43 protein-coding genes, 1 pseudogene and 1 riboswitch (1 of these 45 running past the window's edge) are annotated in these 57671 nt (G+C 46.8%); of the genes and pseudogenes, 6 read left to right on the top strand and 38 right to left on the bottom strand.

Annotated elements, in window-relative coordinates:
* From ABH899_RS26665 to ABH899_RS26650, 4 genes are all read right to left on the bottom strand, one after another.
* A protein-coding gene (locus ABH899_RS26665) for an amino acid permease (RefSeq protein WP_370001807.1) crosses the window boundary here: on the bottom strand, positions 1–369 show its 5' portion. It extends 1011 nt beyond the left edge of the window; 369 of the gene's 1380 nt are visible here — the first part of the coding sequence; the start codon lies at positions 367–369; its stop codon lies beyond the left edge, outside the window.
* Between the two features lie 445 nt (positions 370–814).
* Positions 815–1765 (bottom strand): iron-hydroxamate ABC transporter substrate-binding protein, encoded by a 951-nt coding sequence (locus ABH899_RS26660; RefSeq protein WP_370001805.1) that lies wholly within the window; start codon positions 1763–1765, stop codon positions 815–817.
* A gap of 401 nt (positions 1766–2166) precedes the next feature.
* Positions 2167–3672, bottom strand: coding sequence for a TROVE domain-containing protein (locus ABH899_RS26655; protein ID WP_370001804.1), 1506 nt, complete (start codon positions 3670–3672; stop codon positions 2167–2169).
* Positions 3620–3997, bottom strand: a complete 378-nt coding sequence (locus tag ABH899_RS26650; protein ID WP_370001803.1) for a hypothetical protein — start codon at positions 3995–3997, stop codon at positions 3620–3622. Before ABH899_RS26650 ends, ABH899_RS26655 begins: the two co-directional genes overlap by 53 nt.
* 263 nt (positions 3998–4260) lie before the next feature.
* Here ABH899_RS26650 and ABH899_RS26645 point away from each other — a divergent pair, with 263 nt between their 5' ends.
* On the top strand, positions 4261–4509 hold the full coding sequence (locus ABH899_RS26645) for a macro domain-containing protein (protein ID WP_370001801.1): 249 nt from the start codon (positions 4261–4263) through the stop codon (positions 4507–4509).
* A gap of 96 nt (positions 4510–4605) precedes the next feature.
* Here the strand turns inward: ABH899_RS26645 and ABH899_RS26640 are convergent, their stop codons facing one another.
* The 4 genes from ABH899_RS26640 to ABH899_RS26625 all read right to left on the bottom strand — a co-directional run bounded on the left by ABH899_RS26640 (position 4606) and on the right by ABH899_RS26625 (position 6635).
* Positions 4606–5169, bottom strand: a complete 564-nt coding sequence (locus tag ABH899_RS26640) for a hypothetical protein (RefSeq protein WP_370001799.1) — start codon at positions 5167–5169, stop codon at positions 4606–4608.
* Between the two features lie 118 nt (positions 5170–5287).
* Entirely contained in the window at positions 5288–6001 is a 714-nt protein-coding gene (locus ABH899_RS26635) for a DUF7832 domain-containing protein (RefSeq protein ID WP_370001797.1), read from the bottom strand.
* A gap of 77 nt (positions 6002–6078) precedes the next feature.
* The gene (locus ABH899_RS26630; protein ID WP_370001795.1) at positions 6079–6390 is read right to left on the bottom strand and encodes an MBL fold metallo-hydrolase; all 312 of its coding nucleotides are present in this window, start codon (positions 6388–6390) and stop codon (positions 6079–6081) included.
* Positions 6391–6464: 74 nt separating this feature from the next.
* Positions 6465–6635 (bottom strand): hypothetical protein, encoded by a 171-nt coding sequence (locus ABH899_RS26625; RefSeq protein ID WP_370001793.1) that lies wholly within the window; start codon positions 6633–6635, stop codon positions 6465–6467.
* Between the two features lie 171 nt (positions 6636–6806).
* Here ABH899_RS26625 and ABH899_RS26620 point away from each other — a divergent pair, with 171 nt between their 5' ends.
* On the top strand, positions 6807–7094 hold the full coding sequence (locus tag ABH899_RS26620; protein ID WP_042234796.1) for a hypothetical protein: 288 nt from the start codon (positions 6807–6809) through the stop codon (positions 7092–7094).
* Between the two features lie 13 nt (positions 7095–7107).
* On the opposite strand, the gene ABH899_RS26615 is transcribed toward ABH899_RS26620, so the two are convergent.
* The 7 genes from ABH899_RS26615 to ABH899_RS26585 all read right to left on the bottom strand — a co-directional run bounded on the left by ABH899_RS26615 (position 7108) and on the right by ABH899_RS26585 (position 19517).
* Complete coding sequence (locus ABH899_RS26615; RefSeq protein WP_370001790.1) at positions 7108–7968, bottom strand: hypothetical protein; 861 nt, start codon at positions 7966–7968, stop codon at positions 7108–7110.
* A 644-nt stretch (positions 7969–8612) separates the two neighbouring features.
* Positions 8613–9092, bottom strand: coding sequence for a barstar family protein (locus ABH899_RS26610; RefSeq protein WP_370001788.1), 480 nt, complete (start codon positions 9090–9092; stop codon positions 8613–8615).
* A gap of 466 nt (positions 9093–9558) precedes the next feature.
* Complete coding sequence (locus ABH899_RS26605) at positions 9559–11976, bottom strand: DUF2357 domain-containing protein (protein WP_370001786.1); 2418 nt, start codon at positions 11974–11976, stop codon at positions 9559–9561.
* Entirely contained in the window at positions 11942–13900 is a 1959-nt protein-coding gene (locus ABH899_RS26600; RefSeq protein WP_370001784.1) for an McrB family protein, read from the bottom strand. Before ABH899_RS26600 ends, ABH899_RS26605 begins: the two co-directional genes overlap by 35 nt.
* A 68-nt stretch (positions 13901–13968) precedes the next feature.
* Positions 13969–14382, bottom strand: coding sequence for a very short patch repair endonuclease (locus ABH899_RS26595; protein ID WP_370001782.1), 414 nt, complete (start codon positions 14380–14382; stop codon positions 13969–13971).
* A gap of 9 nt (positions 14383–14391) precedes the next feature.
* Positions 14392–16395, bottom strand: coding sequence for a hypothetical protein (locus ABH899_RS26590; protein ID WP_370001781.1), 2004 nt, complete (start codon positions 16393–16395; stop codon positions 14392–14394).
* The gene (locus tag ABH899_RS26585) at positions 16392–19517 is read right to left on the bottom strand and encodes an ATP-binding protein (protein ID WP_370001779.1); all 3126 of its coding nucleotides are present in this window, start codon (positions 19515–19517) and stop codon (positions 16392–16394) included. Before ABH899_RS26585 ends, ABH899_RS26590 begins: the two co-directional genes overlap by 4 nt.
* Positions 19518–19649: 132 nt before the next feature.
* On the opposite strand from ABH899_RS26585, the gene ABH899_RS26580 reads away from it, so the two are divergent.
* Positions 19650–20855 (top strand): DNA cytosine methyltransferase, encoded by a 1206-nt coding sequence (locus tag ABH899_RS26580; RefSeq protein ID WP_370001777.1) that lies wholly within the window; start codon positions 19650–19652, stop codon positions 20853–20855.
* A gap of 305 nt (positions 20856–21160) precedes the next feature.
* On the opposite strand, the gene drmB is transcribed toward ABH899_RS26580, so the two are convergent.
* From drmB to ABH899_RS26530, 10 genes and pseudogenes are all read right to left on the bottom strand, one after another.
* Complete coding sequence (gene drmB / locus ABH899_RS26575; protein ID WP_370001775.1) at positions 21161–23053, bottom strand: DrmB family protein; 1893 nt, start codon at positions 23051–23053, stop codon at positions 21161–21163.
* A gap of 5 nt (positions 23054–23058) precedes the next feature.
* A complete protein-coding gene (locus ABH899_RS26570) occupies positions 23059–26673 on the bottom strand; it encodes a helicase-related protein (protein WP_370001773.1) in 3615 nt (1204 codons plus the stop codon).
* 16 nt (positions 26674–26689) lie between these two features.
* Positions 26690–29296, bottom strand: coding sequence for a DrmE family protein (locus tag ABH899_RS26565; RefSeq protein ID WP_370001770.1), 2607 nt, complete (start codon positions 29294–29296; stop codon positions 26690–26692).
* An 855-nt stretch (positions 29297–30151) separates the two neighbouring features.
* A complete protein-coding gene (locus tag ABH899_RS26560; protein ID WP_370001768.1) occupies positions 30152–31423 on the bottom strand; it encodes a helicase-related protein in 1272 nt (423 codons plus the stop codon).
* Positions 31424–31434: 11 nt separating this feature from the next.
* A pseudogene (locus tag ABH899_RS26555) lies at positions 31435–32119 on the bottom strand (SAM-dependent methyltransferase); the annotation flags it as partial.
* A gap of 162 nt (positions 32120–32281) precedes the next feature.
* A complete protein-coding gene (locus ABH899_RS26550; RefSeq protein ID WP_370001766.1) occupies positions 32282–33355 on the bottom strand; it encodes a hypothetical protein in 1074 nt (357 codons plus the stop codon).
* A gap of 713 nt (positions 33356–34068) precedes the next feature.
* On the bottom strand, positions 34069–36483 hold the full coding sequence (gene rlmD, locus ABH899_RS26545; RefSeq protein ID WP_370001764.1) for a 23S rRNA (uracil(1939)-C(5))-methyltransferase RlmD: 2415 nt from the start codon (positions 36481–36483) through the stop codon (positions 34069–34071).
* Between the two features lie 5 nt (positions 36484–36488).
* The gene (locus ABH899_RS26540; RefSeq protein WP_009675265.1) at positions 36489–37418 is read right to left on the bottom strand and encodes a diacylglycerol kinase; all 930 of its coding nucleotides are present in this window, start codon (positions 37416–37418) and stop codon (positions 36489–36491) included.
* 9 nt (positions 37419–37427) lie between these two features.
* Complete coding sequence (locus ABH899_RS26535; protein ID WP_016423611.1) at positions 37428–38216, bottom strand: sirohydrochlorin chelatase; 789 nt, start codon at positions 38214–38216, stop codon at positions 37428–37430.
* 488 nt (positions 38217–38704) lie between these two features.
* Complete coding sequence (locus tag ABH899_RS26530; protein ID WP_009675256.1) at positions 38705–38995, bottom strand: YerC/YecD family TrpR-related protein; 291 nt, start codon at positions 38993–38995, stop codon at positions 38705–38707.
* A 627-nt stretch (positions 38996–39622) separates the two neighbouring features.
* On the opposite strand from ABH899_RS26530, the gene ABH899_RS26525 reads away from it, so the two are divergent.
* On the top strand, positions 39623–39892 hold the full coding sequence (locus ABH899_RS26525) for a hypothetical protein (RefSeq protein ID WP_370001761.1): 270 nt from the start codon (positions 39623–39625) through the stop codon (positions 39890–39892).
* 499 nt (positions 39893–40391) lie between these two features.
* Complete coding sequence (locus tag ABH899_RS26520) at positions 40392–40820, top strand: thiol-disulfide oxidoreductase DCC family protein (protein ID WP_370001759.1); 429 nt, start codon at positions 40392–40394, stop codon at positions 40818–40820.
* A gap of 71 nt (positions 40821–40891) precedes the next feature.
* On the opposite strand, the gene ABH899_RS26515 is transcribed toward ABH899_RS26520, so the two are convergent.
* Positions 40892–42118: a stalk domain-containing protein gene (locus ABH899_RS26515; RefSeq protein WP_370001757.1), complete on the bottom strand. Its 1227-nt coding sequence runs from the start codon at positions 42116–42118 to the stop codon at positions 40892–40894.
* A gap of 309 nt (positions 42119–42427) precedes the next feature.
* Here ABH899_RS26515 and ABH899_RS26510 point away from each other — a divergent pair, with 309 nt between their 5' ends.
* Complete coding sequence (locus ABH899_RS26510; RefSeq protein WP_370001756.1) at positions 42428–42580, top strand: hypothetical protein; 153 nt, start codon at positions 42428–42430, stop codon at positions 42578–42580.
* A gap of 390 nt (positions 42581–42970) precedes the next feature.
* On the opposite strand, the gene purD is transcribed toward ABH899_RS26510, so the two are convergent.
* From purD to purE, 12 genes are all read right to left on the bottom strand, one after another.
* Positions 42971–44239, bottom strand: coding sequence for a phosphoribosylamine--glycine ligase (gene purD / locus ABH899_RS26505; RefSeq protein WP_370001754.1), 1269 nt, complete (start codon positions 44237–44239; stop codon positions 42971–42973).
* A 19-nt stretch (positions 44240–44258) separates the two neighbouring features.
* Positions 44259–45803 (bottom strand): bifunctional phosphoribosylaminoimidazolecarboxamide formyltransferase/IMP cyclohydrolase, encoded by a 1545-nt coding sequence (gene purH, locus ABH899_RS26500; protein ID WP_370001752.1) that lies wholly within the window; start codon positions 45801–45803, stop codon positions 44259–44261.
* A gap of 88 nt (positions 45804–45891) precedes the next feature.
* Positions 45892–46530: a phosphoribosylglycinamide formyltransferase gene (gene purN / locus ABH899_RS26495; RefSeq protein WP_370001750.1), complete on the bottom strand. Its 639-nt coding sequence runs from the start codon at positions 46528–46530 to the stop codon at positions 45892–45894.
* Position 46531: 1 nt separating this feature from the next.
* Positions 46532–47572 (bottom strand): phosphoribosylformylglycinamidine cyclo-ligase, encoded by a 1041-nt coding sequence (purM, locus tag ABH899_RS26490; protein ID WP_009675259.1) that lies wholly within the window; start codon positions 47570–47572, stop codon positions 46532–46534.
* Positions 47573–47695: 123 nt separating this feature from the next.
* Positions 47696–49177: an amidophosphoribosyltransferase gene (gene purF / locus ABH899_RS26485; RefSeq protein ID WP_016423613.1), complete on the bottom strand. Its 1482-nt coding sequence runs from the start codon at positions 49175–49177 to the stop codon at positions 47696–47698.
* Positions 49162–51405 carry a phosphoribosylformylglycinamidine synthase subunit PurL gene (gene purL / locus ABH899_RS26480; RefSeq protein ID WP_370001747.1) on the bottom strand — a complete coding sequence of 748 codons (2244 nt, stop codon included), beginning with the start codon at positions 51403–51405 and terminating at the stop codon, positions 49162–49164. Before purL ends, purF begins: the two co-directional genes overlap by 16 nt.
* Entirely contained in the window at positions 51383–52078 is a 696-nt protein-coding gene (gene purQ / locus ABH899_RS26475) for a phosphoribosylformylglycinamidine synthase subunit PurQ (RefSeq protein ID WP_009675266.1), read from the bottom strand. The genes purL and purQ overlap by 23 nt, the downstream gene beginning before the upstream one ends.
* Before the next feature lie 20 nt (positions 52079–52098).
* Complete coding sequence (gene purS, locus ABH899_RS26470; RefSeq protein ID WP_009675257.1) at positions 52099–52338, bottom strand: phosphoribosylformylglycinamidine synthase subunit PurS; 240 nt, start codon at positions 52336–52338, stop codon at positions 52099–52101.
* A 351-nt stretch (positions 52339–52689) separates the two neighbouring features.
* The gene (locus ABH899_RS26465; RefSeq protein ID WP_009675271.1) at positions 52690–53583 is read right to left on the bottom strand and encodes a phosphoribosylaminoimidazolesuccinocarboxamide synthase; all 894 of its coding nucleotides are present in this window, start codon (positions 53581–53583) and stop codon (positions 52690–52692) included.
* Positions 53584–53613: 30 nt separating this feature from the next.
* The gene (gene purB / locus ABH899_RS26460) at positions 53614–54909 is read right to left on the bottom strand and encodes an adenylosuccinate lyase (protein ID WP_009675278.1); all 1296 of its coding nucleotides are present in this window, start codon (positions 54907–54909) and stop codon (positions 53614–53616) included.
* A 96-nt stretch (positions 54910–55005) separates the two neighbouring features.
* A complete protein-coding gene (gene purK, locus ABH899_RS26455) occupies positions 55006–56169 on the bottom strand; it encodes a 5-(carboxyamino)imidazole ribonucleotide synthase (RefSeq protein ID WP_370001829.1) in 1164 nt (387 codons plus the stop codon).
* Between the two features lie 236 nt (positions 56170–56405).
* Positions 56406–56891, bottom strand: coding sequence for a 5-(carboxyamino)imidazole ribonucleotide mutase (purE, locus tag ABH899_RS26450; protein WP_217561916.1), 486 nt, complete (start codon positions 56889–56891; stop codon positions 56406–56408).
* 160 nt (positions 56892–57051) lie between these two features.
* A riboswitch (purine riboswitch) is annotated at positions 57052–57154 on the bottom strand.
* Positions 57155–57671 lie beyond the last annotated feature (517 nt).

The following is a 57671-nucleotide window of genomic DNA, read 5'->3' as shown; positions in this document are numbered from 1 at the left end:
CCACTGGGGAATGTCAGGAAACCAGTAGCCCACGTAAATCCCGATTGCGGTCACTTCCGCCATGCCGACCGTCACCCACAGGAACCAATAGCTCCAGGCGGTCACGTAACCGGCGAGCGGGCCGATATATCTGTGGGCAAACGTGGCGAACGAGCCCGTCACCGGTTCGAGCAGCAGCATTTCCCCCATGATCCGCATGACAAAAAACATAATGATGCCGGCCAAAAGATAAGCCAGCAGAACAGAAGGGCCGGCCCATTTGATCGTACTGGCCGATCCCATAAACAGCCCGACGCCGATCGTGCCCCCGAGCGCGATCAGCTCAATGTGCCGCGGCTTCAGTCCTCTGGTTAATTGTTTGGCTTCCAAAAGAACGCTCCCCTTCGTTTGTGTACGTTATCTGCTTTTCACGCCTTCCCAACCATTACTAGTTCGTAACACCGTTCCCCCCAACTTAGTGTGATGCAATCCGGATGAAGCGGCAGCACTGCGTTTTCTCCGTGACGGCCCCTCCGCGTTACAAAAAATTGTATGACAGAATATTGGCAAATACAACTGCGGGCATGCAGGCATTTACTGGAATGCGGGGGGCGAAAGAACGGATGAGTAAGCATTACAGGTTCGGCCGATCTATCAGGATTCACTCCTCATTCTTCCTTATGCTTGGATGAACATTTTCGTATGAGGACAACCGTGCTGGGACTCCAATTTCTTTCCATTAAAAAAAACAGCCAAGGACTTGCGTCCCTGGCCGTTTTTCTTCTCGCATGCACCCGATTGACAAAAGCGATACGACACATCCCGTGAGATGCGCTTATTTACCGAGAAAGTGTTGCATGAAAAATTTCAATTGATATTCCATGCTCAGCGGATCGTTAAAATAGAACGCCTTCGCGTCGGCTTCATAGACCCGATTGTTTTGGACTGCGGGAATGTTCTTGTAGGTTTCGGTTTTCTGGAAGGAGTTGTCTTCCTCCGCGTTCTTGCTGAATATGACATAGTCGCCCATGTAATCCTTTAACACTTCCGTGGACAGGGCAAAGTAGCCTTCTTTCTTTGTCACTTCTTTGACTTTATCCGGCATGCGCAGCCCGAACGCCTGGTAGAGGATTTCGGTGCCGCGTCCAAAGTTATCCCCGTAGACATAGAGCTGCTTATTGAACGTTTCGATAACGGATACCGTCGCATCCGCGCCGATCTTCGCCTTAATCTCATCTCCGGCTTTTTGGGTCCGCGCTTTGAAATCATCGACCCAGGCCTGCGCTTCTTTCTCTTTGTTCAACAGTTTGCCGACTTCCAGCTGCTGCTTTAAGTAATCGACTTTGCCGTAAGTATAAGTGACCGTCGGAGCGATTTTCTTGAATTTATCGATGTTCTTGATGTCGGAAAGCCCGATAATGAGATCCGGCTTCAGCTCGATGATCTTCTCAAGGCTTTCGTCCGAAACCGCCTCGATATTTTTCAGCTTCTCTTCAAAATTCGGGTTTTCCTTGGACATCTCGTCCACACCGACTAGAGGCACCCCCAGTGCCATCACATTTCCCGTTAAAAATCGCGTAAGCACAACGACACGCTGCGGATTCGAGGGAACCTCAACCGGCCCGTTCTCGGATTGATAGGTAAACGTGCCGGATTTCGAAGCTGCCGACGCGGTCCCGGAACTATCCGAGGACGCATTGTTCCCACTCTTGGTGCCTGCTTCGTTGCCGCCGCAAGCGCTCAGAAGAAGGACAAGGAACAGGGATAACGGAATTAATTTTTTCATAAGACGATTCTCTCCCTCATCAGTTTGCTATGTATCTATGAATAATCCAATCGCGAGTGAGTTGAGAGGACATCCACTTTAGCGATAATGATAATCATTATCAACATGTTAACCATTTTATAGGCAGGTCGGTCTGCTGTCAATACCTAAATAGGATGGAGCTGCTCTATCAACATTCTTCTGTGTCTTGATGCTATAACAAATCGAAAAAACTATCGTCATCGGCCAGGCTTATCTCTACCAGGAACGCAACGCGCCGAACGGCAAAGTCCCCGCGTGTATAAAAAAATACAGCGTGCAGGCCTCTTCCCGCCATTTGGCAAGAAAAGAAACGCACGCTGAATCGTAAGAGGATTGTTCGCCGTTCGGCTGCCTCTGCCCGTTTTTCGGTTACCGCCGGCTTAATGCAATTGATCCAAATCCAGCTCGGCTACCTGTTCGGTCAAGCTGGAATACCCTTGCACGGACTGGGCGATGTAGGACAGCACCGTGTCGCTCCAGCCGTAAATGTAGTAGGTGTGCGGGTCCTGAACGGGAACCATCGCATGGCGGTAGGGCGCAAGGTCGATGATGAACGCCTTCACGTCGCGGTTCACTTTGGAACGGTACCGTTTCAGTTCCTTATAAAACGCGCTGCCGCTGTTCTGCTGCTCATCCGTGATCATCACGATCTGGTCCACCATCTTCCGCTCCCGGATAAGCTTCCGGATGGGCGCCCCCGTATCCGTTCCGCCTCGGGCACGTATCTGCGCCGCCTGGGTCAAAATGCTGTCTTTGCGGGAAGGCTTCGCATCCATGACCTCCGTATCGAACAGCCAGAACAGGGAGTTCCCCCGAGTCTTTTTATACAGCGCGAGGGCAAAAACGCCGCCGATCTCCAGGTACTGCCCATTCATCGAGCCCGAGATATCGAGGAAAATCGCCGTTTGATCTCCGAGCTCCGGCAGGTTGTCGAACGTAAGCTCCGCCGCTTCCCGCAAAGCGTCCCTCAGCTCCGGATGCTCCACCTGCCGGAAAGCCGTCGCCAGCCGGAACGGCAGGATCTTCGCTTTGCTCAGCGCCTGCGGATCGGTCAACCGCTGCACGATGTACTCCACGTGCCGCGCATCTTCGAGCACACCCACCCGCTGCATCGCGTTCAAATGACGGAGCAGCGCAAACGTCGGCATCTGGTACAGCAGCGCCTCCCAGACCGCTTTCGACGGCTTGATCGCTCCCGTCACCGTTTCGTAAGGCAGCTTGCCGCGCTCGATCCAGCCGATCTGCTCTTCCTCGGTTGCGGCCAGCTTCAAGCTCTCCAGCGCCTCGACCTGAGGCAGCAGTGCCAGGTTGGCCTCCATCCCGCGCAAATAGCGGAACAACGCCTGCTGCTGTAGATCCTGCGGCTTCGGATGCGCCGTCGCAATGGCGTCGCCCAGGCTGTATCCACGCCCGCGACCGTTGTACTTCATCGCCCAGTACTCGGACACTTCGGACAGGAATCGGTTCACCTGCCGTTTCACGGCGCGACCGCCCTCGCCCCGCCCCAGACCGTTCAAGATGGTCAGAAAATCGGACAAATCCGAAGGAATCCGCACCACCTGCCGGAAAATCTTCGCAAACAGATCCGGACGATACATGGAAAGAATCGCGAGCCCGAACAAAGGCTGCAGCCGCATAAAACCGGCATTTCGGGCAAACACAATCGCCCGGGCCATAAAATTCGGATTCGCATCGGCCATCTCGTAATGAAGCTGAGCCGCATCGCCGAGCAGTTCATGCTGATCCGCGTAGTACGTGTTCCCCATCGTATTCGTCATCAGCGTCTGCATGTACTGCTCTTCCACAGATCGCGTGTAAGCGGGATAGTTGTCTTTATTGTAGGCATCCGGTCTCAGAGAGCCGAACAGCTTTTTCGCCATACTCATGATTCACACACTCCTTTTTTAAAAAAACTCCGGCGAAGAAAAAGCGGAACAGGTCTGCTGCAGGAGTCGAACCTGCCATACTGCCCGGGGTATTGCCATTTGGTCGATAAGCTCGAAGGAACCCGTCCCTGCGCCTCGCCGGATATTCATTTTTTAAATAAAAGCCGAGCGAGGAAAGTGGTTGAAAAGGTTCGCAGCGTCCGTCGGACACCGTCATACTTAACCCTAATAAGTCGAAGAAACCCTTTCCGGCGCCTCGCTCCGCATATCTTTTTGTAGGAATCACCGAGGAAATAGGTCGGACAGGTACATGCTGCTCTACCATCTGAGCTATTCCTCCCCATGGAGGAAGTTGGACTCGAACCAACGACCAGCCGATTAAAAGTCGAAGTAACCCGTCCAGGCGCCTCGGTGATTTTTATTGGGCCGGCCGTTTAACGTGCCTGCCTTCTGTACCTATCTTCGCTCATTTTCAGCTCGGCGAACATGGCGAAAGTATTACGACTGGAGAAAAGTTTACCTTTTTTGTGTGAAAAGAGTTTTCGCTTACGCGGAAGCGTCCGGGATTTATTGTGGGGAATACGTTCGATGGCGTCTCATCAAGGCTGCTATCGGAATTCGCTGGCGCTGGCCGCCTGGCATCATGCGAGAAGCATCGCATTTCCGAACATCTCCACAGGCATTTACCGGTTTCCGAAACCTCTCACGGCTGACATAGCCATAGAGACGGTAAAGGCTTATTTAATGGCTGGACATCAGGGTATCGAGCGAGTTTATTTTGTATGTTTCGATGAGGAAAATTACGGGATTTACAAGGAACGGTTGGCGGGAAGGTAATGTGTGGAGAGCATAGCTCGCAACAAAAAAAAGGCTTGGAGACAAAACTCCACGCCTTTTCAGCGATCAGGTTTCGTAATTGGAACCCTTACACGCTTATTGCTTCTTATTCAAAGCCCGTACATCATCACTAAAAGCACTGCTGTACTGCTGGAATAATCCCGTATCGAACTTATAGCTCTTGTCGTTGGCCTTCGGTGTATTTTCCTTAAGCTGCTTATACAGGCTGTCGGTTTCTTTCGAAAGCTTGGTCCATACTTGCTTCACGTTATCATACTTAGCGTCCAGTCCCTGAATGTACGTATCATATTCGGCCTTTTTCTCCATCGCTTTGCCCAGGCGCTCCATTGTGAAATCCATATCCAGTGTCTGGCCTGTGCTGCCCGTACCCCTGCTTGTGTAAAAACCGACGTTTACAAATCCATCGTTCCAGATGGACGAAGTCATAAAGTTGCTGATCTCACTTAGTTTAGACTCGGGTGCCGGCTCTTTCGGCTTAGCTGAAGCATTCGCCGGATTGACAGTGCTTGCAGGCGAACTTTTAGCCGTCTCCGTCGGCTTTACATCTGCGGTCTTTTCCTTGCTTCCGCACCCCGACATAACAAACAACAGGACAACGGCCATTCCGATCAAAAAACTCATTTTGCTGCGTTTAGACATCCCAGTACTCTCCTTTTTTTACAAGTGCTCCTTTTATATCGGTTTTGCGGCATAGGTTTTGAAAGATTTGGCTGAGAAAAAGTAACACGGTAAAAGTAAATTACACAATCGTCCCCCTTCAAGCAAGGCTTCCCTGACGGGACTTCCAATCCCGGTAACGCTCCGAAATAATCGGCTCGATGATCCGGTAGTTCTCAAGCGAGTCCTCCACGTGGTAGATCGTCGGCAAGCCCACCGCCAACACATTCGTGAAATCGACGGCCGTATAAACATCATTGCGGATATCGAGGTATTCGCGGGCAAACGCCTCCGCTTCCTCCGACAATTCTTTCGAGCTGAGCACACCGTCCCAGTTGGTACGATAAAACTCCGCGCCGGTCATCTCATCCCGTTTGACAAGCTCGATCTCCGACGCGTCTTCCTTGCGGCTTCGTTTGCTGGCGAGATCGTTTTTAATGACCCAGGCAATGAACATCCCCGTCGGCACGTAGGCTTGGATGACATCCAGCTCGGACGGAAAATCCCCTTCATAGTGCCATTTCGCTTTATCGAACACGACGATTTGTTTTTCCGGTATTTGAAATAAAACGTCCCTCGGTTCCTCGACGAACCCTTTGCTTTTCAGTTCATCGGTCAGTTCCTCCGTCCGCTTGATCGCTTCACCCTTAGTGGGATAGGGCTCGTAGACGGGATTCATCGTTTTCTTGTCGACATATAACCGGCCCTTAACGATATTAACGATACAAACCTGAGTACCTTCCGTAAGCATCAGATGGTAATAGGTTTTAAAGGTTTTTCCCTGTTTGGTGAGTACGGTTTCGATCTTGTCCATTTTGTCACCTCGGTGTATCGTTGGGAATTGAAAAGTTTACAGGATGCGAGTTAAGATGCGCTCCCCTTTAAACGTTATTAACGTTCCAGAAGAGAATGCATGACGGCAACAATTTTTTGTTTACTTACCGGTTCGGCATGTCCGACTACACACGTATCAAAATCATATCCTTCAATCGCTGTAAGTAAAGAACGCAATTTATCTTTATCCAAGTAGCAATCCTTATAATAATCCACTCCAACCGCATCGCCGATAAATAGTACTCGTTCTTGGGGCACCAATATGCAGACGGAATCGTCACTATACGGAGAGGTTACATGATGTAATTGTGCCGTAATGGCTCCCAGATCGATTTCCATCGTTCCGTTGAAAGAGATATCAGAGGTCACCACTCTTATCTCCGATAGCGAAGGGTACTCATTCCGAATGCAAGTATCCGCAAATTCAATCTCAACCCCTGCCGCTATCCTTCCTTACGTACAGCTTCATTAAATAATGCCACATGGTATTCAGAGTTGCCCGAATCAACCATTAAAGAACGCGTTTGCCCATGAATATAACCGAGAACCGGCCTATCGGACTCTTTGCTGAACATCGTGTAGAAAACACGATCCGTTAGTCGTCTTAATTCCATATAATAAACCCTCCTAATTATATACGTATTTATTATACCTTTTCCTTTATAAGTAACTTTTTCTGTATGGATTCCGTTTATATCTACGGATTGAATAACTCAAACGCCGGGGTGAACTATGAAAATAGTAGACGGTCTCTAGCTTCCCATAAGGAGGGGTTAGAGAACCAAATGAGCAGAAGTGTAAAAAAGTCGCCGGTATTTAAAGACCAACAGCACCTAAGTACCGGCTGGACCAAAAGGCAGGCCGGCAAAGCGGTACGCCGCTTCAAAGGCGACGTTCAAAACGGGAAATGGTACCGGAAATTGTACTGCCCCTGGAATATTTGCGACTATCGCTTTTACAAAACAAAGCAGCAGGCGGTACATGAATGGAAAACATTCCAGTGGCTGAGAGAACAATTATTGACTCACGCAGAAGTTATAAACGATTGGGAAAAGTTCTATAGAAGAAAATAAGCGCAGGCGTCGGCTAGGGAAGCCCGGCGCTCGCGCTTTTCATCCAAAGTTCACGAATATCGCGATTGCAATCATATCGGATTTCATCCCGCAAAGAGGCAGGCAGAATATGATTGGCTATCATAATTTCTACAGCTCGCCGTCTGCAAGGGGAACAGAGCCCTTTTTGGTATAGTTCAATCATGATCTTTTGGCACGATGCTGTAGCCTGGTTCTCAAATATGTTGACCATATCCAACTCCATGTTATGAAACGAGTGCTTGTTATGCTTCTTAAAAGCAACACGTTCCAATAGCGGCAGATCATTCTCCTCATAATTAAAAGTGAATAGTTCCAGTGCCTCTACCTCTGTCTCCCGTTGACAGATCAGTTGGACTGCTAGCCGATGGATACGCTCGTCCTTCAAATTGCGAAGCGCATGAATGGCCGCTGAACGCAGACGTTTATTTTGGGATTGTGCCAGCTCTATAATTTTTTGCGGATCAAGCGGAAAAGACGGTTTAACGAATATAGACAAATAAGCTTCCAGCTTCTTCGGATTCTCTTCTTTCAATAAGTCATCGGCAGCTTTGACCAAGTCTTCCTTAGACGCACGCATGCCCCAAACGATGTAAGGGTACCGGGCTTTTTCATCCGCTTTCATGGAAGATTTAAATTCCTCATAGGAAAGAGCCTTTCGGCCGTTTAATAGAGAGTAATCATCCTCGTTCCCGAGCACGGATTGATAAAAAGCCTGAATCTTTTCGTCCTTCGTGCTTTCTTTCAGGAGAGCCGCTGCCTTTTCCTCGCCTAGAAATTCCTTGGCAGATTCCCAGACGAACGTATCCCCTTCATAGCCGGAAGACAATATCCGCTTGCCGATCTCCTGTGCCACAAACAAAAAACCGTTTGCTCCCGCGGCCTCAATAATCTCTTCCCCGCCTATGAAACAATTCCATTCTTCATCGTAACGGAATCCTCTTTTCATGGCATCTACCGCTGCCGCATTACCGTGAGAAGCAAAGATTTTCGCCAATCGGTACACTTGCAGAAGGTCCCACCCGTTCACTGTGCCTCCCAAAGCATCGAGAATTCGTTCCTGCAAAATAGGGGAAGCCTTGGAGAGCTGAATGACCTCCCATAGATAAGCTTCCCTGCTCCCATCACACTGGGGATCGTACGCGGTGTTCCGAATACAAGCATCCGCTATAGCATCAAGATGCCGATAAGTAAGCGCGGGGGTCTCCTTTAGATAGAGAATAATGCTTCCTAACCCGCGGGTTAATTCGTAGCGAAACTTTTGAATGTGCATTTATCTCCTCCCGCAACACTTACTTCCATCCTGGAATCACCTATGGGCTCCGGCTATCACAATTATAATCAGTGTAATGGATCAAATGTTAGAGAATGTTTAGTTATAATAGGAGATGCACATCTAAACCTGTGACTATTTGCAAAACAATTCAATATCATCTAAAGCCGAATATGCATGCCCTCTAACAAACGTACTTTCATCGATTGATTCGCTTTAATCTTTAGCTAACCCCCTCTACTCCTATTAAGCCATTCTTCATTGTTCCAACGTACGGGCAGTGCGCCTACGGGCTGTATATGTAACTGCGGGTCGTTAGAATGCAAAAAAGCCATCAGCACTTTTTGACTTTCGACAAGCAATCTCCAAGAATTATTTTGGATGATGTCTAGCATACTGTGTGCAGTATCGTTATCACTTTCATTGAATTTGTCAAAATTCTTAAAAACCAATACGATGCCCTCATTTCTAGGGACAATATCGGAAAGGCAATCATTAAAAGCATCTAAGTTTTTTCCGTAGTAATCTGGGAACTCAAGAGTATTACCTAATTCCAAAAGACAATCCGAAGACTCGCAATCAATAAGATATATGGAAAATCCTTCTTCCCTTATTTTTTCGATATATTTTTCTAGAATTTCTTGTCTCCAGAACATAACGATAGAACCGTTCATCATCAACGACTTCCATAAAACTTGCTGTTCCACCTATCTTACCCCCAAACAATTCATCAGCACAATGAAGCAAACCCATTGTACCATATGTTGGTATTTCACTTTTGTATCATCCGATTCATAAGTCTAGTTGTTAAATAGATGTGTACCACTCGATCCTATTAACAGAGGGCTTCTTTTAGACGTAAATGACCACCAAGCGTCCTATGGCATCCGGTTACCTTATGAAGATAAAAAATGCCTTCTCGATGTAGAGAGGGCAGACTCACATTAACTTCTTATATCATTTTTTCCGTTTTTAACTAACATTAAAAAACTTCCACATGCACCGTATGCGGGAACATGTGGGGGTTGTTTGGATTCTGTGTTAGTTGGTTAAAACCCTTGATTTCTAAGGGTTTTGACCAACGCGTATTGTTCGTTTTGTTTGAGTTTTTTTACTTGTTGACATAGTTCGTCAACAAGTCGTCAACATAAACACTTGGTGTCCACTTCCCTTTTATTGCCCCTTTAAGCTAACGCTCATTACCTTTTTTGCATAGTCAAGATGCTCATGATCTAACTTCACTTCCACGCGACCTCTTCGGCGCGCCTCGCGCCACAGAAGCAGCTCTTCCTCATTCTCCAGCTTCAATTCCGCTATTTCCTGTGCGCGGTCGAATATATACTTTGACGTAAAAGCAATGCTCCGAACCCCATGACCACCAGGGAGAATGATTTCTTTCCTCGTTTCCCACTCCTCAATCTCGAACACCACATAAAGCTTATCAGGAGGATTGTGCTTTGAGGGAATTACCGTAATTTCGCCGCGTTTCACAATCTTCCAGTCCTTTATTTTTCCATAGTACTTCACGCCCACAATTTCGTTAGACTTACCGAAGAACTTCTTCGATTGATAGAGCGCAACAAACTCCAATTGTGTCAGCAGTTTGTGATTTGTGATATTTTCAAGTGGTGTATGGTAAAATTTATTCCGTAGCACAATCTCCAACTGTTCCTCGCGACTCATGCAGCCAACCAATACATTCTTACCGCTGTACTTGTTATCGTAATATTCCTTCGATCCTTTTGGCCGGACAGCCCGCTCGTATGCATTCTCCGGACTATCCAGAATGATCTCATCCAGGAACTCTTCCAACAATTTAGTAGACCCCGGCAAAAATGGAAAAGCCCCAACATTAACGGACTTAATGCTTTTGTAAAAACGATGCTCCTTATACTTCTCTTCATCCGGGTAAGGGAATAACACATAAGCCCCAAACATCGTCCGCTCAAATTGCTCCGTGTCCTTCTCCGCATGAACGATGGCGTCTCGGTAACGATGCATTGTGTTGATGTCGCCCTCCTCCGGTCCCGGAAGTCCGTCATAGGTCGTATAATAAGCAGTCCCCGGCTCCGCAGGGTTCAAGCGGTACTTCGCGTCGAACACATACTTATACTCGGTAGAAGTTTCTACTTTTCTAAGAGTAAGGACATTATCTGGTTTTTGTGTAAGTGTCGGTCCTCGAAGTGTCTGGTTGTAATACAATTTAAAAATTTCCCCGTTAATAGGATTTCGGTAGTTTACTGTTGACGCGGCGGATTTCTTTAATTTAACGAAGATACCACTATAATCTAACTTAATAATGTCCTGTCTTACCAACTCATACTTCTTACTTAGCAACTGATGTATCTTAAGAAAACACCAATACTCATACAATGTGGCTAAATCCTTTAATGACAGCTGGAACAAGTCATCCTGAATGGCAAGACCTTTAAGCAGCATGAGGTATGACTTATACACTTCACGATACCCCGGAGCCATCTGCATGACTAGGGAAACCGACATTTGCTTCATAAATCCCACTTGCAGAAAGTCGAACTGAAGCACCCTTCGCACTTCCTTCAGCATGCGAGTTATCGTCTGTGCCAACATGGGATCCTCTAGACGCCTCTGGTCCTTCATCAATTTCCATAAGTCTTTCAGCTTCCGCTCGATGCGGACAAACACCCAACGAACGAATCGGTTTTCATGGGTGTCATAATTAATAATTCTCCTAGTGTCCAACACATGCGTAGGAAGAAATCGTTCGCCTCTAACCTGAATCATTCCATTCGCCTGGTCTTTGACCAGCAGTTGTGGATGTTTACTCAAATATTGTAAAGTTTTGTAGTTAATCTTCTTCGCTTTCTCGGTCGGAACAATGCGTTGGTCTTGATGCATTTTTTTATGAGGGGAACCTTCGATCATTTGAACAGCATGTATTAATTGGTCAAAAAGATAGCGTAATATCGTGAAATATTCCGTCAAACTCTGCTGGTTCGTCTCTTTAAGCCCGGTTAATTGGTACGTTTTGCGCAGAAAGTCAAACGTTAGGTTATGCAGCTGTTGATTAATATCTTGAAGAATTGTATGATAATCCCGCTTGTAATCCATCTTAACAGGGAAAACTTCCAGCCTAAGCTTTAATAGAGACGAACTGTATGAACGAAGTTCCAGCTCGGTAAATCCGATTTCATTCTGGAAATTTAAATACCCAGATAAGATATGCTTTCCTTTAGGCATAATCGCTTCGCGCAAAGCATAATTCTCATGAAAAAAAGTTAAATCTATATCCGCCTTCTTCTCGACCAATAAACCATAGGATTGCGTCTCGTAGAAGATAGGAAAGCTAGCTTGGTTGTTCTGCCAAGGCTCTAGCTCCCTTGTTTTTGGATTAAAAACGGCAATTGATAGAACCTGCAACGCTTCGTAATTAGAAGACACATGAAGATTCGCCTGCTCCCATTCCTTCTCCTCTGTTCGATGCAGCTGCAGCATATCTACCGTTGGGTGATACGGCTTTCCTTCCAAGTAAAGATCAAAAAGATTCGTTTCAATGTGCAGAAGAATCACACTCTTCTTAAGAGACCCAGAATGAAGTGAATCCGTCATCATCGAGCCTCCGTAGCATGTAGATGAGCTTTCTAGCCGTTTGGGGGTATTTCACGTTATTGTCGTTTACATGCTTTGCCCATACCTGCTCAATATCTCTTTCTCCATCCATGTATTCTTTACTGCTAGAGGTGGATCCGTTAAGTGCAAACAACAAAAGCTCAATGATTACCTTTTTAACTACGGAATTATTCCCCTGTATTCGGGGAAGGATCTTCTGCATAATCTGCATATCCATAGCATCATCGGCCGTCATTAAAGAAAAACGTTCATTGTATATCAAGTAAAAACAGATCGAATCCCTGACACGAAAACCAACATGAGCATGGATATTTTCTAAGATCGCATTGATCTTTACCAACTGACTAACCGTGCTTTGGATGATATCTTTATACTCTGCGTATGCGTCCTTTAGTTGCAGGTAGTTACTTGTTAAGAAGCGCGCTGTCGGGTACACAGACTCCAACTCCTCTTCAAAAGAAGCAGTAGCTTCTTCTAAGTCTTTGAAATTGTCGAGTTGGATATGATTGAATTCGATCGTATTGGCTCGATCCAGTACCTTCTTGCTAAAAGGATACGTGGTTTCGTCCATATTGACCGTGCCAATGAAGAATACATTATCGGGAATGCCAATATTGCGGCCTACTTGATCCTCGGCCACGACCGTATCTGTTACAATGCGACCTTCTTGCCAACGCTGCGTTTCTAGGATACTAAGTAAATCACTTAAATAGTGCTCTACTCTCGCTAGGTTCATCTCATCTAAACAAACAAAATAGGGTTTCTGCCAGTTCTCCGGCTCAGATGCCGCTTCCAGCACGTAAGTTAACTTTCCTCGGCGAAATATCCCACCCAGATCCTTGTACCCGATTAGATCAGACGGGTCATTCCAATCCGGTCTTACCGGAATAAGCGTAAACCGCCCATTCGCTTCTGTTGCCCCAAGTGCTTCCGCGAATTTTTGGATTAGCTTCGTTTTCCCGGTGCCGGAAATACCGGCTAGAATAATGTAAGGCTTTGTTTTTAAAGAAAGGTAGAAATTCTCAATCAGTTTATCGGGGTATTGGAAGCCTTGATGATTAATGTATTTTTTTATTTTTTGTAAAACTCCAAAAATTTGATCGTCATCTTCTTTGTAATACAATGTTTCCTCTTCAATATACTCACTAATTGTGTTCGTTTCTTCATCGTATATGTGTAACTGTTCCCAGATTGGACGAAACAAATGAAAGTAGTGATATATCTTGGCTTCCAGATCAAACCCTTCATTTAGAAGCTCATCCGGTTTAAAGAACTTAGTTATTCCAGTCTTTGAACCGGTTTTCGTCTGAATAAAAGACACGTAGCTTTCAATGTCCTGTATTTTTTCTCCTGAATTTAACCATTCTGAGGTAATAACAAACCCCTCTTCTATTAATAACCGTAAGATTATCTCTTTATATCTGTCATCCATTAGAATGTTAACGAACCGTTGTTCAAGTGCTCTCATCTGTGCTTCTTTTTTTTCTTTACGAGAAGCGTCAATTCTTCCCGATGAAGAACCTCCTGAACCAAAGCAAAATGTAACTTCTAGAATGTCTTTCTGAAATACCCATGAATATTGAAAACTAAAGGACTTATCTGCATGTATGGAGATTCCCGACCAAAGATAATCCTTTGGTTGGTTACCGTAGGGTGTAGGGCTACCGATTCTGGCTTCAATGATATGGTCATCATTTAATTGATTCTTATTTATAAATGAACGAGCAAACTCTGCAGCCATATCGTTATAATTTTTTAAGACAGCTTCATTTTTTTTTCGCAATTCCGTCATTAAAATTTTCTTTTCATCCAATGTTTTATCTTCTTTTTGAATTGTCTTAATTGCGTTAGAAATTTTATTGTAAGTTTCAAACAACTCTGAACCAATTATTGTGTTTATACTCATTCTCAAGTTACCACCTTACACATATTGGAGAATCCTTTAAGGGATCGCGGGTTAATAAGAATTGAATATTACTTTTTTAGGAAGGCGTCTAACAACATCTCTAAGTTCTCTATACCCCTTTTCTTTGTTTGACAATCCCAAATAGTAAGAACCCCCCAGCCCATTTCAATAAGTTTTTTGATATTTTCTGCATCACGATTTATATTTCTACTTATTTTATCTTGCCAAAACTTCTTATTTGATTCGGGCAGTTGCGATTTCTTGCAATTACTATGACCGTGCCAGAAACAACCGTTTACAAATATCACCTTCTTAAACCTTGGTAATACGATATCAGGTTTACCAGGCAGGTCGGTTCTGTGCAATCTGAATCGATATCCCATTTTATGCAAAAGACGCCGGACAATTAGTTCCGGCGTTGTATTTTTAGACTTTATCTTACTCATTATTTGGCTTCTTTTTTCTTTACTAAAGGAATCCATAAAATTACCTCAGTATTGTAGAAAGTTTTTAAAGTTATTTGTATAACTTGATTCTTTAAAAAACAGTTCATCGACCCCTGCCCTAGATTGGTATGCAATGTATCGATTCAAAACATTTTGAATATACTCTTTACGCAAATAAAGCAACTTATTCAGTTTATCCGATTTTACATCTTGTTCGTGGATGGTGGTAACTTCGTAAAAATTCCATTTTATAATTTTCACTTTTTTTTCTTCTGTAAAAGGAACGGCCATATAAAAACAGTTAGGAGTATCAGAATTTTTGAGAGTTTCCTCTGTTGGATTTGGCTCAATTCTTCCTATCAAAAATTTTATGTATGAATCAACCTTTGTTGTATTAAAGGTATCACAATACGGTGTAATACATAATAGATATGTATCGTTTGCCGCTTGGTAATAAATTGCGCCGGTTTCTATTCGGTCGTCCGTGTTCTCGCCAAATTTCATCAACTTAGTAAAATTATATATTTGTGTTTTATATGAATTGCTGAACTCGGATTCATCCCCAAAAAAGGCTGGCCATAAAATAAGTAGATTAATTAGTTTTTCTTTCTCATCATCAAAACTATTTATCGTACTTATAAGTTCAGTTTTAAAGTCTTCAAATGCCCCCTCTTCATATTTTGTAAGCAACTCTAATATCAACGTACTAATATTTTTTTCCCAAACAAATTTTCTAAACTGACCACTTAGTTTAAGGTCAAAGTAGTTACTTATTTCTTTAAGATTATCTTCATTAAAAGGATGTGGCCGTAGAGATGCCAATATATCACATTGTAATGACTTACCGCATTTTTCTTTTAAAAACTCATCCCATAGCATTATGATTAGGAAGAAATCTTTATTTAAATTATCATTGTTTATTAACCCGTAAATCTCTTCTTCTAAAACTTGCAGTCCTTGCTGATGGTCTTGAATCTTTTTAACTAATTGTGAAACAAATTCTGTATCTCTAAATTTTTTAATTAGAGCCTTTTTTGTTCCATCGGATCCAATTTCTAATATCAACTTAACGATTTTATCTAAAGGAAATCCTGTAACAGTGGCCTTTTTTAAACTTGTTAATTTATTTTCAACAATAAAGTTATATTGATATTTATTGTCCTTATTTTCCATTACGATGCCCAAAAATTTATCAGTTAGAAATCTAGGTATATCATTTTCCGGGATTTTAGCAGTAAGAATTTGAGAAAAAATCACCTTTTCAAATGGAGCACTAAACTCTAGCATTGCTTTGCTTATGTTATTATTGATTCTTGCGGCTGTATCCATAAAGTGAAGTACCAGGCTTTTATCGGCCAGTAGTTTCTGCGAAATTATCGGAATGATTTGTTTTGCCTTAAAATGGTTTTTAGAAATAATAAAACCGAATAATTTATGTCCTGAATCACTTATATTTTCAAAAAACTCCCCGTCTCTTCTTGTTATCAATTTTTTTTCTTTAAGAAATTCCATGATACCATCAATGTCATCCGATGCTGTATAAATTACAGCGCACTTTAACCCTTTATCAAAACTTGCATACTTATGCAAAATTGCAGAAGCCGCTGTTCCCGACCCTACAGTTTTGGAATTTTCCAAATCCCAATCTACGATAAGAAGTTTTATTGTTGAAAGTAAGTTATCTAGTACATCAACCTGAGCAACATCAATTGTTGAATTATATCTGAACGGAGTGGTGACAAATCCCTCCTCCATTAACTGAGTATGATATGACGCCTCAGGCTGTAATATATATTTTTTTAAAGGTACGGCGGGGGCTGCTGCCGCGGCGGTCTCATTCATACTAACTCTAGTAAAATCATTATCCTCTTCCGCTCCAACTAGAAGTGCCGGATTGACGGAATCGTAATCAATATTATTTAAATCTAGCTCAACATTTTCTTCTATTACACTGACATTCAAATCCAACTGATCGTCTATTATTAATATTGAATTAAAATAATCCTTAACAATATGATTTACGTAACTTAACTCTGCAGTCGAACTCATTTTTGCACCTCTCGTAGTATCGAATCTTTTTTAAACTGTATACCGAAGCATGCTCCACCTAGATTTCTAAGGGTGTTATTATTATCTTCTAAAAACAAAAAATGTCCCCGTGATTCTAAGGTATCTCTTGAAAGAAATAGTCCTAATCCCCGGCCTTGCAATTTCTTTGTGAAGTATGGTTCAAAAACCCTTACCATATCCGTTTCTTTTATCCCCTGGCCAGTATCATGAATAAATAATGTCTGGTTTGTTTCAGAGTAATAAAAATGAATCTCTCTTCTATCTTGATTTAGCATCCAATAAATTGAATTGGATATTACATTCGCAATTGGAGTAAATAAAACAGGCTCAACTTCTCTAATTATTAAATTTTCAGGTATGTCATTTATAATTTTTATTGTATATTTTGTTATATCGGTCGAAAAATACTCCAGTACATCATCGATAAATATTTTTAAATTTATATCTTTGGACCTTTTTCTTGACTGCCTATATAGGGGGCTCATTCTGGCTTGAAGTCTTTCTAATGAAGTAAAAGATTGATTAACTCTCTGAATAACCGGCGCCAAAGGAGTTGGTTTAAGCGCTTTAGATAATGCATCAACGTTTTCTCTAATTACTTTATTCAAGGAGTTAAACTCATGACTTGTCATCTCGGCCGCAAGCCCGACTGCTGATAAATCACGGTACATTTCAACTTCCTTCTTTAAAAGTCCTATTAAAAATTCATCATTATTTAAAATATTGATACTATCTAAATTTTCGATTACTTTACCTAATAATAATTCAGTGTTTTTTAGAACTGTACTTTGCTTTATTTCGTTTTCATAACTTAATATATTATCTTGTATTGTATTAATACTTGAATTGAAATCCTGTAATATTTCATGAATGGCATTTTGTAGAGTAGCATCTTTTAATAATAAAGTTTTATTGCTCATTTTATATTGATTAAACTTCTTCTGGTAGCCAGTAAGTTTCTCAATTTCTTTATTTATTTTATTCCTATTATCTTCTATAGAATTAAATAATAAATTGATAGTTTTTTCTCTGACTTCATCCAACATTTCAAAATGATCCTTGAATTGACTACTGTTTAATTCATTAATTTTCTTTATGAATTTATCAATCCAATCAAGAGCTTCATCTAAATTTGTATTGATATTTGATAATTCTTTTGATGCTTCAAGAAATGGCACAAGTTCGAGCTGCTTTATCAACGAATCCAGATTTTGGTTACCCTTTATAACCTCATCGGAGCATTCATTATTCAACTCCTCAACTAATTCTATCAGTTCAATCGAATGGTTATACCTTGGATTCAATTCAAGCTTAAATTGCCAAAGTAAATCTATTTTCTCAATGCACTCTCTCTTAAATGAATAAATTAGATCATATTTTTCCAATCTATTTTTACATAATTCAATTTTACTTTTATAGTTCTCATATAGCATATTTAAATCAGTCAATATTTTGGATGATTGAACATCCAAAGAATCACCAAACTTTTCTATGGACATATCCAGATCTTTGAAATATTGCTTTTCTTTCTTTTCCTCTTCTAATTGTTGTTGCCTAGCCCTTTCTTGTCTCTCATGCTCTTCTCTTAGTGCGTGTATGTAATTGTTTCTCTTGCCATTATCTTGAGTCGTCCCTAAATATTCAACCGCCCACCACATTAATAAGTTAATAGCCACATTTCGAAAGTAATTATAGCTGGAATTCTCTACAAACCCTTCTCTACTTGATTTATCCACCAAAGATGGATTAGATATCTTACTTATCTCCATGAACCCAAACATTCTTCGATGGCTAAATAAATATGTAGCAGCACGTTTAGTTCTTCTTTCCTCCATATGCAGAAAGTCGTTCCCTTGTTCGCCATATGGAAGAATTCTCAGCCCATCTCTATAAACATAAATCCCTCCGATATCTCCAAGCTTATCTTTCATGTCACGAAATTGATCTTTATTCAAAGAGGAAGCACTTTCAATACCCTCAACAAAAAACCATTTGAGTAAAATTGGGCCAAAATCTTTAAAGTTTTTAATACTAAGCCCTTTAGTTAATTCGCTTGCAGGGACATTGACCTCCTCTACCTTGCCTTGTCCGCGCATAAATGCCTTTCCAATAAACATACCATCGATGATATTACCTTTTAATGCATAATCGTATAGTTTGATATCATCTTTATTAAACCATTGTTCGTCCTCTAATTGATACCCATTTATGTGAATTTTGGGGTTAAACCTATTATCTTCCTTTTTTTCATCTCCTGAAGCTGGAATGTTTTTTGTTTGTAGTTCCTCCTCTTCTAATTCTTTATCATAAATATCAATATAGTTTTGAAACGAGTATAAAAGATCTTTTAATCTTCTATAACGAATTTTCAGGGTTTCATCTTTAACTTGAAGATTCTTAATATTTTCATATACTTTCCAATCCCAACTATAGTCGATATTCGTAAGGTAAAAGATGGTCCCCCCCTTACGGCTTTCTATTATTTTCATTCTGTCAAAAACTTTTTTTTCTATTTGGAAGGAATCTATTTGTTCCATTACAAGATTTCTGACTTCACTGTCCCATTTTGAATCATCATATAGGTTGTTTAATAACATGTTTTTAAGATCATGCTCGTTTTCTTTCAAATAAATAGACACTTCGTCCAATGTATTAAAAGTTTTTAAAGGAATTTCTATATCCTCAAGAAACAGTTTTTCATTTCTAAAAAGCTCCCAGTGAAGATATAGAATGCACCATTTTCCATCCAACTTCTTTTTTGAGATTATTAAAAGCTGATCTCCCAATAAGGACACCGCTAATCTCCCTATTCCTTTCTCTCCAATTTTTATTCTATTTTTTTTTGAAGGCTTAATATCTTTAGTTTTCTTGGAGTAGGTCCCAATTGTTAGCCAATTTTGTTCTAAATCGTCAGCATTCATTCCATCCCCATCATCGCAGACCAAGATGCATTGTTTATCGGTATCTATGTCTATTAGTCCTTCCGAAGCATCAGCATCGTACGCATTCCTAAGCAGCTCGGATATGGCGGTTACTTCATCTCTTATTTGCTGTTTACCGAGGAGATCTACAGCTCTAGCCCTTGTCTTAAATTTTGCCATTTTTTACATCTCCTAAATATTGTTATTTCCCTCTAAATCCAAATCCTTATTATCAAATATAGGTACTTTTCAGCAGCTGGCACAATGTTATACAATAATATGTTATAAGAGTATTAGTGTAGGGGGTACCATGTGAAATTTTCAACTATAGATTTATTTTCCGGAGCAGGTGGGGTATCCGAAGCGTTAAAAAAACACTTTGATATAAAATGTGCCGTTGAGTTTGACAAAATTATTGCGAGTACGTATGCGTTAAATCACGGTAACGACCACCTGTTAGTGAAAGATATACGAAAAGTCAAGAAAAAGAAATGGAATAAGATTAAAAGTAAACTGAATGGCGATAACCTGGACCTTCTCGTTGCAACACCGCCGTGTCAAGGGTTCTCAAGACATAGCCGAAAGAAAAGTGTCACTAATGCAGACGATCGCAATAAACTTATAATGCAAGTGATAAGAGTCGCAAAGATATTTCAACCCAATTATATCCTATTTGAGAACGTCGATAATATAGTTAATTTCAAAATCTTTCATATCTTCCTAACCCTTCTTGCTAATTTGGATTCCGACGGCCACAAAAAACATTGCGATCGTCCGTCATATCACTTACGCTTTGAAGTAGTAGATGCCGTTAATTACGGGGTTCCTCAACACAGAAAAAGAATGATACTTATCGGAAAAAAGATAAATGAATTCCCGAATACCGATGCGATTATTAAAGAATCCGTCAAGGGACAACCATATGTAACTAACCCGCTTCCTTTATGGCCAAAAACAGAAAAAGCCCCCACGTTAAGAAAGCATTTGGAGCCACACAATTTATCTAAATTAGAAGCCGGTGGGGCTGATGAAAAAGATAAACTACATAGATGTAGGAATCTTTCCCCTGATAACCTAGTTAGAATCCGGGCTACTCCTTGGAATGGAGGTAGTCGTTCCGATTGGAAAGAAGAGCAGTTAACATTGGAATGCCATAAAAAGTCGAACGTTAGCTTTGGAGATGTCTATGGAAGAATGAATTTCGACAATTATGCTCCAACCATAACATGCGGGTGTTTAGCCTATACAAAAGGACGGTTTGGACATCCTGAAGAAGATCGAGCAATCAGCATGAGAGAAGCTGCATTAATTCAAACATTTCCAATGCATTACAAATTCACCGGAAAAGTCGATGGAAATGCTTATGAAGGTTCTAGCGAAAACATAGCTACTCAAATTGGCAATGCAGTGCCTGTAAAACTCGCTCAATCTTTCGTAGATCTTATATACAATCAGCTTATAAATGAGGTTCAAATTGAACTTTTCCCCAAACAATTAGTTGCAGCAACTCAAGCATAAAACCGAGACCTAAGATATTCACTTAGGTCTCTTTATTTTTTAACTAAACAATGAGATACATCCTCGAGAGGTTTCCCTCTAATCAAAACACCCAATTCAATGTTTGCTCAAAACCATACTGAGTGAAGTTAGTGCTTACTAAGTAAGCTTTTAGACCTATCGGAGATCAATGCTTTTGCATGAAAAGTAAAACCTTCTAGGAGCTTAATACATTGGTTAGGATATCTAATAAGTCTGAATTAAGAAACCTTAACTAATGATTGAAAACATACAAGGAGAGATTTAGCAAATCTCTCCCTGCATTACTATATCCAATCTTTATAGAAACCTATCTCTTTTTCCTCAAAAGTCCCCACAACTAATGCACGATCCAGGAAAACATTAAATTCCTCACAACTAGTTTCCGGAAGTAAGCTACACGAGTGGCAAGATGCCAGATTTAACGCGTCTCGACCTTGTCCTTTACTAGATATACAGACAGGATCATTCGAGCATAATTCGCCAAACTCAATTGCCTTTTTAAATGTTCTAGGGAGGCAATCCCAGTATCCCTGTCTAACAAGCCCACCAAGAGTTCCTTCCGAATCCCCGCTTGCCGTGTATATAAGAATGGCAGACATCTCGAACCCATCTTCCGGCTCGCTGCAGTACAATCTTTCGCGAAGAGATGCAGCTGTGTAACCACATTCAAAACTTAATTGACGTATTAGCAAATGAGCTATTGTATGAAGTAAGACAAACTTAGGTGTAATAACCCTGCTCGTGAACTCCCCTTGATACGATGCTTGATAATGATCATTTATAATCTTTATTCTTTTTTGAATGCTTTGTTCGTTCTGTTCAAACCACTGATTAATATCAGCATTGTTAAATTCAATGAATATCCCCTCTCCACGAACCTCATAACCTGGATACCATCTTGTTTCCGGCTCTTTTAGCGGGATAAAACCAGGTATATTTTCTCCTACTTCATTTGCGTCAGAGGGATTTATTCTCGTAAAACCTGTAAGTGCACGAACTTCCCTAATCTTGTGAATAAGTGAAACATTCTTTACAAAGGGGATATCGTAGAAATTAATATCGGGTTCTTCCCTAACAAAATCATTTTCATTTAGATTGCTTATTGAAATTTTTCCGGAAAGCGCCTCAAACTCTTCAAGCCTATATTGCAACCCACTTGCATTTACTATCTCAGAATCGTTATCAGCAGACTCCACTAACCGTCTAGATAAGATATTCTTTATAACTCTTTCATCAACTGATATCTCGATTGAGATTTCCTCTGACCATTTATCCAACCTTTTTTTGATATTCTCCTGACGCTCGAACTCGTCGCATTCCCCAATGTAATTTAATGTTTTTTCAAATCCTTTTGAGGATGAGATCCAATCATTAACTTTTTCAGAATAAGGGGGTATCACAAGCGAGCTTACAACTTTAGGATAATACAACGAGGATGCTCCTCGTTGCATAGCCCTAGGAAATTCATTACAATCAACGGAATGATTTTTCCAAGGCATTCTTCCAGTGCATCTAAAACCTAACTTTTCCATAGCATCCCTATCAAATGCACCTTTTAAGGTAGCCCGTGCATTACAGCTTTTGCACTTAATATTAAGCCCTTCTAGGCCTGCAGTAGCAGTAGTTCCTGTCTCAAATGTTATTTTCGGGTCGGGACATATGTCTTGTCTACCAGTAACATTTTTTTCGTGTGCCCATCTAACCCACGGAAAATCATCAATATGCCCCTTTGTACATGCAACTACAATACGGCTTGGAACTAAACCCTGCCTACATTCCATACACCTAGGTCTTTTCATGTTTGGGTCTATTTCCTTTTGTTTTGCAGTCGCTTTCTTGGCATACTCCTTGATCCATGATTTTAGCGGTTGAAACACCCGGCATTTGGGGCAAAAATACCACTCGGGGAACCTGGTGTATGCAATGCCCCAGTCATCCTTGAAATTGCTGTTTCCCGGCATTCCAAAGTAATCCACCTTCAATGCCTTTTCCAATCTCTCATCGTGAATCCTGCTTACCCTCGTACCCCAATATTCTGGAGCAGCCGTCATTAATGTTTGGTCGGGGAAATCGACCATTGCCCCTACACCATACTGAAGTATAGCTTGGGAACTTCTGACTGTATGCGTAACTTTGTTAAGTCTTTGTATATCTTTTTGTCTACCTAATTTCGCCATGGATATCACTCCCAGATTATTAGCCCCGCAGTTACACTTCTATCCACATTCCGCATGGAAGTTAGAGTTTCTTTAGCGGAATCGGAACTTTCATTACCAAATACTTTTAATAACCTTTTCGAGTCTGATGGTGGGTCTTGTACTATGTATCTATCGCCATAGTAAAATGGTGTTCCAGACGAACGATTAATACGATCCGCCCAATCATCCCAGAACTCGCTCATCTCCCTAAGGATCTCTTCCGTCTCATCTTTTAACTCGATATCCGCCCGTTTTTTCACTTCATTCACACGAGTTAAGATGTACGACTCAATCTCTTTCGTCGCTTCCTCATCTCGCTGAAAAAATTGGGCCGCATTATCTTGGGAAAGTTGGTATTTATGCCTCATAAGTGTAACCATAACCGCGTGTAGCGCACGATCACGTGCTGGTTTTGAAAAAGGAGTCGCACCTGTAGGTTCTACAAACTTGTAGAAGGACTCGTGATAACTTCTAAATTGTTCATAGTGGGACCTATCGCGGCTTTTTGCACCATCGTATAATACAAACGCAATTCCTGGATATGTCCTTCCAATCCGGCTTGATGCTTGAATGTACTCACTCGTGAGTTTTGGTTGACCAACTAACAACATCACATTTAGCCGCGCAACATCCACACCTACTGAAATCATATTTGTTGCAAGTAATACATTGATTGGATATTTTTTATCTTTTATGTTTTCATTGCTATAAACTACTTGCTCCAGCTTCTCTAAAGTTTCATTTAACTGTGAGGTAGAGATACGGCTTGTTAATTCATCTGCTGAGCCGATTTGTCTCGTTAAATTCCTGTTCCCAAAACGATACGCCGTCCTTCTGAGAAAATCCTTTACGTCATCATCCACTAAGGTTGAGCATTTACTCAAATCACGCAAACTGTTAAAGTAAACGGCTAATGTCCAGAATTTATCCTTAACTTCATCTGGAATATTCATCATATGAACGCGTTGGAGGATTGAAGCGATAGAACGTACCTCCATCATTGCCTTTGTCTTCCCAGATGGCATAATTCCAACATATTTACGCCCTGGTTTTTCTGTGGTCTCTGCTTCACGAGCAAAGAAAGAATCTGATGCATCAATACCGGGTGCGGGAAACTGACACACATCTCTATTAAACAGATTCGAACATTGGTCCTTTGCTCGTCGAATCGTGGCGGTAGAGGCAATGATCTTAGGTTTCACGCCTTTTACGCTGCACAATGCATCAATTGCTGTTTCGTATAAACCTACAATTGTGCCCAACGGTCCAGAGATAAGATGTAGCTCATCTTGAATAATCAATTCAGGAGTTCTATTATCCCGAGTGGTATGGGTTGCTGCAAAAAAACTCCCTGCTTCATTTTTCCAAGGTAGCATTGCAAATTTATCCACTGTACCAAACAATAGCGTGGGCGGGCTCTTATATAGCTCTTCATCCACGATCTGGATGGGTAAAGCCGATTCAAACTCACAACTTTCTTGAGGACAATAAATACGGAAGTTGTTTTTTCCTTCCATCATATATCCCCATTGGCCAATTATTCCTTTCCCTGTAGCGTCGTGATCTCTCACTAACTTCGTACCACACCACGGACACTTAAGTATCTGAAATTTATTATGTTTATCTTTTACATCCCTCAAGTCACTACTGGATGCCTTAAGAAGCTTTTCGAGAGATTGTTTTGCGTTATCATTTTTATTCGGAGTATGAGTGCCCCCTATCCAAAGTCCAATTGTAATCCTTTCTTTCCCAAGGGTATGTTTTGGATACCTTGATTTTCTTCTTTCGCAATCTCTTCTAATAGACTCACATGCACAAATAAGAGTACCAGCCCTCAGGAATTGTTGCGCGGCCAATAATCGAAGAGTGTATCTCATAATTACAGTCGTACCATTGGAGCTTTCGAGATAGGTAAGCCGACGGTAGAAAATAGTGAATGCTGTAAGTCCTAAGTACGCCTCAGTCTTACCACCGCCTGTTGGAAACCATATGAGATCGACCAAATCTCGTTCATCACTTGTCTCCGCTGCAATTGATCTAAGACTCATTAATAAGAACGCTAACTGAAAAGGTCTCCATTTATGCTCTTTATCTTCAATTTTAAAATAGTCTAAGCTTTCCATCCGTTCCTGCAACTCGATATCACCAGGGTAATGATCTTCTCTCTGGAATGCGGAATGAATCCGTTGCATAAACATTGCTCTATTGGCTAGTTGAAAAGCGTCATAGATTTTATCGTCTTCTTCCAACAACTTCAATCCGTGGTACATCCGACCACAAGAATCCTTGCAATCACGAGTGTGTTTATCGACAGCATCTTGAAACTTTTTATCCAATGATTTACCAACCTTTTCAATATCGGAAATCCAAGTTGAATAAGCGTCAATCAAACCCTTCATTGCAGCAATTTTAATGTTTCTTTCAGTAGAATCCAAATCCGACAAATATTTCATCGATAATGCATTTATATTTACCCTTTTATCCCTAATACTAAAATCCATCTGAGGTACTTCGAACGTTGGCATAAACTCCGTCCAAATCTGCCCCTCACCAGTATCGATTACATTCCAATCAGACGATACCCCATGACCGGTTGCGTACACTTTTTTATCCCGGTAAAGAAGGTCAAGTCCTTTTTCCTCTAAATCCCCGTTCTCTGCATATTCTCTATTAGTATATTCCTTAAAGCGAATTCCTTTATTATTTCCTGTATTGGCCAAAATCCTAGGCTGGAAAAAGGAGTTCGTTCCATTATATGCACCAGTGTTCATGTTAACCAATAAGATGGTAATAGCATAAAGACCATCAGGAGTTGGACGTTTAATCGCAACACACTTCATATTTTGATTTGATAGATTCGTTTTTTCAAAATAATTATTAGTGAATTTAATATTTACATCGACCTCATGAGGGTTTCTAACGTAGCCTTTTGTGAATTGATTACTTAACCTATAAAGACAATCGATTAAGTAATCATCATTGACTTCATCGGACTGTTTAATTTGAGTAACTTCTTTGGGGGTCATCCTACCTTTTATTACCAGACGCCCCTCAGGTTTTTGATACTCCACCATGTGAATTACTTTTGTAGGCAGAATGTAGCTATCCGCATTCTCCGGAGTAAAGGGCAATTTGCAGTCCTCAAGTAAAGCTTTCCGGTAAGTAGCAAATGAAACCTTAACGCTAAGTGTTTCACAGTTCTGATCCACAAAGAAGGTCATTCCAACGGATGATGGCATATTTTGCATCGAAAGGCTGATATCTTCATCTAAGGAACCATTCTCTGAATCATCTGCCACGTTACCCAAATACCTCTTTTTTTTCTCACTTTTGGCATCAAAATCATTTAAAGGTTCCTCTTCAATTAATCCTTCATTTTCTTCCTGAACGGTAGTTTTCGGTACAGCTTCTTGGTTATTGTCCGCATTGACAAGGTTCTTTTGAGGAAATAGAACACCGACACTGTATCTTACTTCTGGCAAGTCAGTAATTATTTCGTGTTCTTCGTCTGGAATTGAATATTCGGACCCCGGCCCGAGAAGCTCCTTTTTGACTTGATCAAATAAATCTTTTCTCGTATCTAATAGGGTATCTCTCATCTCTTTCCTCCACACTTTAAAGTATTACAGGCTTATTTGCTAAATGAGCTGGAATTAGTAAGTTCTCAGTATCGGAAAGTTGTTCGATTTGTACTAATCTCGACATTTTATTGAGATCGATTGGCAGCTTACTAAGGATTTCATCTTCCTGTGCATCCTGATTTTTATTATAGCTTTGAACGATGTTCTTGCCGAGAAACTTTAGGATACGAATTCTCATAGTTCGGACTTCTCTAGTCGATTGATGGAAAGCCTCCGGATTCTTTAACAATTGAGGATCTTTAGTTATTTTCGCTATAGCCATATATGACTCAACATCTCTTGGACCTACAATATGAGAGCTCTGATCTAGCCAACTTCTTAAAGTTACTTCGTGTTTTAGTGTCCCGGCATCTGCCATAATATTAGATAAACCACGATAACTAAGCCGTTTTTTCTTTATCAAGTCTTTGAGTACACTTTTCCAATGCAATGACTTCCGATAAGATTCACGAAAATTTTCTTCACAGTCTTCACTTTGTAACATAATATCAATTATTCTCTCTACGATATCCCTTGTGTCGTTATCGTAATTCGTAAATATTAGTAAATCTCCAACACTTAACGAAGGTACTTCCTTCTCAGTTATATTTTGACGATCGACATCAAATACATAAGGGGAATAATATCGTGTTAAAAAAAGTCGTTCCCCTGTATCTAACATTGCAACCTTTATAATTTCAGAGGTCTGAGTGCCGGAACTAGAGGATTCTCTTAAACTATCCAAGACCACAGTCAAATTAATATTATTCGTAATAGATTCTAGGTAGTTATCAACGTATTCTTCATCGGGTTCTACACTAACAGTAATTTCCTCATCTTGATGCCTGGTACCATTTTTAAATCTTTCTATCAGCATATTATTCTCTTTTATGGACAATAACCTACGATTTGTTTGATCTTGTGCTTGTGTAAGTCTCTTGCTCTCGTGATCGTATAACAAAAAAGAAACAGTCTTTGCATTTGATAATAACAACGGATTTAGTTTGGACCAATCCCAAACCCCAATAACCTCTACACTGTGGTAATTCGTGTTTGAACTGTATTTGTTTGGTGTGAAAAAGTCACATTTTTCAACTGTCTCCCTCAAGTAGTGAGGTACTGACTCTAAAAAGACTTTTGCATAATATGTTTTTGCGCAAATAATCGAAAATCTTCTTTTTGTTAGGTTAAAGTCTTTTAACTTTTCTACCAAGTAGTTATATCTCGGATTAGATTCGTCAAGTCTCCTTTTAATTATTTGAAGGTTCCCTATCACATTCTGCATTAATGATTCAAAATTCCAACCAGATAACTCCCTTGTTAATTCTACTAACGATTGGAGTTCTTTATCAGGAGAGGGAGCATTAATTTTGTTTTCAGCAACCAGCCTCTCCATCTGTACAATTGGAAAGAATGACTTCTCAAGAAGATTGAGTAACCAATATGATTTTTTAATAAACAATGACTTTTTTTCATTTTCCTGCGGATGCCTCGATAATGAATATATATCCTGTTTGCATTTAACTATTACATCTGAAAACTCGAAATCCACCCTAACCTTTTCAAAATTGACGTTTATATAATTATTCAATAACTTATCAAGGCGCTTACTTTCATCATGAACGTTTATGCCAGCTAGAACGTCGTCACTGTTCAGCTGAATCTTATCCTTTGTCCAAAGAAACAACTTGAGATTTTCTAGATTATTTAAAGTTCTGGAATTCAAACCTTTGCAGACTTCACCAAGCATGATGATGCTTTTAAGTGAGCCCCGGTTGTAAACACTTGTTATTTCTGAAATATCTTCTGCGAAATAGTTAGCCCCATCGATAAGAAGCATTTCAATGCATTTATCATCAATAATTAATTCACGCGCCACAGATAATTTACTAGTAAATTTAATGAGAGGATCTACTTTTGCCGAGTTACCAGAGTAGTAATAGACTTCATTCGATGTATAATAAGCAGCCGGAAAAATATCCCCTACCTTTGCCTGAAATTGATCAACCAAAAGGCTAAGCTGACTAATAAATTGATCTGCCTCTAACTTATCACAAACCACAACCACAGAATTTCTGATAACACTTTTTATATCGTCCGCTCCGATTTTGAATAAATTCGATATGACGTTCTTTACATACCTCTTACGCTTAATCCCCCTCCCGTCAAGACTTTTAGCGTTTCCGTAATACGGCTGTATTCGGTTAACAAGTGATATCGGGATCAGATTTTTTGTCCTAGTCCCTCCCTTGTCGTTGTAATAAATGATTATCTTCCCGTCAGCATCTCTACCTTCATATACACCCCTTTTGTTTTCATACAGAACAAGGTCCCCAACGCTTAGCTCTTCAAGAAATTCAGCATCATCCCTGTCATCGGATAAATAAGTTTTAAAACAGGCAAGCACTGTTGCGAAATAAAGAGGCAAGGATGTTCCTTGATGAAGAATAATACCACGTTCTTTTCTTGATTTTGTGAGAAGTTCCATGATAATTTCAGCATGTTGAGATATATAATTATTTTTTATTAATAACTTTCCATCCAGTAAAAAAGACGCCTTTGAAAAAGCATACTTCAATTTATCCAATAGCTGACTCTCCATAAACACCCATCCTCTAATAACTAAAACATGTAGATTAAGAACAGCTATACTTTTCGAACTATCTAGGCCACCACACTCGACTGCAGCTTGTCCCCCATAAAAAGCGCGAACTGATTGCGATCGTCGTCTCAGGAAGCGCTTACTTCGTACGCCCAGGATAGCCCCCGATGTCGTCGGTGATCTTCTCGAGCAGCAGCTTGGCGGACTCTGCGTACCCCCGCTGGCGCAAGGTCCTGTATATCCGTTCTAATGTTTGCGATTCAGAACTTACTCGTATACTAGAGGCTTCATCAAGTGCATGCTCCACGGCCTATACTTTTCTTATTTCTTATTACTCCTACAATCTAGTTATACTACTTTACGGTATAGAACTCTAGACCTATACGCGATTTACTAATATATTTACATGGAGAAAGCGTCGGGACCTAAGTCTCAGACGCTTATATTATGGTATATGTTCAACCAGTTCATTAGTAAAAACTTTAGGGATTTAATTAGAGATTCATTCCCAGTCTCAACGTACATTTTAAAGGTGAAAATCTCTGTTTCCTTTCTACTTTGAGGTTAAGAAATCAGTGAAATTATTAAATTGCGATACCTTGATCATTTAAAGAAAATGATTAATGATATGATTTCTTCATCACTTCAATTGAACTTGCATCAAAATACCGCTCAAGAAATTATTATTAGCTTACAGTATTTTGATCTGTAATTCTTCCAAGTTCGTTTCAGGCTTATCCATCTGTTCAGCAGTATAATTTATCTCCAGATACTCGTTTATCATTAAACAGCTCATTTTATTGAAAAAGAAGCTTCCTACATCAAATCTATATACAGTCCCAACTTATAATGATTTTACTGAAGGGGCCCCTGCTTTTGTTCTTTGCGCTCAAAGTGATGATGTAGCCTATGAAGGCAAATTTCTTTTGTCCAGCGATACAGGATTGACCAATGCTCATGAGCGGGTTCAATCCTTATACTAAACACCCTATCTTCGAAGTGGGTCATACTCCCTTTAGCAGAACCCCACTTCGTCATTGGCATACGTTCAATAAGCTGGCTAACTCCTGTTTCATTATACTCCCAGAGCCGTTTCGAGTCCTTGTCGGAGAAATCGATTCGTCTTCTGTATTCCTTTTCCATAAGGTAACCGTGAAAGAATGGTGCTACCTCGTTAGAGGTAACAGACTCCGCCCAATGTTCCGGTCCTCGTTCGAGCATATAGAGAAGAACGATCATTTTATAGCTCTTGGCCATGACCGTCTTCTCGACATCACGGATCCAAGTTTCATATTTATAATATACTTCCTCTTCTTCTTTCGATAAGCATTCGGCCCATTGAAGAAAACCAATGTAAGAACCAAATTCATTTCGATATTCCCAGCTGTTGGATCTGCCATACAGGTGAAGCTCCAGATAAGTAGGAATTGTTCCGAGCTCATTCTTTAGATCAAGGAAAGAACGATGCAACCGCTCGCGGTGCGGCAGCTTCTTACGGCTTAATTCATTGAGCAGATTGATGACTGCCGTCTCCAGATGAAGCTCACATCCGACTGGTACAGATGGAATCACTGGTTCCTTTGCTGTTCCCTTTGCTTCACCTTCACTTGCAAATAATCGAAGCTTCACGTCTGCATTTCGGTAATTTCCAATTAAGTCAATGATCGTACAATGCGACTTCTGCTCTGACAATCTCAGCCCCCGACCAACTTGTTGTGTGAACACCGTTAATGATTCCGTTGGACGGACAAAAAGCAAGGTATCTACGCTAGGAATATCTACACCATCATTAAACAAATCGACTGTAAATATAACTTCTAAGCTCCCTCTGGCTAGACGTGTAATCGCCTCTTCCCTTGTGATTCCTACTGTTCCAGAGTGAAGACTGACCGCTGATACTCCCTTGTCTTGAAAATAGCCCGCCAAAAATTCCGCCTGCCGAATGGAAGAGCAAAAACCAATCGTTCTTGTTTGCTTGTACTCAGTCCAAGCATCGTAGATCTTGACGGCCAGCGTTTGTTTTAGCTGTGCAGCAGTCAGTTGTTCATCATCGTAGTGCGTTCCAAGCCATCTTATGGATGAATAATCGGTATCATCATAAACACCAAAATACCGGAAAGGGGACAACCAGCCACGACGTAGGCAAATTGAAAATTGTAGCGGTCCGTTTTCTCGATTTCCGCTTTGTATTTTTGGAACCGATCCCTCGTAGACAGGAAATTCCGGACAAACAGACTGCGAATATAAAACGGCGCAGCAATCACATTCATACTCTTGATGTACTTATCCAGGATGCTGTCCGAGATATCGATATATTCGTTTCCGAACATCGAGAGGAACAAGCACAGCACACTGACTGCATGGAGCAGCTGATACAGGCTCTTCTGTGTCGTAACGGTAAGAGAGTAGCTCTTATGGGCCTGATGGGTGATTTCGAAAGTAAATTCCTTTAAGTGTTTCTCGAAAAACTCGATGTACCGAATCAGTTCGATATGTATCATATTGATGAAAAACGTATGCTCGTAACCGTCAGTATCCCGTTCATCCTGGGCCTTAAGCGGCGCAGAGAAAAATTCATTAATTGCATTTAACGAAAATAAGGGCGTGTTGTATCACGCAGATATTCGAAGTTCTCATTTTCGTGCTGTTTATAGGAGATTTCATTGTCCGCATCTTTAAAGTACACATTAAAAGTCTGCTGATCTGTGTACCAGCCGTACGCCATACCCCTGCGGACCGAGCGAAGCATCATGCCGGAATTCGGATTTTTCTTGATCAAAATGAAAACTGAGGATTATTAGACCTAACTTGGATGATTGCCATATGGATCGACTCCTAAACTATGTTAAAGCTATCTTAGCTTAGATATATGCAAACGAACATGGTGAAAGTATTACGAAGGGGGTAAAAAAAGGACCACGAGCAATAAATCTTGTGGCCTAGAAAGAGAATTATTTGAATCTAATGCAGTATTTAATATATCTCTTATAACGCTAGATCAAAGTAACTAAATGGTAACAACTTAATCCTCATTTCTCTGGTCCAAAACTCTTCTAGATAGTCTGCGTGACTTAATAATTTTTCGTCCAGCTCGTTTTTATTATTACTTGAATCCATTTGCTTTTGAGGAATACCCAATGCTTCTTGAAAATATAGATTAACGTACTGTTCAATATTATAGAGTACTTCTCTGTAGAATTTTATATCTAGCAACTCTGCATTAACTTTATCAATTAGTGTTCTATTAAGCATCCTAAAAGCATTTAAGGTACATCTTACATAATAATCCTGCCTGGTTCTAAGCGGGAGGTATTTAGAATTCAAATAATCGCCAGGCTCTCTCTTCCTCCCAAGCCCCATAATACTAAATGATAAGCAAGAGCTCACAATGAGTAAAATAAGAGTATGCATTTCTCCCTTAATAAGATCTAATATTTCTCCATTTAAACGATCAATGTTGGCTGGAAAAGTTAATTGACCGACAAGTCTAGTAGCGGCGAATGCATCAGCATCCATTTCTAGTATTTGGCTTTCTAGAGGCGGCAAATTATTTCTACTTGAATCCATATAAAACGATAAACCTTTATCTGTTTTATGGGCTTGGTAGTAATCTAAATGACCGTTAAAAATGTGCCCTAGTTCATGAAATATTATCAATCTAGTAGATATAGCATGCATAATGTCCAGGTATTTGTTAGCTTTGACCTTGTTGTAATTCTCTTCACCATAAGAAATTATTGAATAAAATTGGCTATTCTTTTCGTATAACAAAGTGTTTAAAATATCAAATGTTTTCTCGAAAACTTCTGACAATATTTCTATAGAATATATTCCATTTTCTAACAAACTACATTTTGCATTAAAATCCATGCTACTTATAATAGAATATTTAATACTAATTTCCTTGCCACAAAATTCCCTCAGAATTTCATTGCAATAATTAATCGATTGCCCAATTTGTTCTAGACAAATTTTTTTATTATCATCATTGAGCATTATGAATTCCCCACTTAAAATTTTATTATCATATAAACTATAGGATTTTGTTTCCACAATCATAATTCTACATCAAATTACAAAATCCTCCAAAATAGAATAGCGTGCTAGTAATTACCCGCAATATAATTACCGGTCACACTACAAAAGGCTGATAGAATATACAAATTCAGCAAGCATTTTCTGAAGCAACTTTATTTTGATTTTGGAATGGTCTAGTTCCCCGCAAGCGTCGCAAGACATGACGTCAATACCTACAGTTGTGGAAAATTTCAGTTTGACGGGGTTAAAGGATGATTAAGAAAGGAAGATGGTAGTATGGAGAATCATAATGACACATGGAAATATTTCGGGACATTTAACACCAATGACGGAGAAATGGCGTTAGAGTTGGCCCGTTCTTCAAAAAACGAACTCAAAAATATTTTTTTACAGAGGAAGAGCTTCCGTTTTTAAATATGGAGTATAAGGAACTATCTCACTCATAATATACCAAAATTTCCTATACGCAACTAAAGCATCGCAGAGATACCTTTAGTCTATGATTGCACCATCTAATCTGGAAAAACCTCTTTTTCTCTTGTCACCCTAGAATTAGCCGGTTCTATTCACTCCCCCACTAATTAAAGAAAAAACACCTGATTGCGATAACAGGTGTTTTCAATATTAATCTATTTCTTTCGTCAACAATCAGTCAACTCTAATATTTTCTTGTATCTGTTTCACACTTTCATTTCATCTGTACTACTCCCCAAACCCGCTCCACCGCTATTCTCTCAGCCTTCTGTACCATTCCTCACTAACAAAGCCACCGATTCTATGTGAACGGTATGCGGAAACATATCCACCGGCTGAACGCAAACGGTGCGATACTCGCCATCCTCGAGCACGCGCAAATCGCGCGCGAGGGTCGAGGCGTTGCAAGACACGTAGACGACGCGCTCCGGACGGAGCTGGAGGATCGTGTCGAGCAGCCGCTCGTCGCAGCCCTTGCGGGGCGGATCGACGACGATCACGTCGGGACGGACGCCCGCGCGCTGCCACTCGGGGAGGACGTCCTCCGCTCCTCCCACGGCAAACTCCGCGTTGCAGATGCCGTTCAGCTCCGCGTTGCGCTTCGCGTCTTCGATCGCCTCCGGTACGATCTCGACGCCATATACCTTCTTGGCATGCTTCGCCAAGAAGAGCGAAATGGTGCCGATGCCGCAGTACGCATCGACGACGGTTTCACCGCCGGTCAGCCCGGCGTATTCGAGCGCTTTCCCGTAAAGCGCCTCGGTTTGTACCGGGTTAACCTGGAAGAACGAGCGGGCCGAGATAGCAAATTTGACGTCGCCGATATAGTCGTATATGACTTCCCGGCCCCAGAGAACGCGCGTCGTCGCTCCGAAGATGACGTTGGTCCGTCCGGTGTTGACATTCTGGCAAATGCTTGCCACGCCAGGTATCGCGGCGCGAATCTGCTCGATCCATTCTTCCGCATGCGGGATCTCTTTTCCGTTTGTAACGAGCACAACCATGATTTCACCCGTGCGGAAGCCGACTTTTACGACGACATGCCGAAGCAGCCCTTCGTGCGTTTCTTCCCGGTAAGCACGAATGCCGAGCCCGCGGCCAATTTCCTTTACCTTGGTGATGACTTCGTCGTTATTCGCATGCTGGATCAGACAGGCTTCCATGTCGATAATCCGGTGACTTCCCTGCGCATAAAAACCGCCTACGAGCCCGCCCTGCTCCTCGCCAAAAGGAACCTGAGCTTTGTTCCGGTATCTCCACGGATCGTTCATGCCGATGGTCGGATACACGACGATGCCGTCCGCCTCGGAAGCACACACTCTCTCTTGCTTCAGAGGCTCCGCCGATTCGCCGTAGCGCAGGTTTGTGCTTTTCGCACCCGTTGCAAGAGTACTTTCGTCGATATCTTCCCTGACTTCATCAATGGAGCTTGTTCCTGTTGCAACACCTATTCCTAGAGCAGCGTTACCTCCATGGGTGTTATCTTCTGTGGTGTTATCTTCAGTAATTTTATCTGTATTGATGTTCTTTCTACCCACCGTTTGACCTTGCCCATGCGAATCACCCGCTAAATTTCCATCGCCCTCATCCTCCAGCAAATCAGAGGCGTCCACAAACTCCGTGTCCATCAAAGGCTGGAGCTCGCTTCCGCTTATAGTATCGTCTGCGTCTTCTTTGGATTCCAACGCTTCGTCGTTAATCACTTTATCTTCGGGAACAGTGATTTCTTCATCTGCTGGTTTAAAACCCTCACTCGTCGGGGTAGTATTGCCGCCAACCATACCCGAACTTAAGGCAGCAGCATCTCCAACTACATTTCCTGCCTCGGCATCCGCTTCTTTAGCCACCTTAAGCTTCCCGATCCGCTCCAGGTTGTCCACGACGAGCTGGCGCTTCACCTTCAGTTGAGCCGCATAGTCCAAATGCTGGAGCTGACAGCCGCCGCACTTGTCGTAAATCGGGCATGGCGCGCCGACACGTTCCGGGCTAGAGTCCAGCACTTCCAGCAGTTTGGCGTAGCCGTACTGCTTTTTGAGCTTGAGCACCTTGAGGTGCACCCGCTCACCCGGCAGGGCACCGGGTACGAAAAGGGTAAAGCCTTCGACGCGGCCTACGCCTTCTCCGTCATGCCCGATGCCGATGATCTCGGCGGTATACTCGCCGTTCTTCTCCACGGGCAGACCGGCCAGCGCAGCGGAGCGCTTGCTTCCGGCTTGAGGCGCGGATGTCCGCTCGGCCCGGGCTCTGCCGCCGCTCTCACGGCTGCCAGCTCTCTCACCACGCGTCGCCTCAGCCTCGCCGTAAGGCTTCACACGGCTATCCTCGCCACGTCCGCCAAACGCCCGCTGAGCAGCGCCTCCACGGCCCTGCCCAATGTGCGTTCTATTCACTTCGCTCCGTCCGTCAGCCGCTGCTTTAGCGGCATTCTCACCTCGGAGCGTGCCACGGCGTTCACCCGGCCCGCCCTGCGGCTTGCCAATGGATGTGCCACCACGGTTTTGACCTGGCGACGCCTCGTCCTGTCTCTTGCCCACGGATGCCCCGCCACGGCTTTGACTCCACGAAGCTTCACCCTGACGCTTACCCGCCGACGACCCGCCACGCTTCTGCCCCGACAAAGCCCCGCCCTGCGATTTCCCCGCAGACGCGCCGCCCCGCCGTTTATTTTTACTCATATCATTTAACTCCCTAATCTGCGTTGATGTTTATATGTCGATAGACCGGACTCGTCCACAATGATCTCGATATGCGACTGCAGGTTGGTGAAAACCGCCGGCAGAGTGCCGCCGAGCTCGCCGTCCAGGTTGATCTGCACGTAGTCCGGGGACGAAATTTCGAGCTTGCTCGTCTGAAAATAGACGACGTTCGGATCGTTGGTGTGGTCGCCTTTGAGTGCCATGGTGGCGATTTTGATAAACTCCGGCAGGTTGCACTTTTTGAGCACGATGACGTCGAAAAGCCCGTCGTTCAGGCTCGCGTCGACGGCCAGTTTTTCAAAGCCCCCGACGGAATTGCTATTGGTAATGAGGAACAGCATAACGTCCTCGTTGATTTCCATTTCATCGGACTTCAAATGCATGTGAATCGGCCGCAGGCGCGGCAGCATTTCGAGTCCTTTTACATAGTAGGCAAGCTGCCCGATCATAGTTTTTAGCTTGCTGGGCACTTCGTACGTCAGCTCCGTCATGGAGCCCCCGCCCGCAATATTGATAAAATATTTCTGGTTCACTTTACCGACATCGATCGGTCTCGTATACCCGCGGACGATAAGATCCACGGCGTCTTCCCAGTCGCGCGGAATGTTCAAAGCCCGGGCAAAATCGTTCGTCGTTCCGAGCGGCAAAATGCCCACCGGAGGCCGGTTCGGCTTCTCGCCCATCCCGTTTACCACTTCGTACAGCGTTCCGTCTCCGCCCGCCGCCACGATGAGGTCGAACCCGCGGTCCACGGCCTGTGAGGCCGCCAGCATCGCGTCTCCCTCGCCGATAGTCGCATGAGTGGACGTTTCATAACCGCCCCTCTCCAGACGCTGCAGAATTTCCGGCAGGCGCTTGCGCATTTCTTCTCGACCCGAAGTCGGGTTATAGATCAATCTAGCACGTTTGGCCATTTCTCTTTATCACCTTTTTTGCTCATAATGGTCCCGGTTAAAAAAAGAGGCAACCTGCCGCTCCAGCCACTCGCTGACCTTAGGACTCGGCAGTATAGATTGCCCGTTATATCGGTAGTCAAACCCTTCCAGCCTGGAAGGAATCACTTCTCTCGTAAAATAGCCCTCACTTAAAAAAAGCGGCGCAATGATGACCGCATGCCCGGGCTTCCGCTCCTGCCACCATTCCAGTTTCCGCTTCGTCTGATCCGGCAGCAGCATCGCCACGTCCGTCGTTCCGAATCCGCCGGTCTTTTTCAAAGCCTGGGCAATCCGCTCCAGACTGCCTCGCCACGCCAGATGAAACAACTGCTCGACGCTGCCGTGTCCCACAAGCAGCACGATTTCCCGCTCCGGGTCCTCCGACAGGCTGCGGATTTTCTCATACACCATCTCCGCCAGCAGCTCGGCGTCCTCATCCATAGGCGGCGTCATATGCACGCGTGCCTTGATATCGAACGGTTCCAGGTCCGTCGGCAGAAGCGGCTCGGGCTTCAGGCCCAGCGCGTACGCGATCTCGTCGAGATGCGTGCTTCCTTTAGATACAAAAAGCGGGATGACGATCAGATCGGTCACACCACGATTTTCTAACCAGGTAATCCCGTCTTGAATCAGCCGTCCGTCCACAAGCTCCAGGAAAGAACCGAACACCGGAACGCCGTCCGGGACACGCATCCCCGCTACGGCTTCATCCACCAGCTGCACCCATTCCCGGCTCCGCGAGCCGTGGCTGATCACCAAAATCCCATACGTACGCATGGCTTTCACTCCGCTTCCGTTCATCCTGCTTTCATGCTATCTAAACTGGCCCCTTATGTCAATAAACAGGAAAAATCCCCATTTACGGGTGTAAAGAGGGGGATTCTAAGCCTTACGCGGTCTGCTGTTGTAAGGAACGAACGCTCCAAGCATACGAATACTACCATTAAAAAAGGAGAGGCTTTCCGGAGCAGCTCGCTGCATGGGGACCGTTCAACCCTGCGGCTTCCGATTGACGTCACCTGGGCGACGGCCGAACTTCTGTTGTTGCCGGTATCGCATCGAATGATCGTTTTCATCTAAAAAATGTTTCACATGAGCGATCACTTGTACACTACCAGTGGACAATCCCCAAAAACTGCTGTCCGCATGCCTGACAGCCGTACCGGTTCGGTGCCGTTCACAGAACCCGTTTTGTTCATAAAATTTTCCAGTCGGTACTCCGCCGGCTGGAGAGCGAAAAACAGGCATCGCCCATCTCTGCCGCCCTAGCGATTCAGACGATCCAGCGTCAGCACATAGCCATCGTTTCCGTAGTTCAGGCAGCGTTTTACGCGCGAAATCGTCGCCGTGCTCGCGCCCGTCTCGGCTTCGATCTGATTGTACGTGCAGCCTTTGCGCAGCATCCGCGCCACTTCCAGACGCTGGGACAGCGACTGGATCTCATTCACCGTACAAAGATCGTCAAAAAATGTATAGCATTCCTCCAGGCTATTCAATGTAAGAATCGCCTCGAAAAGCTGGTCAATCGCTTTATCATTTAGTTTTTTCAACTGCATATCTTCAACCCCTAGATTCCATTTCATCTTGTATTTCTGGACAATCGGTAGAACAATAATTTCTATTTCGACAGGTTTATTATAATCTCCTTCCTTTACAATTGCAAAACAGTAAAATTTTTAAGCGTTACCGCTCTAAATCGCGACCTTCTCCTGGTAGTGTACATTGGGGCCGTTCGGGTTCCCGTGACATTTTCCACATACCCGTGATATCCGTCCAGTCCAAACGTTTGCCTATCACATAGGATATAGCAGTAAATCCTTTGCAAAGGATCGTGAATTCAAGTGAGCTATCGTTATCCGAAACACGGCCGACAGCCGGAGGTGCAAACCAGAAGCTTGTTCTCGCCGGGTCAGGCAGGAGGTCAGGGCGGAGTTCCTTTCCAGGGCGGCGGAGTTCCCGGCGGGGGTTTTTCTGACGGCGGGTTCCCCGGAGGCGGCTTTTCAGGCGGCGGGTTCCCGGGGGGAGGCTTTTCAGGCGACGGGTTCCCCGGAGGCGGAGGCTTCCCCCAAGGCGGCCCGGGATTTTCCGGATTCGGCCAGAATTTGCCCGTACCCGCTAATTCCGCCGCACCGGCCGCTGCAGCCGGGAGTTCAGGAGGAGGAGCCGGCGGCCTTTTAGGCGGCATGAACATCAATCAGATCAAAGGCTTCATTGACCGCATGGGCGGAATTGAAGGCGTCATCGGGACCATGGGCAAAGTGCAAAAATTCGTCGGCTCCGTCCAGCAGTTTGCTCCCATGCTCAAGTTGATGTTCAGCGGCTTCGGAGCGAAGGCCGCCACCAAGCGCGCGAATACCGTACCCGCCGCCAAGCGCAAAAAGAAAAGAAAATCCACGCAGACCAAGCGCAAAAGCAAAACAACCAAGCGCCGTACACGGTCCTCGCGCAGGTAGGCGGATAAGACCGGGTTCCCAGCAGGACCCGGTTTTTTTATACCGGGCCCTTAACTTAATGGCGAGACGCGACTGCTTGAGACAGTTCATCGTTCTTCGTTCGCCGTTCGCCGTTGGCAGTTTGACGGCTGACAGTTTACCGCTGTCAGACAACCGGCCTGCCCTCGCACAGACACACGCTCTGCAATCAACGTTCCTTTAAAGCCGCAGCACAGCATTTCTTCCACAATCATGAACTATATCGGTTCCGGCACAAAAAATATATAGAATTCTCCTCCATTTACATAAAATAAACAGGAAAATGTTTGGATATAATCCGAGCTGAACCGTCTCCCATTTCCTCTTTCAAAAGTTATCGAGCACCGCTGGCAAGCCGCAGCGCCTCTTTTAGCGTTTCGGCGGGCCGAGGCCCTCAACCAAGGCCGCCTTCATCTCCGCCTCCCCCCGCTCCCCTGTGATATACTTGACGTATACTCACTAGGACGGGCGGGTGATCCCTATGAAGGCTCCACTTCACGGCCCGGAAGCCATCTCCGGGCCTGTGGTCTTGTTCGACGGCGTCTGCAACCTGTGCAATGCCGCCGTCCGGTTCACCGTGCGCCGCGACCCGGCCGGACGAGTCCGGTTCGCGGCGCTGCAGTCGGAAGCCGGGCAGCGGCTGCTTGCCCGGCACGGCCTGCCTGCGGCCTCCTTCGATTCCTTCGTGCTCATCGAAGGAGGCCGCGTCTACACGCAGTCGTCCGCCGGACTGCGTGTGCTGCGCCGGCTGCGGTACCCGTGGCCGCTGCTGTACGGCTTCGTAGCGGTGCCGAAGCCGATCCGCGATGCGGTGTACCGCTGGATCGCGCGCAACCGCTACCGCTGGTTCGGGCAGCGGGACGCGTGCATGCTCCCCACGCCGGAGCTGCGCCGGCGGTTTCTGGACTAACCGCCCCGCTCCCCGCAAAAACAAATAACCGGCATCTCATCGCGAGACGCCGGTTATTTTCTTTTACAGCCTTATTGGAAAGTAACTTCCATTTGGTTTTGCGTATGCATTTGCAGCTGAGCTTCCGATGATTTTTGATTGGACTGAGCTTGGAAGCCCGTCAGCGTGCGCGCTGTAGCTTCCCCCTTCGGATGTCCGTTTACGAATTCACCTTCATACAAAAGGTTTCCTTTGGCATCGTACAGACGTCCGTAGCCTTCAGCCAAGTTTTGGCGGAATCCGCCCTCATAGATGACGGTTCCCTTCTCGTTGTATTCCGTTCCGAAGCCGTCACGCTTGCCGTCTTTGTACATGCCGACATATTTCCAGCCGTCCGTCCAGTAGAAAACTCCGGCACATTTAATTTGACCTTTGGAGAAAAAGCCTTCGAACTTGCTTCCGTCCGCCCAGTCGATTTTGCCGACGCCATCGAACTCGTCTTTATCGAAGAAACCGACATACTTGTTATAACCCGTTATGCTGCCCGGCGGTTCGCCGCAAGGTTCCCACGCCCAGTAGTAGGTGCCGTATCCCTGCTTCAGACCCGCTTTCCACATACCGTCATACTCCAGATGCTTATCGGCGTAATACGATTTGCCTTGTCCGTGGAACTTGTTATCTTTCCAGTTTCCATCGTAGCGGAGTACACCGTTCGAGTCGTAATACTTTCCTTTGCCCTCAAACTTGCTGTTCACCATATATCCGTCGTAGAACACTTTGCCGTTCGGGTAAAAGATCTTGATGTAACCCGTATAGCCTTGGTTACCTTGGGTCAGCGCTTTTGGAGCTTGTGCGGAACTCGTCAGCGTACCCGTGTAAAGGGTCTCCAGCACGCTCGTTTGAAGCGTATCGTTTAATGAAATAAGTCCTTTTTCACCGTCCACCTTCAGCTTGCGTCCTGTCAGGTCCGCGAAGGCTTGCAGGTTAAGCTTGTTCCCGCCTTGAATAACAGTGGCCCCGGCTTTTACACTTTCCCCATTCACTACAAAAGAGCTTGAGCCGGACACCAGCTCGATTTTGGAACCGTCTTTGGACACGGTCCAGCCTGTACCGTACACGCTTTGCTGCACAGTGTAGCCGAGACTGCCAAGAACCGGTGCCAAATCTACATAAGCCGTATCACCGGAAATTTGTGGTTCTGCCGACAGTCCGATTGCCTTGTCGTTGACTTGTAACTGCGTTCCAGAGGCTGCGGAAGCCGCAAGCGGAAGCAGGAACAAAGCCAGCATCATAGTCAATCCGTAAACTAACTTTTTCATTTCTCACCCTCCCAGATACAAATCTTTTCTGTTCTACTTTACGATACATAATGTAACTTGTAAATAGGTTATTTGAATTATTGATACAAAATGTTTCTAAAGTAGATTAGGCACCCTGCTTGGGCCTATCCGCCTTGTGAATATCCTTGCCGTTTAAGGCCATACTAAGCCGGATAGCTCTGCTCTTCCGTCTTTGAAAGCCATGATCCTAGCATTTTCCGTGATCAAAATACCGGCCGGTGTCTTCTTTTATTTATATAATAAGAAACAATTTTTCAAAGTATTTCGGTATATTGGAGGGTTTCGTATATGGGCACTATTGGGACATTTATACGCGGGCACTGGATTCCGATCGTGATGATTTTGGGCTGCCTGTTCGCCATTTACTTTGTCTATAGCAAAAGAAACGAGCTTCAGCTCTACTGGCTGAACAAACGTGAAACGAGGAAGCGCAAGTCGTAAATTAGGCGCTCTCTGCTGAAGACTCTGCTCACGACATGGAACACACTAACTAGCCGCTGACCAAAACCACAAAAAAACGCACGTAACTCCCTTGAAAGGAAGCCACGTGCGTTTATTCGGTTAACCCTAAACTCCAAAGCAAACTTCCTTTTAGTAGAAGCAACCGCACTGAGAGCAGCTCCCCAGCGTGAGGTACTGCGTCGCATGACGGTGAGCAGTTCCCAGCTTACGGTGCTGTGTCGCATGACGGTGAGCAGTTCCCGGCGTACGATGCTACGTCGCATGACGGTGAAGCAGCTCCCGGCGTGTGGTACTGCACCCCATGACGGTGAGCACCCGCAAGGCGCCTGCCCGCAGCAGACGCGGCGGATACCATCATCCGCCTGCCCTTTACTTCATCGCGTTCAGTGCCTTCAGCGCGATATCCGTCCGGTTCTGCTTCCCTTCGAAGGAGATGCGGTCCGCGGCGGCGTACGCCTTCTCGCGCGCATCGGCAATGTCACGGCCCAGCGCCGTGACGCCAAGCACACGGCCGCCGCTGGTGACCAGCCGGCCGTCTTCAAGCGCCGTACCCGCATGGAACACGAGGGCTTCACCTGCGGCGTCCAGGCCCTCGATGGGCAGCCCCTTCGGGTACGAGCCGGGGTAGCCGCCGGATGCGAGGATCACGCACACGGCCGCTTCTTCGCTCCACTCGATTTCAAGGTCCGCTAAGCGGCCCTCGAGTGTCGCCAGAATGATCTCCAGCAGGTCGGTTTTCAGCCGGGGCAGGATAACCTGCGTCTCCGGATCGCCGAAGCGGGCGTTGAACTCGATCGTCTTCGGTCCGTCCGCGGTGATCATCAATCCCGCGTAAAGCACGCCGCGGAACGGGCGCCCTTCCTTCACCATCGCTTCGGCCGCCGGCTTCACGATGGTGTCCAGCGCCTGCTGCACGATCTCCTGCGGGATGTGCGGCACCGGCGAATACGTGCCCATGCCGCCGGTGTTGGGTCCCTTGTCGCCGTCGAAAACCGGCTTATGGTCCTGAGAAGGCACCATCGGTTTCACGACATTGCCGTCAACGAACGCCAGCAGGGACATTTCTTGTCCTTGCAGGAATTCTTCGATGACGACGCGGTTGCCGGAAGCGCCGAACTGCTTCTCGACCATAATTTCCTTCAACGCTTTCTCCGCTTCCTCCAGCGTCGAAGCCACGATTACGCCTTTGCCCGCGGCCAGTCCGTCCGCTTTGATGACGATCGGCGCTCCAAGCTTGCGCAGGTAGGCAAGCGCAGCTTCGTAGTCCTCGAACGCTTCATAAGCGGCCGTAGGAATCTCGTATTTTTTCAGCAGATGCTTCATAAATACTTTGCTTCCTTCGATTTCCGCCGCCGCCCGGTTCGGTCCGTATGCGCGGATGCCGTGCTCTTCCAGGTAATCCACGATGCCTTCGTAGAGCGGATCGTCCGGTCCCACGACGACCAGATCGATGGCGTTCTGACGGACGAATTCCGCGATCTCGGCAAACTGGAACTCCGTAATCGGCACACATTCCGCCAATTCGGCAATGCCTCCGTTGCCCGGTGCGCAGAACAGAGCCGTCACCTTCGGGCTTTTGCGAAGCGACCAGACGATCGCATGCTCCCGGCCTCCGCGGCCGATAACCAATATGCGCATAGTGTCCCGCCTCCCGCTTCTAGTGTTTGAAATGACGAACGCCGGTCATCACCATAGCGACGCCTTTATCGTTTGCCACTTTAATCGATTCTTCGTCTTTGATCGAACCGCCCGGCTGAATGACGGCTGTAATTCCCGCAGCCGCGGCAATTTCCAGCGTATCGCCCATCGGGAAGAACGCGTCGGACGCGAGTACCGCACCCTTGGCTTTCTCGCCCGCCTGCTCGATGGCAATCTTGGCCGCGCCTACACGGTTCATCTGGCCCGCGCCGATTCCGATCGTCATGTCCTCGGTCACCAGCACGATCGCGTTGGATTTCACGTGCTTGACGACTTTCCAGGCCAGCAGCAGTTGCTTCAGTTCGGCTTCCGTCGGCTCGCGGTCGGTAGCCGTCTTAAGATCGCCTTCCGAAATCGCGTGAACGTCGCTCTCTTGTACGAGCATGCCGCCTTCTACGGAAGTGACCAGGTGCAGCGCCTTGCGCTCTCCTTCGGTAAAGTTGCCCAGCTTCAGCAAACGGATGTTTTTCTTCTTCTGGAGAATTTCAAGCGCTTCGGGCGTAAAGTCAGGCGCGATGACGATTTCCAGGAAGATTTCGTGCAGCAGCTGCGCCGTTTCTCCGTCGATCGGACGGTTGGCCGCAATAATTCCGCCGAAAATGGACGTAGGATCGGCCGCGTATGCTTTCTCGTACGCTTCCTTCACCGACGTGCCGATTCCGACGCCGCAAGGGTTCATATGTTTCACGGCGACGACGGCAGGCTCTGTAAATTCTTTCACGATTTGCAGGGCTGCGTTCGCATCGTTGATGTTGTTGTAAGAAAGCTCTTTGCCGTGAATCTGCTCCGCTGTCGCGATGCTTCCTTCACCGGCAAGCGGTTTGCGGTAGAACGCCGCTTTCTGATGGGGATTTTCCCCGTAGCGCAGGTCCTGAACCTTCTCATACGTAACCGTATAGCGTTCCGGGAACTCTTCGCCCACTTGTCCGGACAAATATTCGGAGATCAGGGAATCGTAAGCCGCCGTGTGACGGAAAACTTTCGCCGCCAGGCGTTTGCGCGTTTCGAGTGTCGTATCGGCAGTTTCACGGACTTCGGCAAGCACCGTGTCATAATCGGCCGCATCCACCACGACCGAGACGAAAGCATGGTTCTTCGCTGCCGAGCGCAGCATAGTCGGTCCGCCGATGTCGATGTTTTCCACCGCATCCGCGTACTCCACATCCGGCTTCGCGATGGTTTCCGCAAATGGATACAGGTTAACGATCACGAGGTCGATATACCCCAGACCCAGCTCTTCCATCACTTTGCGGTGCTCCGCATCGTCACGGATGGCCAGAAGGCCGCTGTGTACGGCGGGATGCAGCGTTTTTACGCGCCCGTCGAGAATTTCCGGAAATCCCGTCACGTCGGAAATTCCGATGACCGGTACTCCCTCTTTTTCCAGAAGGGTCTTCGTTCCCCCCGTCGAAATAAGCTCGACGCCCAGCTTTGCCAGCTCCGACGCGAATTCCACAATGCCCGTTTTGTCCGATACGCTGATTAACGCTCTTTTGATTGCCACGATTTCTCCTCCTATGGGTTGGAAAGTCTAGTTTGAACCTTTGTATACTGAACGCGATTAAACCTCGCCTTGCACAAAAAGCTTGCTTCTATTGCTCCGCTGCCTCGGCGGTCTTCGGTTCCGAAATACGCACAAGTCGGCCTTCCAGCGTCACTCGTCCTTCGGCGATCCAGCCGATCGCAAGAGGAAGCAGCTCATGTTCCGCCGCATGTACGCGCCCGGTCAAGCTGTCCACCGTATCGTCTTCCCGGATTTCGAGGGCACGCTGGGCGATAATCGGACCCGAATCGAGCCCGCCGTCGACGTAATGCACCGTAACGCCGGTCACTTTGACGCCGTATTCCAGCGCCTGGTCGATCCCTTTGATTCCCGGAAAAGCCGGAAGTAAAGACGGATGCACATTAATCATCCGGCCATAAAACGGCTCCACCAGCACCGGCGTCAAAATACGCATGTAACCCGCGAGCACGATCAGATCAATTTCCTTCTCCCGCAGAAGTTGCAGGATTTCGGTCTCGTAAGCTTCCCGGCTGTCGTACGCTTTGGGAGAAAAAGCGAAAACAGGCACGTCCGCCTGTTTTGCCCGTTCCACCACTTTCGACTGCGGCCGGTCGCTGACGAGCAGCGCGAGCTCCGCTTCAAGCCTGCCGCTGCGCACGGCGTCCGCGACCGCTTGAAAATTCGACCCGCTTCCCGAAGCAAACACGGCGATCCGCAGTTTTCCCATTCTAGACCTCCGCGCCTTCGAACGTCACGATTTTGCCGCCTTCCGTCACTTCCCCGATCCGGTAAGCGTCATGACCATGCGATGCGGCAATCTCCAGCGCCTTCTCCGCATCTTCCTGAGCCACGATAATAACCATGCCGATTCCCATGTTGAACGTACGGAACATATCATTGTTCGTGATGTTTCCTTCACGCTGCATGAGAGAGAAGATCGGCAGAATCGGCCAGGAGCCGTACTGAATGTTCACGTTCACGCCTTCCGGCAGCGTACGCGGGATATTTTCCAGGAAGCCTCCGCCCGTAATGTGCGCGGCGCCTTTGATGCCCACCTGCTCCAGAATGCCGAGAACCGGCTTCACATACAGCTTCGTCGGCTCGAGCAGCACGTCGCCGAGAACTCCGCCAAGCTCGTCGATCGTGTCCGTCAGGCTGTGTCCCTTTTCTTCCAGAAGCAGCTTGCGCACCAGCGAGAAGCCGTTGCTGTGCACGCCGCTCGAAGCAAGACCGATCACGGCGTCGCCGGGGCGGACGGTGGAGCCGTCGATGATTTTTTTCTTATCCACGATTCCTACGGTAAAACCGGCAATGTCATACTCCCCTTGCGTATACATCCCCGGCATTTCCGCCGTTTCTCCGCCGATCAGCGAACAGCCGGACTCCGCGCAGCCGTCGGCAATCCCTTTTACAATCGCTTCGATCTTCTCGGGAATGACACGGTCGCAGGCCAGATAGTCCAGGAAAAAGAGCGGTTCCGCACCCTGCACCACGATATCGTTGACGCACATCGCCACCGCATCGATCCCGATCGTATCGTGCTTGTCCATCGCAAACGCGATTTTGAGCTTCGTTCCGACACCGTCGGTGCCCGATACGAGTACCGGCTCTTCGTATTTATCCTTGTTCAGGCTGAACAGAGAGCCGAATCCGCCGAGTCCCGTCAGCACTTCCGGACGGAATGTTCTCTGCACATGTTTCTTCATCCGTTCAACGGCTTCGTTACCGGCCGCGATGTCGACACCCGCTTTTTTATATGCCTCCGACACTTGTCTCACTCCCTAATGGTTTGAAAAGCACACCGGCAAAACGCGGCGATACCTTCCATGCTTGATTATCTTTTGATGCGTAACTGTTGGATCTATCGTTAAAAGTATCGGCAGCACAGCAGTTTAACAGCCGCAGCCCACCGCATCTTCGCTATCGTTCACGTAAGTAACATAACGATTATCGAAGCAGCCCGTGCAGAAGCCGCCGTTCTCCACGCCGTCCTTGCGGCCGATGGAGTCGATCAGCCCTTCCTGAGTGAGGAAGTACAGCGAGTCCGCGTTGATCGCCTGGCGGATCTCTTCGATCGATTTCTGCGCCGCGATCAGGTCTTTGCGGCTCGGCGTATCGATTCCGTAGAAGCACGGGTTCTGGAACGGCGGCGAGGAAATGCGCACGTGCACTTCCGTCGCTCCCGCTTCCCTGAGCAGGTTAACGATGCGCAGCGAAGTCGTTCCGCGGACAATCGAATCGTCGATCATGACGACGCGCTTGCCTTCCACGACCTTGCGCACGGCGCTCAGCTTCATCTTCACGCCCTGCTCCCGCAGTTCCTGGCTCGGCTGGATAAAGGTCCGGCCCGTGTAGCGGTTTTTGATCAGTCCGAGCTCATAAGGAATCCCGGTCTGCTCGGCGAAACCGATGGCGGCCGACGTGCTGGAATCCGGCACGCCGGTCACCAGATCCGCGTCCACGAACGCTTCCGACGCGAGGCGTTTGCCCATCCGCTTGCGGGCAGAGTGGACGTTGATCGCGTCGATGTCGCTGTCGGGACGGGCGAAATAGATATATTCCATCGCGCATGTAGCGCGTGTCTGACTTTCCGTGAAACGGTCTTCCGTGAGCCCGCTCTTGTCCAGGACCAGCAGCTCGCCCGGCAGAAGATCGCGCATATACGTGCCGCCGACGATGTCGAAGGCGCAGGACTCCGACGCGAACAGATACGCGTCGCCGAGCCTGCCCATCGCGAAAGGCCGCAGCCCGTTCGGGTCGAGCGCCGCGATCAGCTTGTCCTTCGTCAGGATCAGGAACGCGTAGGCGCCGATCACCTGCTGCAGGGCGTCTTTGACCGCGTCGACGATATCATCGTGCTTGGAGCGCGCGATAAGGTGCGCGACCACTTCGGTGTCGCTCGTCGTCTGGAAGATCGAGCCCTGCTTTTCGAGCTGCCGGCGGATTTCGCCGGCGTTCACGAGGTTGCCGTTCGTCGCTACGGCGAGATCGCCCTCCCGGTATTTGAACACCAAGGGCTGGGCGTTCGCCAGCTTGCTCTCCCCTGCCGTCGAGTAACGCACGTGGGCTATAGCCGACGTGCCGACGAGTGTAGGCAGGTTCGACTGGTCGAACACTTCCTTGACGAGGCCCATGCCCCGGAAGTAGTGGAAATTATCCGCGTCCGCCGTACAGATGCCGGCGCTCTCCTGTCCCCGGTGCTGCAGCGCGTGCAGCCCGTAGTAGGACAAGGAAGCCGCATCCGGATGTCCGAAGACACCGAACACGCCGCATTCCTCTTTCAGCTTGTCGAACAGACCGTCATGTCCGCCGTGGCCTTCATTATAGTAAGAACCGGTCCACAGCCCCTTACCCGATGTTACTGCATCAGACATGGTATCGCGTCCTTCCAAACCTGCCTCAGCTCCGAGATAGAGGCTTGAACGGCAGGTTTTCCGTTAATGTCGACCTTCACGTTCGTTCCGGTTACCGTTCCGATAACTTCCGCCTGTACGTTCTTCTGTTGAAGCAGGGCGATCAGCGCTTCGCGCTTCTCCGGACGGCAGCTGAGCAGGATGCGGGACTGGCTCTCGCTGAAGAGCGCATGATCCGCGCGCAGCACCGTGCGGAAGTCCACATCGGCGCCAAGTCCGCCGGAGATGCTGCTTTCCGCTACGGCAGCCGCCAGGCCGCCTTCGGAAAGGTCATGCGCCGAAGCGACCAGACCTTCGCGGATCGCGGCAAGCACGCCGGCGTGGAGGCGTTTCTCGGTCTCCAGGTCCAGCTGCGGCGGACGGCCTTCGACCACGCCGTGCACGACCTTCTGGAACTCGCTTCCGCCGAGCTCGGCCTTCGTTTCGCCCAGCAGGACGATAACGTCGCCTTCGTTCTTGAAGCCTTGAGTCGTAATGTGATCCGTGTCCTGGATCAGACCGACCATGCCGACAACCGGCGTCGGGTAAATGGCGCCCTTCGCGTTCTCGTTGTACAGCGACACGTTTCCGCCGATAACCGGCGTGCTCAGCTCGCGGCACGCTTCGGCCATGCCGTCGACCGCTTTTTCCAGCTGCCAGAAAATTTCCGGCTTCTCCGGGCTTCCGAAGTTCAAATTGTCCGTCACGGCCAGAGGCTCTCCGCCCGAGCAGACGATGTTGCGCGCCGCTTCGCTGACCGCGATGCGTCCGCCTACTTCCGGATCGAGATACACGTAACGGCTGTTGCAGTCCGTTGTCATGGCAAGCGCTTTGCGGGTGCCGCGGATCGTGACAACCGCCGCATCCGAGCCCGGCTGTACGGCCGTGCTTGTGCGTACCATGTAATCGTATTGGTTATAGACCCACTCTTTGCTCGCCACGGTTGGAGAGCCCAGGATGCTTTTCAGCGCCCCGTTCAGATCGGTCACTTCTTCGTAACGGCTCGTGTCCGTGTTCGCCTGCTCGGTGTAATAAGCGGGAACGGCGGACGGTTTGTTGTAAACCGGGCACTCGTCGACAAGTGCCGTTACCGGCATGTCGCCCACGATTTGACCTTGATGGAAAAGCTTCAGGCGGCCGTCGTCGGTCACTTTGCCGACTTTGGCGCAAATGACGCCCCAGCGCTCGAAAATTTCGAGAGCCTGCGCTTCATCCTTCGGATCGATAACGAACAGCATACGCTCCTGGGACTCCGACAGCATCATCTCGTAAGGCGTCATGCCTTCCTCGCGCTGCGGCACTTCGTCCAGGTACAGCTCCAGGCCGTTGCCCGCCTTGCTCGCCATTTCCGCGCTGGAGCAGGTCAGACCTGCGGCGCCCATGTCCTGAATACCGAGCACGATACCCGTGTCGATCAGCTCCAGACAGGACTCCATCACGAGCTTCTCCATGAACGGATCGCCGACCTGCACGGCAGGACGCTTCGCTTCGGATTCGCTCGTCAGCTCTTCGGACGCGAAGGTCGCGCCGTGAATACCGTCGCGGCCTGTTGCCGGGCCGACGTAATAAACCGGGTTGCCTACGCCTTTGGCTACGCCGCGCTGGATTTTGTCATGGTCGATCAGACCGACGCACATGGCGTTGACGAGCGGGTTGCCTTCATAGCTTTCGTCAAAGGTAACTTCGCCTCCCACAGTCGGGATTCCGATACAGTTGCCGTAACCGGCAATACCGGAAACAACGTGCTCGAACAAATATTTAACGCGGTCGTTCTGAAGACGTCCGAAACGCAGGGAGTTCAGAAGCGCTACAGGCCGCGCGCCCATCGAGAAGATGTCGCGGATAATGCCGCCTACTCCCGTTGCGGCGCCTTGGTACGGCTCTATCGCAGACGGATGGTTATGACTTTCGATTTTGAACACGACAGCCTGGTTGTCGCCGATATCCACGATACCCGCGCCCTCGCCAGGACCCATCAATACGCGTTCGCCGGTCGTAGGAAAACGGCGGAGAAGCGGCTTGGAATTTTTGTAGGAGCAGTGCTCCGACCACATTACACTGAAGACGCCGATTTCCACGTAGTTCGGCTTGCGTCCGAGAAATCCGCAGATCTGATCGTATTCCGCATCGGTTACGCCCATCTGCTTATAGATTTTCTGCTCGGCGATCTGCTCCGCGTTCGGTTCTTTAGCGGCTAACTGCTGTGCCATGTTGTTCCCTCCAAGCGTTTAAAATCGACGTAAACATCCGTTTGCCATCAGCCGAACCGAGAATTTCGTCCACGGCCCGTTCCGGATGGGGCATCATGCCCACAATGTTGCCTTCTTTGCTGCAAATTCCCGCGATGTCATCCACCGAACCGTTCGGGTTCGTGTCCGTTTCATAACGGAAAACAATCTGATTGTTCTGCTGAAGCTCGCGCAGCGTCTCTTCGTCGCAGTAGTAGTTGCCTTCCCCGTGCGCGATCGGAATGTTGATCACTTCGCCTTCCGCATAATCGGAAGTGAACGGTGTCGCGTTATTCACGACTTTAAGCAGGGTGGAATGACAACGGAATTTAAGCGAGCGGTTGCGCAGCAGCGCGCCGGGCAGCAGGCCCGCTTCCGTCAGGACTTGAAAACCGTTGCAAATGCCAAGAATATATTTGCCCTGCTCCGCCGCTTTCACCAGAGCCTGGGTTACCGAAGCAAAACGGGCAATCGCGCCGCAGCGCAGATAGTCGCCGTAAGAAAAGCCGCCCGGTACGAGAATGCAGTCGTATTCGGACAAGTCCGTGGCCGTATGCCACACGTAATCGACGGGTTCGCCTACCGTGTCTTCGACCGCCTTGTAGCAATCGATGTCACAGTTCGAACCGGGATATACCAGTACCGCAAATTTCATGGGAAAGTCCTCCTGATCCGTTAGTTCAGCTCAAAGCGGTAATCTTCAATGACCGTATTCGCCAGCAGTTTCTCGCACATAGCTTTCAAACGCTCTTCCGCTTCCGCGCGGTCCGTCGTATCCAGTTCCAGCTCCAAATACTTGCCGACGCGTACTTTGCCGACTTCTTCAAATCCCATCGAGTGCAGTGCGCCTTGAACGGCATTTCCCTGCGGATCCAATACACTTTGCTTAATCGTCACATAGACGGTTGCTTTCATTACGGTTTGTCCTCCCTTGGTATCACGATCGCCGTGTGCTTCCATGCGGCTGTCTGACCGTTCTTGGCATCTTGTTTTTTCAATCTTCTGACTCTTTATCCTTGAAAAAGTTAATCTCCTGAAAAATAAGGCCGATTTATTCTTAAATCGCTGTGCTATAAAGGCGGTTAACCGTCTGTTCTGTCTATCTTTCATGACGAAGATAGTTAACGACCCGACAGACCCGATAAACCCCAGCCTGCCTGTCGGCTTGGCCGGACGCCTGCACATCTCTCCCGGCTAACGGACCGCGTACCGATAAGCCTGTACCGGGCTCTGCCTCACTCGACAAAACCCGGCGCAGCTTCTCTCTTACTCGGTTTCTTCCGTTAAACGCTGTAAAATCTCGCGGTATCTGCGGGAAGTCTCCTCCACCACGGAATCCGGAAGCGGATCCGGTGCGCTGTTCTTGTCCCAGCCGGAGTTCGCCAGATACGTGCGGACAGGTTCTTTGTCCATCGAATCGATTTCCGTATCCAGCTCGTACTTATCCTTAGCCCAGTAGCGCGAAGAATCCGGCGTGAAAATTTCGTCGATCAGAATCAGCTCGTTGCCGATAAAGCCGAATTCGAACTTTGTATCCGCCAAAATGATGCCGCGGTGCTCGCAATACGTATGAGCGAGGGTGTAGAGCATGACGCTTTTGGTCATCAGCTGCTCCGTTACCTTCTCGCCGACCAGCTCGCACATTTGATCGTAGGTGATGTCCTCGTCGTGACCGACATCGTTCTTCGCGGCCGGAGTGAAGATCGGGTGCTCCAGCACCTGGTTTTTGCGTAGCCCCTCCGGAAGCCGGATACCGTTGATCATGCCGGTTTCCTGGTACTGGCGCCAGCCTCCGCCGGTAATATAGCCGCGCACGACGCATTCAACCGGAATGCGGGTCGCTTTTTTGGTGACCATTACACGGTCTTTCAGAAGCGCCGGCTCCGTTACAAGATCCCCCAGGAGCTCGACGTCGCAGTGCACCACGTGATTTTCCATAAAAGGCGTCGTCAGCTCAAACCAGAACTTGCTCAGCGTGTTGAGCACGTTGCCCTTATCCGGCACAGCCGGGTCCAGCACATAGTCGAAAGCGGAGATGCGGTCCGTGACGACGATCAGGAAATGCTCCCCTAAGTCGTACAATTCACGGACTTTGCCTTTGTATACCAAAGGGGCTTTAATGAGATGTTCGGCGGTCGACAATGCGACGGATGCGCCCATGTTTGCGTCCTCCCAAGCAGAAGTTCTGAATTATTTTAAGCCCAGACGGTCAAAAATCGTATCCACATGCTTCAGGTGCCAGCTTGGGTTGAAGCAGTCTTCGATTTCCTCCGCATTCAGCAGCTCGGTGATTGCAGCGGTGTTTTCCACGATTTCGCGGAACGAACGCTGCTCTTCCCAGGCCTGCATGGCGCGAGGTTGTACCGTATCGTAGGCCTGCTCGCGGCTGAAACCCTTGTCGATCAGCTTCGTCATAACGCGGCCGGAGAAAGGTACGCCGTACGTGCTCTGCATGTTGCGCTTCATATTCTCAGGGAACACCGTCAGGTTCTTCACGATGTTGCCGAAACGGTTGAGCATATAATTGAGCAGGATCGTCGCATCCGGCAAAATAATGCGCTCGACGGAGGAGTGCGAAATATCGCGCTCGTGCCACAGCGTGACGTTCTCATAAGCGGAAACCATGTGACCGCGGATGACGCGGGACAAACCGGAAATATTCTCCGATCCGATCGGATTCCGTTTGTGAGGCATAGCCGACGAACCTTTTTGTCCTTTGGCGAAAGCTTCCTCGACTTCGCGGAACTCGCTCTTCTGAAGGGCGCGCACCTCTGTCGCGAACTTGTCCAAAGACGTGGCGATCAGGGCGAGAGTGGCCATATATTCCGCATGACGGTCGCGCTGAAGGGTCTGTGTCGAAATCGGAGCCGGGTTCGTACCCAGATGCTCGCACACGTAGCGCTCCACGAAAGGATCGATGTTCGCGTAAGTGCCGACAGCACCGGAAATCTTACCGTACTGCACACCGTCCGCCGCAAAACGGAAACGCTCCAGGTTCCGTTTCATTTCTTCATACCACAGGGCCATTTTCAGACCGAAGGTAGTCGGCTCGGCATGAACGCCGTGCGTGCGTCCCATCATGGCGGTATGCTTGTGCTCGATCGCTTTGTTTTTAAGAATTCCGATGAAGTTGAGAAGATCTTTTTCAAGAATCTCGTTCGCCTGTTTCAAAAGGTAGCCCAGAGCCGTATCCACAACGTCCGTGGAAGTCAGGCCATAGTGCACCCATTTGCGCTCGGGACCGAGCTTCTCGGATACCGCGCGAGTGAAGGCAATCACGTCGTGACGGGTTTCCTGCTCGATTTCATAAATGCGGTCCATATCAAAATCCGCTTTGGCGCGCAGTTCTTTCACGTCTTCCTTAGGAATGACGCCTAGCTCTGCCCAAGCCTCGCAGGAGAGAATTTCAACTTCAAGCCACGCCTTGAATTTGTTTTCTTCCGTCCAAATGTTGACCATTTCTGGCCGGCTGTATCTTTCGATCATCGTTAACCCTCCATCTGTATTTCGATTGGGTTGGAACCCTTTTTTTGTGCCTCGAACTTCCGTTCTTGCTCCTGTTCAATGGACTGGCTCGTGAACCTAACTTATAGAATCCCAGATACCCGTACGTTCCATCCATTCGGCAGCTTTCGCCGTATCGTCCGTAAGAAGGTTAATGTGCCCCATCTTGCGCTTCGTCTTGGCTTCGTCTTTTCCGTACAAATGAAGCTTTGGCGTTACCCCCGAATCGGAGGCTGCGCTTTCCTCGGAACAGAACCAGTTCAGCAGAGGTTCCATATGCTCTCCGAGCACATTCACCATCACTACCGGTGTCAACAGTTCCGTAGGACCGAGAGGCAGATTGCAGATAGCCCGTACGTGCTGCTCAAACTGCGAAGTCAGGCAGGCTTCCATCGTATAATGTCCGGAGTTGTGCGGCCTTGGTGCGAGCTCGTTCACGAACAACTCCCCGTCCTTCGTCAAAAACATCTCAACGGCGATCAACCCGACCGCTTTCATCGACTCCGCGATGCGGATCGCCAGACGTTCGGCTTCCTCTTGAACGGATGCGCTGATCCGAGCCGGCACGATCGACATATGCAAAATATTCTCGACATGGATATTTTCCGCTGCCGGAAAAGCTTTCACCTCTCCGCGGGGACTCCGCGCCGCGATTACCGAAATTTCCTTCTCGAACCGGATGAACTGCTCGAGTACCAGATCCGTACCCGCCCGGCTCAGCTCGGCAAAAGCGTCGGGTATCTCATCCGCCGAGCGGATGACCCACTGGCCTTTGCCGTCGTATCCGCCGGTCGCGGTCTTCAGCACGCAGGGGGTGCCGAATTTGCCGACAGCAACGCGAAGATCCTCTTCGCTGGCAATTTCGGCATATGGGGCCACCCTCACGCCGGCTGCCTCGATCGCACGCTTTTCGCGAAGCCTGTGCTGCGTCGTGTACAGCAAGGCGCTGCCCTGCGGCACATAGGCTTCCTGCGTCAGCAGCTTCGTCACCGCGGCGTCGACGTTCTCGAATTCGTACGTGATGACGTCGGACACTCTCGCAAGCTCGCGCGCCGCGTCCACGTCTCCGTACGAAGCCTGGATCTGCCGGTCGGCCACTTGTCCGCACGGCGAGTCTGCGCCCGGTTCGAGTGTAACGAACCGGTAGCCCATGTTTCGGCCCGCAAGCGCCAGCATGCGGCCGAGCTGGCCGCCGCCCAGCACACCGATGGTGCTTCCGGGCGGGATGACTCTGTGCTGCATGGAAGATGTGCCCGCAGCCGCGGCAGTGGCGTCCTGCACCGCTGTCGCAGCTTTGGATTCTTTCCCTGTCTCAGCTTGGGGTGCCTGGACTGAGGTGGACTGGGTCGGCAGGGACGTTGAACCATTAGTTCCAAAGTAAGAGCCGTCCGTCTGTCCTGCTCGGTTTAAACCTTCGCTGTTAGTTAAGCTCCCGTTCAACTTACCCTTTGCTGTTTTTTCTCCGCTGTTCTTCGCTGTCATTCAAGCTCACTCGCTTCCAACACTTGTGCTTTGATGCGTTCGCGGCGCTCACGCACTTTATTTTGAAGCTCGGGCTCGAATGCTCCAAGAATTTGCGCCGCCAGCAGTCCGGCATTCGCGGCTCCTGCCTCTCCGATCGCTACAGTGGCCACGGGAATACCCGCCGGCATCTGTACGATCGAGAGAAGGGAATCCAGCCCGTTCAGCGCTCTGCTTTTAACGGGAACCCCTATAACCGGCAGCTCCGTCTTCGCTGCCACCATGCCCGGCAGGTGAGCGGCGCCTCCCGCACCCGCGATAATGACCCGCAGTCCGCGCTCAGCAGCCTGCTCGGCATATTGGAACATCAAGTCCGGTGTACGGTGTGCCGACACGACTTTTTTCTCATAAGGGATGCCGAATTCGTCCAGCACATCGCAAGCATGCTTCATCGTTTCCCAATCCGATTTACTTCCCATAATGACTCCAACTCGTGCTGACATCTCCGTAACCCGCCTTTTCTATCATATTGGTAACCACTTTAAATAGAAAGCCCCAAGCCTCAGCTTTTCATCCCCGGACGCAAAAAAAGCCCAGAGATAGATTGCTTCCTTCTATCTGCCGGACTGCAAGAGACACAAACATAAGGCACCCCCGTCTGGGATCCCCTCGCTTCGCTCTCGTAGTCCAAAACTTTACGGCTTTTGGGTAGAAACTTTCGGGCCATATCCCCGATGATTATACGAGATTGTAAACATCTATATTTACGTGTTTTGTCAGGTATTGTCGCTCCTCTAGTGTACCAGTTACCTTTTTGCCTGTCAAACGAAATACGAACATTCAATTCATGAAAAAGAAGTAAAGTTCGCTTTCTGTTCTTAAAAGCCTTCTGAAAGGCTCTTCAAAACCGTTTTCCTTAAACAGTTTAGTGAAAAAGCATGCTTATTTATCCTTAAATTTACAGGCCGCTGCTCTTTAATATATGCTTTTTTTATAAGTCCTCGACCCTGCGAAAACAATTTCTTATTTCATTCGACTTCTTTCAACAATTGGCTTACACTCTCTGTTTACAGGACCACCAGTTTTAAATAAAACACATCAAGCAGTCATTAAGTAGAGATCTTTTTAAGAAAAGGGACCTTTGATTAGTAAAAAGTAGAACAAAACAAAAAGAGCCCTCTTGAACGCTTACGTTCAAAAGGACTCTCATTTGCTTGGCAACGTCCTACTCTCCCAGGACCCTTCGGTCCAAGTACCATCGGCGCTGGAAGGCTTAACGGTCG

Origin of the sequence: Paenibacillus sp. RC84 (assembly GCF_041260495.1) — a bacterium.
GTDB lineage: Bacteria > Bacillota > Bacilli > Paenibacillales > NBRC-103111 > Paenibacillus_F.
Note: the sequence above shows the minus strand (reverse complement) of the source record. Positions and strands in the feature narration are given on the sequence as shown.

What these genes read in the sequence shown, in the direction of transcription:
- ABH899_RS26640 (WP_370001799.1), bottom strand. Translation starts at nt 5,169, where the DNA reads ATGTCTAAACGCAGCAAAATGAGTTTTTTGATCGGAATGGCCGTTGTC.
- purB (WP_009675278.1), bottom strand. Translation starts at nt 54,909, where the DNA reads ATGATCGAAAGATACAGCCGGCCAGAAATGGTCAACATTTGGACGGAA.
- ABH899_RS26590 (WP_370001781.1), bottom strand. Translation starts at nt 16,395, where the DNA reads ATGAGTTCGACTGCAGAGTTAAGTTACGTAAATCATATTGTTAAGGAT.
- purE (WP_217561916.1), bottom strand. Translation starts at nt 56,891, where the DNA reads ATGTCAGCACGAGTTGGAGTCATTATGGGAAGTAAATCGGATTGGGAA.
- ABH899_RS26605 (WP_370001786.1), bottom strand. Translation starts at nt 11,976, where the DNA reads ATGATGACGGATTCACTTCATTCTGGGTCTCTTAAGAAGAGTGTGATT.
- purQ (WP_009675266.1), bottom strand. Translation starts at nt 52,078, where the DNA reads ATGAAATTTGCGGTACTGGTATATCCCGGTTCGAACTGTGACATCGAT.
- purS (WP_009675257.1), bottom strand. Translation starts at nt 52,338, where the DNA reads ATGAAAGCAACCGTCTATGTGACGATTAAGCAAAGTGTATTGGATCCG.
- purN (WP_370001750.1), bottom strand. Translation starts at nt 46,530, where the DNA reads ATGGGAAAACTGCGGATCGCCGTGTTTGCTTCGGGAAGCGGGTCGAAT.
- ABH899_RS26635 (WP_370001797.1), bottom strand. Translation starts at nt 6,001, where the DNA reads ATGGACAAGATCGAAACCGTACTCACCAAACAGGGAAAAACCTTTAAA.
- rlmD (WP_370001764.1), bottom strand. Translation starts at nt 36,483, where the DNA reads ATGAGTAAAAATAAACGGCGGGGCGGCGCGTCTGCGGGGAAATCGCAG.
- ABH899_RS26625 (WP_370001793.1), bottom strand. Translation starts at nt 6,635, where the DNA reads ATGGAATTAAGACGACTAACGGATCGTGTTTTCTACACGATGTTCAGC.
- ABH899_RS26550 (WP_370001766.1), bottom strand. Translation starts at nt 33,355, where the DNA reads ATGATTGTGGAAACAAAATCCTATAGTTTATATGATAATAAAATTTTA.
- ABH899_RS26565 (WP_370001770.1), bottom strand. Translation starts at nt 29,296, where the DNA reads ATGGAGAGTCAGCTATTGGATAAATTGAAGTATGCTTTTTCAAAGGCG.
- ABH899_RS26540 (WP_009675265.1), bottom strand. Translation starts at nt 37,418, where the DNA reads ATGGCCAAACGTGCTAGATTGATCTATAACCCGACTTCGGGTCGAGAA.
- drmB (WP_370001775.1), bottom strand. Translation starts at nt 23,053, where the DNA reads ATGGCGAAATTAGGTAGACAAAAAGATATACAAAGACTTAACAAAGTT.
- ABH899_RS26525 (WP_370001761.1), top strand. Translation starts at nt 39,623, where the DNA reads ATGAACATCAATCAGATCAAAGGCTTCATTGACCGCATGGGCGGAATT.
- ABH899_RS26620 (WP_042234796.1), top strand. Translation starts at nt 6,807, where the DNA reads ATGAGCAGAAGTGTAAAAAAGTCGCCGGTATTTAAAGACCAACAGCAC.
- ABH899_RS26530 (WP_009675256.1), bottom strand. Translation starts at nt 38,995, where the DNA reads ATGCAGTTGAAAAAACTAAATGATAAAGCGATTGACCAGCTTTTCGAG.
- ABH899_RS26535 (WP_016423611.1), bottom strand. Translation starts at nt 38,216, where the DNA reads ATGCGTACGTATGGGATTTTGGTGATCAGCCACGGCTCGCGGAGCCGG.
- ABH899_RS26515 (WP_370001757.1), bottom strand. Translation starts at nt 42,118, where the DNA reads ATGAAAAAGTTAGTTTACGGATTGACTATGATGCTGGCTTTGTTCCTG.
- purD (WP_370001754.1), bottom strand. Translation starts at nt 44,239, where the DNA reads ATGCGCATATTGGTTATCGGCCGCGGAGGCCGGGAGCATGCGATCGTC.
- ABH899_RS26585 (WP_370001779.1), bottom strand. Translation starts at nt 19,517, where the DNA reads ATGGCAAAATTTAAGACAAGGGCTAGAGCTGTAGATCTCCTCGGTAAA.
- ABH899_RS26650 (WP_370001803.1), bottom strand. Translation starts at nt 3,997, where the DNA reads ATGGTAGAGCAGCATGTACCTGTCCGACCTATTTCCTCGGTGATTCCT.
- ABH899_RS26655 (WP_370001804.1), bottom strand. Translation starts at nt 3,672, where the DNA reads ATGAGTATGGCGAAAAAGCTGTTCGGCTCTCTGAGACCGGATGCCTAC.
- ABH899_RS26595 (WP_370001782.1), bottom strand. Translation starts at nt 14,382, where the DNA reads ATGGATTCCTTTAGTAAAGAAAAAAGAAGCCAAATAATGAGTAAGATA.
- purF (WP_016423613.1), bottom strand. Translation starts at nt 49,177, where the DNA reads ATGTCTGATGCAGTAACATCGGGTAAGGGGCTGTGGACCGGTTCTTAC.
- purL (WP_370001747.1), bottom strand. Translation starts at nt 51,405, where the DNA reads ATGGCACAGCAGTTAGCCGCTAAAGAACCGAACGCGGAGCAGATCGCC.
- ABH899_RS26600 (WP_370001784.1), bottom strand. Translation starts at nt 13,900, where the DNA reads ATGAGTATAAACACAATAATTGGTTCAGAGTTGTTTGAAACTTACAAT.
- purK (WP_370001829.1), bottom strand. Translation starts at nt 56,169, where the DNA reads ATGCAGCACAGAGTCATCCCGCCCGGAAGCACCATCGGTGTGCTGGGC.
- ABH899_RS26570 (WP_370001773.1), bottom strand. Translation starts at nt 26,673, where the DNA reads ATGAGAGATACCCTATTAGATACGAGAAAAGATTTATTTGATCAAGTC.
- ABH899_RS26660 (WP_370001805.1), bottom strand. Translation starts at nt 1,765, where the DNA reads ATGAAAAAATTAATTCCGTTATCCCTGTTCCTTGTCCTTCTTCTGAGC.
- ABH899_RS26645 (WP_370001801.1), top strand. Translation starts at nt 4,261, where the DNA reads ATGGCGTCTCATCAAGGCTGCTATCGGAATTCGCTGGCGCTGGCCGCC.
- ABH899_RS26465 (WP_009675271.1), bottom strand. Translation starts at nt 53,583, where the DNA reads ATGGGCGCATCCGTCGCATTGTCGACCGCCGAACATCTCATTAAAGCC.
- ABH899_RS26520 (WP_370001759.1), top strand. Translation starts at nt 40,392, where the DNA reads ATGAAGGCTCCACTTCACGGCCCGGAAGCCATCTCCGGGCCTGTGGTC.
- ABH899_RS26510 (WP_370001756.1), top strand. Translation starts at nt 42,428, where the DNA reads ATGGGCACTATTGGGACATTTATACGCGGGCACTGGATTCCGATCGTG.